Source organism: Candidatus Limnocylindrales bacterium, from assembly GCA_035571835.1.
Lineage (GTDB): Bacteria > Desulfobacterota > Binatia > UBA1149 > CAITLU01 > DATNBU01.
The window spans coordinates 288,358-345,800 of record DATNBU010000008.1 but is presented as its reverse complement, the minus strand read 5'-3'; the positions used below and the strand labels follow the sequence as shown (position 1 = coordinate 345,800).

The window sequence follows — 57,443 nt, the reverse complement described above, 5'->3', positions numbered from 1 at the left end:
CTGCCTCAGCCGCTCTCCACTGGTCCATCCATGGTCCTTCGCCGATCCGGCAGCAAGTCTTCTCGACTCGCCGGCCGCGAGATCTCCGCCATTCGAGCCGTCAGCTCGCTCGCGTTGCGCTCGTATAAACGACGATAGGGCTTTCCTTTCGCTCGACGACCTCCTCGGAAATCACCACTTCTTCGATCTCTGCCTGGGACGGGATGTCGTACATCACATCCAGCATGATCTCTTCCATGATGGCTCGGAGGCCGCGAGCTCCGCTTTTCCTGCGGAAGGCTTCCCGGGCAATGGCTCGAAGTGCCCCCTCCGTGAACTTCAGCCGTACGCTCTCCATCTCGAAGAGCTTCGCGTATTGTTTGGTGAGTGCGTTCTTGGGCTCCTTGAGGATGCGCACCAATGAGTCTTCGTCAAGGTCACGCAGCGCGGCAATCACCGGCACGCGGCCGACGAATTCCGGAATCAGCCCGAACTTGAGCAGATCCTCGGTCTGCACGTCGACCAGCACCGACGTGGATTCCTTCTCTTTCTTGGCGCGGATGTCCGCCCCGAAGCCCATCCCCTTCATTCCGATGCGGCGGCGGATGATGTCGTCGAGGCCGACGAACGCTCCGCCGCAGATGAACAGGATGTTGGTCGTATCGACCTGCAGGAATTCCTGCTGCGGATGCTTGCGGCCGCCCTTCGGCGGCACGCTGGCGGTGGTTCCCTCGATGATCTTGAGCAGCGCCTGCTGGACGCCTTCGCCGGAAACGTCGCGGGTGATCGACGGGTTGTCGCCCTTGCGCGCGATCTTGTCGATTTCGTCGATGTAGACGATGCCGCGCTGGCATTTCTCGACGTCGTAGTCCGCGTTCTGCAGCAGGCTCAGGATGATGTTCTCGACGTCCTCGCCGACGTAGCCGGCCTCGGTCAGGCTCGTCGCGTCCGCGATCGCGAACGGCACCTGGAGGAACCGCGCGAGCGTCTGGGCCAGCAAAGTCTTGCCGGATCCGGTCGGGCCGATCAGCAGGATGTTCGATTTCTGCAGCTCGACGTCACCGGTGACCATCGACGAATCGATGCGCTTGTAGTGGTTGTGGACGGCGACGGCGAGAACCTTCTTCGCCTTCTCCTGTCCGACCACGTACTGGTCGAGCACCTTCTTGATGTCGGCCGGCTTCGGCACCGACGAGACGGCGCTGATCGACTCTTCCTGGTCGCACTCCTCGGCAATGATGTCGTTGCAGAGGTCGATGCATTCGTCGCAGATGTAGACCGTCGGTCCCGCAATCAGCTTGCGGACTTCCTCCTGCCCCTTCCCGCAGAAGGAACACACGAGATCCTTGGTCTTGTCGTCCCCTTGTTTGCGCATGCTCGACTCCGCAGTCCCACTTCCTAGGAGACGCCGGGTCGGGACGTAATCACCTGATCGACGATCCCGAACTCCTTCGCCTCCAGCCCCGTCATGAACCGGTCCCTGTCGGTCTCGCGTTCGATGACCGCGAGCGACTGACCCGAATGTTTGGCAAGGATATCATTGAGCTCTTCCCGGATCCTCAAGATCTCCTTGGCCTGAATGGCGATGTCGCTTGCCTGTCCCTGCACGCCACCCATCGGCTGATGGATCATGATGCGGGCGTGAGGCAATGCATAGCGCTTTCCTGTGGCTCCTGCGGCCAGGAGGATCGCGCCCATGCTCGCCGCCTGTCCGATGCAGAGCGTCGAAACGGGGGGGCGGATGTACTGCATCGTGTCATAGATGGCCATACCGGCCGTGACCGACCCGCCCGGGGAATTCAGATAGAGATAGATGTCCTTGTCCGGATCCTCGGACTCAAGGAATAGAAATTGCGCAGTTACGAGCGAGGCGGTGATGTCGTTGACGTCGGACGACAGGAAGACGATGCGCTCTTTGAGCAGCCTCGAATAAATGTCGTAAGCACGCTCTCCCCGACCGGTGGTCTCAACGACCATGGGTACCAAATTCATGCTAACCTCGCGAAATCAGGCCTTCTGAGTGGGAGGGTATAGGGTTTACCCACGGTCGGCAACTTTGCTCTCCTCGACTTCACGCTCCTGCACAGTGGCCGAAGCGAAGACTCGTTCCGCGGCTTTTTCGCGGAGCATGTTGCGGCGCAGCTCCGCGATCGCGTGCGGCTGCGAGTAGTGACGACGGACCTCTTCGACTCTGCGACCGGCCGACGCGAGATGCGCACGAAGGCGGTTTTCGAGCTCCTCCTTGGTCACGTCGAGCTCCTCAGCCTTCGCGATCGCATCCAGTATGAAACCCGCCCGCAGCTCGCCGCGCGCGCGCGGCGCAAGCGCCTCGTGAAGATTTTTCGACTCTTCGCTGTCGTGGGCCGGCTTCGCTCCCATCTCGTGCATGTAGCCGTGGATGGTCTCGTGCAGCAGCTCGTTCGGAACTTCGAAGTCGTGGCTCTCGACGAGCTTGCCGACGAGCGCGTTCTGCATGCGCCGGTCGGCGTCGCGCCGCGCCCGCTCGGAGAGATCTTCGCGGATCTTTGCGCGGAGCTGGTCGAGCGTCTCGACGCCGTCGATTCCGGCTTCTGCCGCGAGGTTGTCGTCGAGCGGCGGAAGCACCTTGACCTTGATCTCGGTGACGGTGACTTCGAAGCGGATGGTCTTGCCGCGAAGACTCTCGTCGCCGTGCTCTTCGGAGAACGTCACCATGATCGGTGACTTCTTTCCGCGCTCGATGCCGGGAAGCTGCTTCTCGAAGTCTTCCGGAAAGCGACCCGAACCGACTTCGAGCAGGATGCCTTCGCCGGCCGTTCCGGGAACGGCCTTGTCGCCTTCGAAACCGAACATCGTAAAGACGATGACGTCTCCGTTCTCGACCGTCGTGCGCTCTTCCTCGACGCGCAGCACTGCCATGCGGTTGCGCATCGCTTCGAGGGCGGCGTCGACGTGCGTGTCTTCCACACGCACGATGAGCTTTTCGGCGGGCAAACCCAGATATTGTCCGAGCTCGACGTCGGGACGTACATCGACGGCAGCCTCGAACGACAGCCCGCCCTCGGCGTATTCGTGCTTGACCAGGCGCGGAGGAGTCACGATGTCGAGCTTGTGCTCGCGGATCGTCTGCGTGCAGCCCTCCTCGATCAGCTCGGTCAGCACGTCGCGCTCGACTTCGGCGCCGTAGAACTTCTCGAGCATCGGTCGCGGGGCTTTTCCCTTGCGGAAGCCCTTGAGCTGCGCCTTGTTCTGAAGGCTCCTGTACGCGCGGTCGAAACAGCCGCGCACGTGTTCGGGCGAGACCGAAACCTTGAGCGTTCGATGAATTCCCTGTTCTTCTACTGTGGACTGAATTTCCGACATTGCCGTTACGGTATCCTGCGTGGTTGCATCGTGAAAATCGCGATCGGAGCAGATGGCCGGCGCTCTGGTTTTCGCGCGTGATCTTCGTGCTGCTTCTGCGTCCCGGTCATCGCGGTCAGTGCGAGGGGAAAAGGACGAAAAATGCGAGAGGGGGGACTCGAACCCCCATCCGACGAATCGGGCTGGATCCTAAGTCCAGTGCGTCTGCCAGTTCCGCCACTCTCGCACGTCCCCGTCGTCTCGTCGTCGCGACTGCTGCCTTCCTTATATCTGTCCCGGACTTGCCCCGAGCCTGCCCGGGCTCGCCCAGGCTTGTCCCCGGCTCGAACGACACCATCCGCGGCGGCGATTTACAAATGATCGTGCGAATCGTTGCGCAGGCGGCCGCGTTGTCCGAGCAGCTCGCCGAGCCGCGGCGCAACGAAGCGCGCGACCGCATCATGGCCGGCGACCGTCAGATGGCCGTCGACCGGATAGAAAAGCTCGTCGCCGGTGCGGCGATGCTCGTCGGTGAGAAACTCCGTCGCGTCGATGTGGTCGATGCCGAGAGCCGTCATGCGTTCGCCGATCACCCGTGCGGGCTGTGACAGATCGTAGCGCGCCGCCAGGTCAGGAATCTTTCGTTCGAGGCTCGCCCGCGCCTCGGGCTCGACCATCGAGCGATACGGAAGCATCAGCACGAGCAGCGGCAGCGACAGTTGCCGGCTGGTTTCCGCGAGCGCGCTGAGCAGCGCCGACGCGTCGTCGTAGTCCTTCTTCGCTTCCGGGCCGAGCGTCCTCTCGCACAGGCCCAGGTAGCCCTCGAACGGCAGCCATTCGCCTTCCTTTTCGCTCCGTCCCTTGCGAACGCCGTAAAGAAAATCGCGAACGAGGCGGACGAGCTTGATCTCGTGCGGCTGCCGGACCGGGTATTCGCGCACGAGGTTGTGCAGCGTTCCGTCCTTGCGCACCTCCCACTCGTCGTTCTGCGCAAGATCGTTTCCGAGATAGAGCGCGTAAAGAACCGCGTCGGGATGAAGCCGCGGCGCAAACTCGGCGAGCACGCGCGGCTGCTGGATGATCTCGTAGCCGCCGGTGCCCGCATTGACCACATCGATCGAAAGCTCTTTCTCGAGCCGGTCAGCAAAAATGCTCCCGCGCTCGACGCCGTACCCCATCGCGAACGAATCGCCGAGCAGCAGCACGCGCGGCCTCGTGGCGGGCGCAGCCGGCTCGTCGTCGCGCATGCCGAGCGAATTGGTCGCGACGCCAACGTCGTATTCGGGACCGCGCATTCGAACGGAGATTCCGGGCGCCAGCCGGAATCCGAACACGTCGCTTCGGATCCATGGCGAGAAGCTCGCGGGAGGATAGTCGACGAGCCGCAGAACGACCTCGCTCGCCGCAAGGCTTGCCACCGTGACGATCGCGGCCGCCACGGCGCCGAAAAGCGCCCGGTGGCGCGGCGGTGCACTCAATGCGGTCGTTCCGGTCCTGGCCTAGAACAGCGTGTAGATGAACGGAGCGGCGGCGCTGCCTCCGAAAATCACGAGCGCGCCGACCATGAGCAGCACGACCACGATCGGAGTGATCCACCACTTCTTGTTCTGGCGCAGGTAGTCGATGAACTCGCCGGCAAGACCGGTCTGGCCCTGCCCTGCTTCCCTTTCGAACTCGCTGCGACCGCTGTTTCGTGGTGCGTTGTCCGCCATGTCGTCTATGTCCTCGAGAGAAAAATTTCGCGCGGCTTGCAGCCGTTCAGAACTGCCGGAAGTAGCGGGCTACAGGCGCCTGCTCGTGTGTCGTCCAGTACGTCGTCGCGCTTCGATCCAGCTTGCGGTTCATCGGGTCGTGGCCGAGCGCGCGGATCAGCACGCCGATCGGCGTCAGCACGGCGTAGTAGATGAAGCCGAGCAGCAGGTGCGAAACCGTCCATCCGATCGGATAGACCGCGACCATCCAACCGACGTAAATCCATTTGAGAAGCTGCGGTGCCGCCGCGCCGAGCACGCCGCCGACCGCCGCAAGCACCGCGAGAACCTCGACGCCGGTGGTCACGCCTTTCTTGTAGCCGTGCCACGCCGCCAGGCCGCCGAAGAAGAACAGGCACAGGAACCCGAACTGCCTCAGCTCCTTGCGGCTAGGACTCCAGTTGATCTCGACCATTGCCATCGCCGATCCTCCTCCTTCCTCAGTCGAGCTGGAACTGCGACAGGTATGCGCTGACGTCGATTTCCTTCGCACCGACCTGCTCTTTCTTGAGCAGCACGAAGTCTTCGAGCACGAGCACGTCCATGTTGGTCGCGAGGAAGCAGCGATACGCGTCGGCCGGTGTGCAGACGATCGGCTCGCCGCGCACGTTGAAGCTGGTGTTGATCAGCATCGGACATCCGGTCTTCTGGTCGAACTTCTCGATCAAGGTGCGATAGCGGCCGTGACGAGCGGCATCGACGGTCTGCACACGCGCCGAATAGTCCACGTGCGTGATCGCCGGAACCACCGAACGCGGGACCTTCAGCTTCTCGATTCCCTTGAGATTGCTCGCTTCGCCGTTGACGCTGAGCCGCTGGCTCTCCTGCACCGGCGCCACCAGCAGCATGTACGGGCTCTCGTCCGACGCGCGCATCCCGAAGAACTCGCTCGAACGCTCGGCAAGGACCGACGGCGCGAACGGACGGAACGATTCGCGAAACTTGATCTTCAGGTTCATCGTCGACTGCATCTCGCGGCTGCGCGCATCTCCGAGGATGCTGCGCCCGCCGAGCGCACGAGGGCCGAACTCCATGCGTCCCTGGAACCATCCGACGACGTTCTCGTTGGCGAGCAGGTCGGCGACCGCTTCGCAGAGGTCATCCTCACCCTTGTACTCGTGGGCCGTTGCGCCCTCCGACTCGAGGAACGCACGGATTTCCTCGCGGCTGTAATGCGGGCCGAGAAGGCTTCCGAACTGGCTGTCGCTCGCGCCGACGACGCGCGGCTGGTCGAGAAGCTGGTGCCAGACGAACTGGGCCGCGCCGAGCGCGCCGCCGGCATCACCGGCAGCCGGCTGGATCCAGATGTTTTCGAACGGCCCGTCGCGCAGCACGCGGCCGTTGCCGACACAGTTGAGCGCGACGCCGCCGGCCAGGCACAGGTTCTTCATTCCGGTCTGGCGATGCACGTGCCGCGACATGCGCAGCATGATCTCTTCGGTCACTTTCTGGATCGACGCCGCGATGTCCATGTGCCGGTCGTCGAGCAGCGTCTCCGCTCCGCGCGCCGGACCACCGAACAGCTGGTCGAATTTGGGCGACGTCATCGTCAGGCCCTGGCAGTAATTGAAGTAGGACATGTCCATCCGGAACGAACCGTCTTCCTTGAGGTCGAGCAGGTTGTTCAGGATCAGATCGACGAAGCGCGGCTCACCGTACGGCGCCAGCCCCATGAGCTTGTATTCGCCCGAGTTGACGCGGAAGCCGCAGTAATACGTGAACGCCGAATAGAGCAGGCCGAGCGAATGCGGGAAGCGCAGCTCGGCGTTGAGCTGCATCTTGTTGCCGCGGCCGACGCCCCAGCTCGACGTCGCCCACTCGCCGACGCCGTCCAGCGTCATGACGGCGGCTTCTTCGAACGGAGACGGAAAGAACGCGCTGGCCGCGTGCGACTCGTGATGCTCGGTGAAGATGCAGCGGCCCTTGTACTCGCCGCCGAGCCCCTTGCGGATCTCACGCGGGATGTAGAGCTTCTGCCGCAGCCACAGCGGCATCGCGCGCAGGAACGACGGAAAGCCGGCGGGCGCATAGGCCAGGTAGGTCTCGAGCAGGCGCTCGAACTTCAGAAGCGGCTTGTCGTAGAAGACGACGTGATCGAGGTCGGCCGTCCGCATTCCGGCCTGTTCGAGGCAGAAGCGGATCGCGTTCTCCGGGAAGCGGTGATCGTGCTTCTTGCGCGTGAAGCGCTCTTCCTGGGCAGCCGCAACGATGCGACCGTCCACCAGAAGGGCAGCCGCGGAGTCGTGATAGTAACCGGAGATCCCGAGAATCGAGGTCATTCGCCTTTAAGCCTTCGCTGTGTCCCAGTTTTTCGTGCGGAAACGGTTCGGGCCGGAGTGCCCTGCCGCGCCGAGGGTTCGGTCCAGGCGTGCCCGGACCGCGCAACCGGCCGGTTCTCCCGGGCCCAGCGTCGCGAGCCCTGTCGGCCCCGCCCCGGCCACTTCTGGAACAGCGACAGTCCGCCACTATAGCGGCGAGGTTCGGAACTTCCAGCGACGCTTTAGCGTACTTGCCCGTATTTTCTGACGCGGCGCGTGCGATTTCGCGGCAACATCGAGCCGGACGCCCGCGCGGCAAACGTTACGGCCGCGGCTTCAGCGGACATACCGCAGCACGTCGATCGGAGCGCCGACGATCGATGTTGCCCCGGCGGCGGCAAGCTCCGCTTCGCTGCGGAAGCCCCAGGCCGCACCGACTGCAGGGATTCCCGCCGCGCGGGCCGTCTGGATGTCGATCGGCGTGTCGCCCACGTACAGGATCCTTGCCGGCTCGATCTTCAGGCGCGCGGCAATCTCGAGCGCCCCGGCCGGATCCGGCTTCTTCGAAACCGCCGGACGCTCGCCGAAGACCGGATCGAACCGCCACGCGCCAAGCAGTGAATCCACCAGCGAAACCGTCAGGTCGTGCGGCTTGTTGGACAGCACGGCCATGGGGATGGCCCTGTCCGTCAGGCCGTCAAGGAGCTCGGGAATCCCGTCGTAAGGCTGCGTCTTGCTGGTGAGCCGCCCGCGGTAGACGTCGCGCATGCTCGCGACCGCCGCGCGCACCGTCTCCTCGTCGCGACGATCCGCGGGCAGCGCCCGCCGCGCCAGCATGGTCACGCCGTCCCCGACGAATGCGCGATAGGCGCTCACGTCGTGGGCTGCGAGTCCCATTTGCGAAAGAACCTGATTCATCGACTCGCCGATGTCGGCCAGCGAATCGAGAAGCGTTCCATCGAGGTCGAAGATGACGGCTTCGGCGAGCATCGACGGGATGTTGCCGCCGCCGCGCGCCGAGTCGAACGCGATTGAGTCGGGCCGGTCGCCGCGACACAACGCCGCGAACATGCGCGCATGGGTCGTCCACGAACACGGAGAGCATCGAGACCGGCTTCGCCTCGAAACGGGTCTTCCCGAGCCGAAGCGTGGCCACGGCCAGATCCTCGTCGCGATCCGTGCCGTCGGATTGAACTTCGCCGACCTGCTGTCGATCCAGGGCCGCTACCAGGTCAAAGCGCCGCTTCCATTCACTCCGGGAATCGAGGCCAGCGGGACCGTGCTCGAAGCCGACCATGACGGCCGATTCGCGCCGGGGCAGTCCGTCATCGTGGCCATGCCGTGGGGAGCTCTCGCCGAACGCGTCGCGGTCGGTCCGGAATCGTGCCTCGCCGTGCCGGACGGAATGCCGCATCGGGAGGCCGCTGCGCTTCTGCTTGCGTACCAGACTTCGCACTTCGCGCTGCATCGCCGCGCAGCGCTTCAGCGCGGCGAATTCCTGCTCGTCCAGAATGGCGCGGGCGGCGTGGGGACAGCGGCAATCCAGCTCGGCAAGGCGTGCGGCGCAACAGTCGCCGCAACCGCGGGCGGCGCGGAAAAGCTCGAGGTCTGCCGGCGCGCCGGCGCGGACCACGTCATCGACTACAAGGACGAAGACTTCGTCGCCGAAGTCCTGCGCCTTACCGATGGGCGCGGAGCCGATGTCATCTACGAGAGCATCGGCGGAGACGTGTTCGATCAATCGACCCGCTGCATCGCGTTCGAAGGCAGGCTGCTCGTGATCGGATTTGCCGGCGGGCGCATTCCGACCATCGCCGCAAACCGCATCATGCTCAAGAACATCTCGGTCGTCGGCCTGAACTGGGGCGCGTATCGCGATCACCACAGCGCTTACGTCGCCGAAGTGCATCGCGAGATCTGTAAGATGCATACGGCGAAACGCATCTCGCCGATGATTTACAGGACGTATCCGTTCGAGGATCTGCCCGACGCGCTCGACGATCTTCAAAGCCGGCGAAGCTGGGGCAAGCTCGTCGTCGATGTTTCCCCGGAGGTCCAGTGAAAGTGCTTGGACGCATTCTTGCGGCGCTCGGCTGTATCATCGTCGTGCTCGTAGCGGCCGTCTGGCTGATGCTCGGCGGCGGTCATGCCCTTCCCGACCGCTCGACGACGCCGACGATGCGCTTCGATGTCGTCGAGAAGGTAGCCGACCTCGACTACCCTCCCGGCAACATCGCGGTTTCCGCCGACGGACGCGTGTTCTTCACGCTGCATCCCGACGGTCATCCGCCCCGGCAGGTCGTCGAGCTCGTGCACGGCAAGCCGGTGGCGTTTCCGAACGAGGAATTCCAGCACGAAAGCCCGGGGATTCCGTGGTTCCAGTCGATCCTGTCGATGCGCATCGACCGTCAGGGACGCCTGTGGACGCTCGACTTCGCGCGTTTCGGTCGCGGCACGCCGCGCATCGTCGCGTTCGACATCGCAACCCGCAAAGTCGTCCACGAATACGATTTTCCTTCCGATGTCGCCGGGCTCGGCTCGATGCTGAATGACTTCCAGGTCGATCCGTCGGGGCGCTACATCTACATCGCCGAGACAAGCCCCGTGCTTCAGCGGCCCGCGCTCATCGTCTACGACACGGAGAGCCGCACGAGCCGGCGCCTTCTCGACGGTCACGAATCGGTCCAGGCCGAGCCTCTGATCATCCAGGCCGGCGCGCGCCGCATGCTGCTGCCGGGAGGAATCCTCCCGCTGCGAATCGCCGTCGATTCGATCGCGCTCTCACGCGACGGCGCGTGGCTCTACTACGGCGCCGTGACCGGCAGCCGCATGTACCGCATCCGCGCGAGCGACCTTCTCGATTCGACCCTCGATGCCGGAACGCTCGCGTCCCGCGTCGAAGTCTTCGCGGACAAGACGCTGAGCGACGGCCTGACGACCGACGACGCGGGCAACGTTTATCTGGGAGACATGGAACACTCGGCCATCCATCGCCTGCACCCCGACGGAAGGCTCGAAACGCTGCTCATCGACGCGCACCTTCGATGGCCCGACGGCTTCAGCTTCGGCCCCGACGGCTACCTCTACGTGACCTGCAGCGCGCTCCAGCAAGTTCTTTTCCGCCCGGACACCGAGATCCGCGCCGGCGCGCCTTACCAGATCTGGCGCTTCCGCCCCGGTCCCGCAGCCGCATCGGGACAGTGAGCAGTCACCGCACCGCGCGAATCGTCCGGTGCATTGTCGCGGTGGATTGCAGGGTCTTTATCGGGCCGGCAAGGGGCAATGCCCTGTCGGCGGGTTCTCGCCTTCGCACCGCTCCACCACTCCTTCCCCGCCACGCTTCGGCTCGATACGCTCGCCGCGCTCCGCTCCACCGCAACTCCGCGCCCCGCGCTTGTCTGCGCGATCCGCCGCCATGGCACAGCCCCTCGCCAGCCCTCCAAGAGAACGTCCCTCCGGACCTACATCAGACGTGGTAGTTTCCTCCGGCCGCAGATCGAGCGCGGGTGTCCCAACTTCCGCTGCTGAACAAACACGAAATGGGTTGGGCGCCTCGTCGCGATGGTTCGGCCTATCGAACTTTCGTGTCGCCATGCATCGCTGTCATCGCCAAACGAGGGTCGCATGAACAGCGTAAAGCTCGACACCGGCCTCGACAGCCGGAAGCATGTCCGCGCATTCACAACGCATGTCTTTTGAAAAGCACGCCTTGGATGCCGCTCTTGGAGGGCCGGCGGGGGCGGTGCCGCAGAGGCGGCTGGCGCAGACAAGCGAGGGGCGTGGAGTGGTGGCGAAGCGGAGCGCGGCGAGCCTATCGAGCCGTAGCGTGGCGGGGCGGAAGTGGTGGAATGGTGCGAAGGCGAGAACCCGCGCCGACGCGGCACTGCCCCCGCCGGCCCGATACCGGCGCGACAAATTCACGCCGGTCGCATGCGAGTCGCGGCTCGAAACAAGAATACGCAGCGATCGCGCGAGGATTCAGGCTTGGAAGTCGCCGCTGAAGTCGCGAGCCTACTGGTTCAGTCGGAATACCGCGCCGACGAGCTTGTCGTCCTCGCCGATGTTCACCGTACACGGTGTCTTCGTATCCTTGCACGGGCCGTACTCCACCCATCCCGCAAAATGCGACGAGTCCCTCGCCTTGGCCGTAAGCGTAACGTTGACACCGAGCGGGAACTCCGCGGAACAGTGGTCATCCGTCGGACTGCAGCTGATGCCGGCCGGGTTCGACGTCACCTTGCCCTTTCCGCGTCCGCGCAACTCGACCGTGAGAACGCGTACTCCGCCTTTGGTCGTTACCGCGCGCGGGGTCGTAAAGACCGAATCGTCCCAGCAGATGCCGGGACGGCCGAGCGCGCGCATGCGGTAGACGTACGAGGTCGCGGGCTCGAGCGTGTAGTCGTCGTAGGTCTCGAGATTCGGATCCACGCGGACGACAGTCTTGAACCGCGTCGAGCCGAGAGGAGCCCTCTGGATCTCGAAGCCGCGCTCGCCGTCGCTGCGATCGGACCAGCCGATGCGAACGACATGCAGAGCGATCAGGCGGGCGTTGAAATAGATCGGAACCGGCGGACGCGGACGGTTGACGAAGCACTGGTTGCTGAGATCGGAAACGTCGCCGTCGCGGATGGCGCGCACCTGGTAGATGAAGACCGTGTCCCTGGCCGCGTCGTCGACGAACTCGGTGATATTGGCGCCTACGGTCCCGCGCGATTCGAACTGCGATTCGGTAACCGGCCGTCTCAGGATCTGGAACCCATCCTCGTCGACCGACAGATCTTTCCACGTGAGCCGAACCTGCGTGGAGCTGATCCGCTCCTTGCGGACCATCGACGGCGCGACGACTTCGTCCGCGAACGCAGAGGCCGCAGTCGCAGCGCAAAGAACAGTGGAAAGGACAGCAGTCGAAAGTGCTCTCATCGGCGTTCGGTTCTCCTGACGTGTCGGACGATCCCCCGGACACTCGCGCCGCCCAGGGCGTCGGCCCGGCGACAGATGCTGCGCTCCCCAGCGAGCGCGACTGCCGAAGCGCTCACCCGCGGGCGCGACGGACGCAGGATCTTACCGAGGAACCACTCCGCAGGGTAGCGCAAGAATGCATCTCCGATCGAAAATGGAGGTCTCTCCACCGCTTGACGCGCGAGCGATGCACCGACATCAGGGCCCGAATCGTCCGTTTCGGGAGGAATCATGTCGGAGTACGGCTTCTGGAAACTTGCCTCGCAGGATCCGGCGCGCATCGCGCTGGTGACCCCCGACGGGTGTGCGGTGACCGCCGGCGAGCTTGCCGCGCAATCGAACCGGCTCGTGCACGCGATGCGTCGTCTCGGCATCCAGCGTGGAGATGCGGTCGCCGCGATGGTCCCGAACGGCCGCGAGATGGTCGAGCTCTATCTGGCGGCATTCCAGGCAGGCTTCTACCTGACGCCGATCAACCAGCATCTGACCGCGCAGGAAGTCGCCTACATTCTCGGCGATTGCGGCGCCAAAGCGTTCTTCACGCACCAGAGCTACGCGGACTCCGCGCGCGCTGCCGCCGACCAAGCCGGACTCGCTGCCGAGCGCCGGATTTCGTCCGGGCATCCGGCAGGCTTTGTCGCGTACGAAGATTTTACGAGCGGCTTTCCGGATGATGCGCCCGAAGCGCGCACCGCCGGACAGGTCATGAACTACACGTCGGGTACGACCGGGCGTCCGAAAGGCGTGCGCCGGCGGCTGATGGATTTCGACCCGGACATGGTCGGATCCATGTACGCCATGTTCCTGGCGATGTTCGGCATCGAGCCGCTCGCCGGCAACGTGCATCTCGTCGGCTCGCCGCTCTATCACACGGCCGTCCTCATGTTCACGGCGTGCTCGCTGCACTACGGACACACCGTCGTGCTCATGGACAAGTGGACGCCCGAGTCGGCGCTCGAGGCAATGGAGCGCTGGCGCGTGACGACCAGCCACATGGTCCCGACGCAGTTCCACCGCCTGCTCGCGCTTCCCGAAGACGTGCGCGGCCGCTTCGACTTGTCGTCGCTGCGCCACATGATTCACGCTGCAGCGCCGTGTCCGGTCGACGTGAAGAAGAAAATGATCGCGTGGTGGGGACCTGTCGTCTACGAGTACTATGCAGCCAGCGAAGGCGGCGGAACGCTGGTGACGCCGCAGGAATGGACGATAAAACCCGGAACCGTCGGTCGCGCGTGGGCAGGCTCGGCGATCCGCATCCTCGATGACGACGGCAACGAGTGCGCCACTGGCACGCCGGGAACCGTTTACATGGCGCTCGGCACGGCCGACTTCGAGTATCACGGCGACAAGAACAAGACGGCGGCCAACCGCCGCGACGGCTTCTTTACCGTCGGCGACATCGGATACCTCGACGAGGACGGCTACCTTTTCCTGTGCGACCGCAAGATCGACATGATCATCGCGGGCGGCGTCAACATCTATCCGACCGAGATCGAGAGCGCGCTGCTCGCGCATCCGAAAGTCGGCGACGCAGCGGTCTTCGGCATTCCGAATGAAGACTGGGGCGAAGAGGTCAAGGCTGCCATCGAGCCCGCAGCGGGCGTCGAGCCGGGCGCGCCGCTGGCCGAAGAGCTCGCGGAGTTCTGCCGGCAGACTCTCGCCAAGTACAAATGCCCGCGCTCGTTCGACTTCGTGAGCGAGATGCCGCGCGATCCGAATGGCAAGCTGTTCAAGCGCAAGCTTCGCGACCCGTACTGGCAGGGTCGCGAGCGCGCGATCTAGGATGGTCGCCCGGCCTTAGTGGGCCTTGTGCGATTTGTCGGGCAGCGTCTCGACGAGCAGCTTCGACGCATTGACCGCAGCCTCGTACTGTCGCGATCCGCGCGAGAACACCGTGAGCACGCCGCTCAGCGTGCTGCTTGCGGTTGCGACGTCGCGCCACACCACGCGGCCCCGGGTGCGATCGACGAGCACCGCAGCCAGGCGGGCATCGTAGACCTCGCCCGTCTGGTCGACGCCGGGCTCGAGACGCTCGACCTGCACGAGCATGAAATATTTCGAGTCCTCGGGCGCGAGCGGCACGAGCTGATCGGGGCCCGCCACGTGAAGATCGAGCGGCCCCGTCGGGCGCTCGCGGAAGCGATCGGCCGCGAGCGTGAAATATCCCCGCTCGCGCATGAACCGGACGGTCGCATCGCCGACGTTGCGGGCCACCTGCACCTGCTCGAAGCGCGACGGCCTGGCATCGATCACCGGGAGCACGACGACCTCGTCGATCTCGTCGGGACGGATGGTGTCGTCGAGGACCAGCGGGGCCCGCGGCGAGGCACAGCCGGCGAGCACGATTGCGAGAAAAAGAGGAAGGAGGCTTCTGCGATGCGTCATCGGCTGCAAAATTAGGCACCGACTGGCTGGCAAGCAAGCGCCCTGGCCGACTTCGCACCTCGCTCCGGTAGCAGGCTTGCCGATGCTGGGTTAAAAGCGCCGGTCATGCAGCGACACCCTGGTTACAGCACTTTCCTTGTTGCGGCGGCGATCGGATGCCTTTCCGGCAGCGCTCTCGCTCATACCGGCGGACCTCTGGATCCGGACGGCTGTCACGCCGACCATCGAACCGGCTCGTACCATTGCCACCGGGGGGCAGCAGCCGGCTACACGTTTCCGAACCGCGAGGCGATGCTCGAGGCCGTGCGCACGGGGAAGTTTCCCGAGAAAACCGTCGACGAGGAAGGCTTCTTCTCCAAGCTGTGGCCGTGGGGCAAGCACCACGAGCAGCAGACGGCGGAAGAAGCGGCAGCCGCCAAGCCCACCAGCGCTCCGGCGGCCGACGGGGCCACGGCCGTCTCCACGAAAGAACACGATCTCCAGGAGAAGCTCAAAGTTCTTCAGGGACTCTACGACATGGGCCTGATCACGAAGGACGAATACGAAAGCAGGCGCAAAGCCATTCTCGACCAGATCTAGGAGCCCCGGACTGTGCCCGTTCTGCGTTTCCCCAATGGTTTCCTGTGGGGCTCGGCAACCGCTTCGTACCAGATCGAAGGCTCGCCGCTCGCCGACGGCGCCGGTGCGAGCATCTGGCATACGTTCAGCCATACGCCGGGCGTCATCGCCGGTAACGACAACGGCGACGTCGCCTGCGACCACTACCGGCGCTGGAAGAGCGACGTCGCGCTCATGCGCGAGCTCGGGCACCGGGCGTACCGGTTCAGCGTCTCGTGGCCGCGCATTTTTCCCGACGGTCACGGCCGGACAAATCCCGCCGGCATCGCATTTTACGACCGGCTCGTCGATGGGCTCCTCGAAGCCGGCATCGAGCCGATGATCACGCTCTACCACTGGGATCTCCCGCAGAAGCTGCAGGACGAAGGCGGCTGGTCCAATCCGCAGATTGCCCGCCATTACGCCGACTATGCGGCGACGATGTTCGATGCGTGCGGCGACCGCGTGAAGAAGTGGATCACGTTCAATGAGCCGTGGGTGTTTCACTGGGTCGGCTCGGTTCTCGGCATCCATGCGCCGGGACATCACGACATGGCCGGTGCGTTCCTCGGCGGCCATCACACGCTGCGCGCGCATGGACTGGCCGTACAGCGTTTTCGCGACCAGGTTCCGGGCGGCGAGATCGGCATCACCGTGAGCGTGCAGGCGCATGTTCCTGCCAGCGATGACCTGCTCGATGAGGAGGCTGCAGCCCGCGCGCGCGCGTTCAACAACGAATGGTTCGTCGACCCGATCGTGCTCGGCGAGTATCCGGCTGCGCTGCGCGAACAGTTCGGAACGATGCTTCCGGAGATCGACGACGATGATCGCGCGCTGTTCCAGGCGCCGATCGACTTCCTCGGCATCAATTACTACACGCGAAACCTCGAACGCCACGACGAGCAGGGGTTTCTGCAGGTCGCGACCGAACGTGCGATCGGAGTGCACACGGCGATGGATTGGGAGATCTATCCGGCCGGGCTCTATCGCGTGCTTCACGAGTTTCACGAACGTTACCGGCTTCCGCTCTACGTGACGGAAAACGGCGCCGGCTACGAGGACGAAACGCCCGGCCCCGACGGCCGCGTGAACGATCGCGAACGCCTTCGCTACATCCAGAGCCATCTCGAGATGTGCCACCGCGCGATCAGCGACGGGATCGATCTGCGCGGCTATCTCGTGTGGTCCCTCATGGACAACTTCGAATGGGGCTTCGGCTATGCGAAACGGTTCGGGATCGTGCGCTGCGACTTCGAAACGCTGGCGCGCACTCCAAAGGCCAGCGCGCTCTGGTACCGGCGCGTGATCGAGGAGAACGGAATCTGACCACTCCCGCAGCAGTGCCTGCCAGCCCGTGCATCGGCGTCTGCCAGCTGCGTCGCGGAACCGATCTGTGCGAAGGCTGCCTGCGCACTTTGACGGAAATCACCGAATGGGGATCGGCGACGGCCGAGCGCCGTCGCGAGATCGTAGCCGCCGCCGACAAGCGACGGATCGAGGAGCCGTCCGCAGGGATTGCGGCCGTGAGATCGGAACCGAAATGACGGCGGATCTCGCGGCCGGCGGCCGCGATGCGCTTTTTCGACGATCAAAAACAATCTAAGCTCGGACGCTCGCAGCCCGCAGCGGTAGGTCGACTTCTTGCAGACAACAGATCCGGCCATACCCGACTCGCGGGCCACGCCCGCCCGCAAGGCGAAGGATGCCGACCGGCGCCCGCCGTCCGACCACCGGCGTGTCGGTATCATCGTCTTTCTGATCGGTCTGGTGATCTCCCTCGGCGCGTTCGTCTGGTGCACCGGCCACGAGAGGCGTGAGATTCGAGACGATTTCGTGCGTCGCGGCGCGTCACTGCTGGCCGCGATGAAACGCGAAATTGCCGTGCGGCTCGACATTCTCGACACGTTCGGCGCGTTCATCGAGGCCACGCATGCCGACAGCCGCGCCGACCTGCGCAATTTCATGACCCGCCTTACGCGCGAGCAGGCCGGGACCGTGACACTCGACTGGGTGCCGAGAATTCCTGCCGAGGAGCTCAAAAGCTACGAGGAAAAGCAGTGGCTCCAGGGTTTTCCGGACTTTCGCGTGCATCGGGCCGGATCCGCGCTGCCTGCGGCCCGCGAATACCTTCCTCTCCATTTCGGAATCGGTGCCGGCGCGCGTGTCGACGGCATGGACCTGACGCCCGGCGCCGAGTTGTCGTCGCTTCCGGGACTCGAAGCAGCGTTCGCCGACGCGCGTACGCGACATGCCGTCGCAGCAGCTCCACCCGTGGAGCTGGCGAAACCGGGCGGCACGCAGGCTGCCGCGCTCGTCGTGGCCCCGCTGATGACCGGCGACCCGTCCGCCGCCGACCGGCAGAACGACCTGCGCGGCTATGTGCTCGGGCTGCTCGAAATCGAAGCCATTGCGCGCGACGCCATTTCGGAAAGCGACCGTGCTTCGCTGTCGATCGAGCTGCGCGACGTCGCGATGGGTGCGACCGCGCAGCCGCTTTTCCGGCAGCGCGCTCCGCGCGCCGAGACGCAGGGCACTCTCGTCAAGCTTTCGAATCTTCTCGGCGGAGTGCCGGCCGATCAGCAGCTCGCGCTCGATATCGGCGGGCGTCGCTGGGCGCTCATCGTCGGCCCCGGTGAAAACCTGATCCATGCTCATCTGACGTGGCAGCCGTGGGTGCTTCTGACAACCGGAACCATTCTGTCGGTCCTGCTTGCGATGGCCGCCAACGGCTATGCGATGCGCGGCGTCGGCCTTGCCAGCATGCGCAAGCGCCTCTCACTCGAACGCCGCGACTACATGGAGAAGGTCGGACGCCTCAACGAGGACCTCGAGCGCGAAAAGCTCGACCGGCGCCGCACCGAGGAAAGCCTTTTCCGCGAAAAACAGCAGTTCCGGCTCATGTTCAACGCCGTTCCGGCCATGATCTTCTACAAGGATACGAAGAACCGCTTTCTGCTGGTGAACGAAGCGGCGGCGGCTTCGCTGTCGCGCACCGTCCCGGAGATGGAAGGCAAGCCGTGCTCCGAAATTCTTCCGGCGCGCGCGTACGAGCTCTATCGCGACGACCTCGAAATCATCCAGAGCGGAAAACCGAAGCTCGGCATCATCGAGGAGTCGCAGTCGGCGAGCGGCAGGACGATCTGGACACGCACCGACAAGCTTCCCGAGTACGATGCGATGGGGCGTGTCGTCGGCATCCTCGTGTTCTCGCAGGACATCACCGAGCACCGCCAGGCCGAAGCCGAGATCCGGCGCCTGAACGAAGAGCTCGAGCAGCGTGTCAGCGCGCGCACGGCGGAGCTGCGGGCGGCAAACCAGGAGCTCGAGTCGTTCGCGTACTCGGTCTCGCACGATCTTCGCACGCCGCTGCGGACGATCGACGGATTCAGCAAGCTCGTGCTCGACGAGCACGGCTCCGACCTGAGCGAAAGCGCTCTCGAGTACCTGAAGCGCCTGCGCCTCGCCGCGCAGCGCATGGGCCACCTGATCGACGACCTTCTCAAGCTGACCCGGGTCAGCCGCGCCGAGCTGCGGCGCGAGGAGGTCGACCTGAGCGCCTTCGCCCGCCAGTGCATCGAAGACCTGAGACGCACGAGCGGAGATCGTCGCGTCGACGTCGTGATCGAGGCCACGCCGTTTGCCGTCGGCGACCCCGTGCTGCTCTCGAACGTCGTTCAGAACCTGGTCGGCAACGCCTGGAAGTTCACGAGCAAGAACGACGAGGCCCGTATCGAGTTCGGTTCCCGAACGGTCGAGCGAGACCGGACGGCGTTCTACGTTCGCGACAATGGCGTCGGTTTTGATATGGTTTACGCCGACAAGCTGTTCGGGGCCTTCCAACGCCTGCACAGCCATGATGAATTCGAGGGATCCGGCATCGGCCTTGCCACCGTCCAGATGATCATCCGTCGCCACGCGGGTGAGGTCTGGGCCGAGAGCGAGCCGGATCAGGGAACGACGTTTTATTTCACGTTAGGCTCATGATCGGAGCGAGCATCCACCAGCGAAGCGGGCATACACCAGCGAAGCGGAAGTAAGAGAGGGGCGAGATGGCTGAGCGAATCATTCTTCTGGTCGAGGACAATCCCGACGACGCCATTCTCACGCGGCGCGCGCTCGAAAAGAGCGACGTGTCCCATCGCGTGGAAGTGGCCCGGGACGGGCTCGAGGCGCTCGACTACCTGTTCGCGCTCGGAACCCACGCGGATCGCAAGGCCAGCGACATGCCGGCGCTCATCCTGCTCGATCTGAAGCTCCCGAAAGTGGACGGCCTCGAGGTGCTGCGCCGCCTGCGCGCCGACCGCCTCACCAAGCTGATTCCCGTCATCGTGCTGTCGTCGTCCGACGAGCCTGCCGACGTGATCGAAAGCTACGGGCTCGGGGCCAACAGCTACATCCGCAAACCGGTCGATTTTGCCGAGTTTACCGAGACCGTCCGCGCACTGGCCCACTACTGGCTGCGCCTGAACGAGCCGCCTCCGTCCGAGCCGGCCTGAGCCGCAGCTCCGGTTATTTTCAGGAAGCCGCTGGCCGGGTCGACCGGAAGCGGAACGCGGTTCCGAGCACACGCGTAAGGAATTCGACCGCGGCATTCACGTCCGGATCCGGGCGCGAAAGAAGCACCACCGAAATCTCGACCGATGCGGCGCGAAGCACGGCTTCGGAGAAATCCCCGTCGAGCGCATCGCGCCCGCCGTCGGCCACCGCCGCTTCGAGATCGCGGCGAAGCGCTGCGTAGACCGGCCGCAGTGACTTGTCGTCGAGCAGCGAGCGCAGCATCGACAGGTTGCGCCGCAGCAGCATCGCGATCGACTGGTTCGCGATCAGCCCTTCGAACAGCGCGCGGCTGGCCATGCCGAGGTACTCCTCGGCACCGTTGGCCTTGGCGCGGATCGCATTGAGCGACTCGAGCATCCGGCCGGCCGCCGTAGCCAGCAGCTCGTCACGAAGCGCGTCCTTGTCGCGGTAATAATTGTAGAAGGTGCTCGGCGTCATGCCGGCGCGATGAACCACGTCGCTGACAGTCGTGTTCTCGAATCCGGTCTCCGTGAAAGCTTCAACGGCGGATTTGAGGAGCCTCTCACGTTTCTCGGCCCGGTTCTGCTCGTGCTTGCTCGCCAATGCTGCCCCGTTCCGCTCGCCTGACCAGCCCTCTGCCCTCAACGGTCGGAATTCGCGGATCCTACCCGGAATGGCGGCATGAGACGAACGAACCGGCGAGAATCCTGTGCATCCTCGCCCTTTTGTCTTGACTGCCGGCGCGCATGACACTAACGTCACCAACTGACATGGACGTCACACCGGTCACTTCCGCCCCGGCCCGAAGCCGTCTCCAGACGCGGAGCCGCCTTCTCGATTCGGCCACGAAGCTGTTTGCCGAGCGCGGCCTGCACGGCGTGACGAGCCACGAGATCGCGCGCGCGGCCGGAGTGGCTTCGGGCACGTTCTACCTTCACTTCCGCGACAAGACCGACGTGTACCGGCACATCGTCTTCCACGCGATCGAAGATCTCGTGCGCAGTGTTCAGCAGGCCGTCGGAGCGGCCACCGGCAACGTGCTTCGCCAGCGCGCGCGGGCCGAGGCCATCGTCACGTTCGCCGAAGCCAATCGTGACGTCATCCGCATCCTGTTCAGCACCGACTCCGAAGCCGCGTCCGTCGAAGCCGACGCGCTTACGAGCCTTGCTACCGGACTCGAGGCTCGCCTTCGCCGCGAACGTGAGGAAGGCCTTTTCCCCGCGGACCTCGATCCGGTCGTCTGCGCGCGCGCGCACGTCGGCATGACGGCGCACCTGATCGACTGGTGGACCCAGGATCCGTCGCGCGCGTCGCGCGACGACGTCATCGAAACTCTCGTCCGTCTGCAGTTCCTCGGCACCGGCGCTGCCAGGCAAGAACTCAAGCAAGAGCCCAAGCAAGATTCCAGGCAAGATCTCAAGGTGGAACAATCATGAGCAACAACGACATCACCCACGATCCGATCTACAACACCGTCGGCCGCGACGACTTCCGCTCGATGCTCGAAGTCGAGCGCTACGGCGAGCGCACGGATGCCTTCGACGCCATCATCTCGGCGACGCACGATCATTTCTGGGATCCGATGGATCCGGCCTACATTGATTTCTCCAAGGACAAGTTCGATCTCGCCGAAGAGACGATCATGCCGCTCGATTTCACGGTGGAAATGAACAGCGCCGTGGCCGACCGGCTAGACGACGGACAGAAGATACGGCTCGCGAACGAAGTGTCGCGCTGGAGCCTTTCGAGCCTGCTGCACGGCGAGCAGGGCGCGCTGTCCCTTTCTGCAAGCCTTTGCCACATCATGCGCGATCCCGGCGCGCTCGAATACGCGAGCAACCAGGTGCGCGAAGAAGCCCGCCACGTGACGGCATTCAGCCGCTACATCCAGATGCGTTTCGGCACGCCGTACCCGTGCGGCGACACGCTCGGCGAGCTCATGAACGAGCTCGTGCTCGCGCCCGAGGTCTACAAGAAGCTCGTCGGCATGCAGATGCTCGTCGAGGGACTCGCGATGGGCGCGTTCGCCACGCTGCACAGCAAGACCCGCGATCCGCTGCTGCGGCGCATGGTGCAGCTGGTGATGACCGACGAGGCTTTCCACCACCGCTTCGGCAAGATCTGGGCGGATCGCACCGTACCCAGCCTTTCCGAATCCGAGCACGAGAAGGTCGAGATGTGGGCGGCCGACTGCTTCCAGAAGATCTTCTTCAACCTCGTCAACGCCGAGCAGAAGAAAATCATCTACTCGCAGTTCGGCCTCGACTGGCAGTGGGTGCGAAGCGCGGTGCAGGAAGCTTTCACCGACAACGACCGCCGCCGCCTGATGCGCGAAGGCACCAACATCTTCCGCGTGCTGATCAAGACCCTTCTCAACGCCGGGATCATCACCGACCGCACCAAGCCGGTGTACGCGATGTGGGTCGACATGGACGAGCTGCGCACCGAGGGCGACCTGTCGGTCGGCGATGCGATCGCCGAGGAAGGCATCGAATACCTGCGCGACATCAATCGCGGACGCAAGACGATCGGCCGCGCGCTCAAGTCCGCACCGGCCGCCTAGCAGGAAAAAATCGGGGACAGACACCGATTTCCGGAAATCGGTGTCTGTCCCCGATTTTCGCGCTCTATGCGCCGCGGCTGCCGAGCGGTGCTGCGCGGTCGAGCACGGACAGAAACGCGTCCTGGTCGAGATAGCTCTCGATGACCACGGCGCCCTCGCGCTCGAGCCTCGCGCGCCGCTGGCCGCCGCCCACTCCGACAAACGCCGTGCCCACCTCGCGCGCCGCGCGCAGGTCCCACGGCTGGTCCCCCACATAAACAACTCGCTCGAAGCGCGCTCCTCCGGCCGCCGCGCACGCCGCGGAAACGGCGGCCGCCAGCACCCCGGCGCGCGACGCGCCGTCCTCCGAGCATGCAACGGTTTCCGGGATGCCGATGCGCGCACATTCGAGCTTGAGGCAGGCGGCGCGTCTCCAGTTGCCAGTCGCAATCGCCACCTGCCAGCTGCCGCCGGACGCCACGGCGGAAAGAATGCTGTCCGCGCCCGGAAGAGCACGATACGGCCGTTCGCGTGCAGCGATCTCGCGCGCGAGCAGCTCGAGATACGCCGACTTGAAACTCTCGAATTCGCCGGTGTCGACATCGCGTCCGAGCGCACGCCGGGCGGCTTCGCGTGCGATGCCGCAGTCGGTGGACTCCGCGTAGCTCTCGAGCCGCCGGTCGACAGTGCCGTCGCCGCCGCCGAAGAGCGCGTCGAACGTTCCGAAGAAGCAGCTCGTCCCGAGCCCGTCGCCGAGAGTCAGCGTTCCGTCGATGTCGAAGACCGCGAGCTTCATCTGCATTCGCTGGCTCCGTCGCGACCGCGTCAGCGCCTCGTCGGCGCTTTGGCGGGCTTCGCCGGTTTCGCGGGCGGCGCTGGAGGAGGCGGCGGTGGTGGAGGCGCAGGCCGGCAGTCGACTTCGCGCCAGGCGGCGATGCGATGAACGTCGCGACCGCTCGCACGAACGAAGCGGCCCCCGGCAAGCACTGCACCGCCGGCCGTACGCGACAGCGCGGAAACCGGTGATGGAAATCCGTCGGCCATCGTCGACCAGACTTCCTCGTGCAGCCGGGCGACCCGCGCGGCGGAAACGCCGCCGATGGTCAGGAAATCGCCTGCCGCGACCAGATCGCTGCCGTCGACGACGAGCGCAGCGACGCGCGCGGACGCACCGCCCTCGCCGACCGGCGTCCACGTTGCACCATTGAATCGCGCGAGGTTTCCCAGAAACGTTCCGCCGCCGGACGAAAGAAACTCGCCGCCGGCCACCAGCGTGCCGCCGTACAAAGCGAGCGCATGGACGCGGCCCGTGATTCCGTCGCCGACGCTCTGCCAGGTCTGACCATCCCAGCGCGCAATGCTCGAAGCGGCGACATCGCCTGCACGCCGGAAATCGCCGGCGGCGTAAACCAGATCCTCGACTGCGAGCAGCGCCCGCACGCTGCCATCGAGGCCGGCGCCGACGGGCTCCCATTTCGTGCCGTTCCAGCGCGCCACGTGCAGCGCGGTCTCTCCGCCGGCCGACGAGAAATCGCCGGCGGCATAGAGCGCCGAACCGGAATGCACGATCGCACGCACCGGAGCGTTCATGCCGCCGCCGACATCGTTCCAGCTCTTTCCGTCCCAGCGTGCGATCGAGTGCAATTCCTTGCGGCCGCTGCGCAGGAACTCGCCGCCGGCATAGATCTCCTCACCCTTCGGCGAGGTCGCGAGCGCGAACACGCGTCCTTCGAGGCCATCGCCGAGCGGCGCCCAGGCCTGTCCCGTCCAGCGCGCGACGTGCGAAAGCGCGAGCGATGCAGTCGCGAAGAAGTCGCCGCCGACGATCGCTCCGTCGGCGTATGGCGCAATCGCCATCACGACGGCACCGCCGCGGATTCCGTCGCCGTCGAGTCCCTTGCCGAGCGAGGCCCAGCGCCAGCGCGGCTCCTCGACGACTTTCATGCAGGACTCCGAGCAGCAGTCGCCGCCGTCGCATTCCTCTCCCGGATCGAGATGGCCGTCGCCGCACCCTTTGCGGGCGGCGACGAGCGCTTCCGACGTGGCTTCAGTCGCTGCCGCACCGGCACCGGGGCCGGGAAGCGGCGCGACATCCGGCGCAGGAGTCGCGGGCTCGGCGGGCAGCGGATCGCCGGGCAGAGGTCCGGTCGGAAACGCATCCATCGGCGTCGCGACGTTCGGCTGCGGGCCGGACGGCTGCGGCTGCTCCTTCATGCAGAACACGTCGCAGCCGTCGCCGGCGACCGCGTTGCCGTCGTCGCACTGCTCGAGGCCGGAATTGTTGACGATGCCGTCGCCGCAACGCTCGGCTACGCATTTCGGCGTGCAGCCGTCGCCCGAGACGTTGTTGCCGTCGTCGCACTGCTCGCGTCCGGCGTTGTTGACGACGCCGTCGCCGCAGCGCTCGAGCACGCAGAGCGGCGTGCATCCGTCGAGCGGGATGTCGTTGCCGTCGTCGCACTGCTCGCGTCCGGCGTTGTTGACGACACCGTCGCCGCAGCGCTCGGTCTCGCAGTCGGGCGTGCAGCCGTCGCCGGCCGCGTCGTTGCCGTCGTCGCACTGCTCGCGCTTGCCGTTGTTGACCTTGCCGTCGCCGCAGCGCTCGAGCGCGCATTCGGGCGTACAGCCGTCGCCGGCGACCGAGTTTCCGTCGTCGCACTGCTCGCGTCCGGCATTGTTGACGAGGCTGTCTCCGCAGCGTTCGAGCGCGCAGTTGTGATCGCAGCCGTCACCCGAGACGAGATTGCCGTCGTCGCACTGCTCCTTTCCGGAGTTGTTGACGATCGCATCGCCGCAGCGCTCGAGCGCGCATTCGTGATTGCAGCCGTCGCCGTCGGCGGCGCCGCCGTCGTCGCATTCCTCGCCGCTGTCGATTCGCCCGTTGCCACAGGCTTCGGTCTTGCACTTGGAATCGCAGCCGTCGTGATCGACGTGGTTGCCGTCGTCGCATCCCTCGCCCGCCTGCAGCACGCCGTTGCCGCAGACCTCCCGGATGCAGGCGGCATCGCACGAATCGCCGGCGGCCGTGTTGCCGTCGTCGCACTGCTCGCCTTTCTGGAGGATGCCGTTGCCGCAGACTTCTTTGCGACAGGCCGGATCGCAGCCGTCACCGGCGGTGGCGTTGCCGTCGTCGCAGTCTTCGCCCGCCTGCGCGATGCCGTTGCCGCAGGTTTCCTTGTGGCAGGCGGCGTCACAGCCGTCACCGGCCGTGGTATTGCCGTCGTCGCAGTCTTCTCCGTGCTGCACGATCTTGTTGCCGCACGCTTCGCGGCGGCATTTCGGATCGCAGCCGTCGCCGGTCAGCGAGTTGCCGTCGTCGCACTCTTCTTTTGCCTGCACGATGCCGTTGCCGCAGGTCTCGCGCTTGCAGCTCGGATCGCAGCCGTCGCCGCCGTTGGTGTTGCCGTCGTCGCAGTCTTCGCCCGGGTGCCGCTTGCCGTCGCCGCAGCGTTCGCGGCGGCATTTCGAATCGCAGCCATCGTTGGCCGCGGTGTTGCCGTCGTCGCACTCCTCGTTGCCCTGGATGACGCCGTTGCCGCAGTTCTCGCGCCGGCACTTCGGGTCGCAGCCGTCGCCGGAACGCGCGTTGCCGTCGTCGCATTCCTCGTTGGCCTGCACGGTGCCGTTGCCGCACTCTTCCTTGCGGCAGCTCGCGTCGCAGCCGTCGCCGTCGAGCAGGTTGTGATCGTCGCACTGCTCGCCGCTTCCGACCACGCCGTCGCCGCAAGGCTCGCGGTGACACTTTGCATCGCAGCCGTCGCCGACTTCGAGGTTGCCGTCGTCGCACTCCTCGCCGCCCTGCAGCACGCCGTTGCCGCAGATCTCGCGCAGGCAGACCGGATCGCAGCCGTCGCCGCCGACCACGTTGCCGTCGTCGCATTCCTCGCCGCTCTGCACCACGCCGTTGCCGCAGACCTCACTCCGGCATCCGCGGTCGCAGCCGTCGCCCGAGATGCTGTTGCCGTCGTCGCACTCTTCGCCGGGCTGAAGCTCGCCGTTGCCGCACCAGGTCAGCAGCGCTTCGAACGCGCCGATGTCGCACAGCGCCACTCCGTTGCCGTCGCCGTCGACGTCGCGCGCGAGGCCGCGCTGGTCGAGCTTCGGGCACGAGGCGTTGTCGCCCGCGTCGATGGCCGGGCTGCCGACGATCAGCGCGTGGGTCGGCGTGCCGCCGCCGTTGATCTGCAGGCGGCCGAGACCGATTTCGTGGCTCGGACGGATGTCTCCGGGCGACGCAAGCCGGCACGATCCGTCGTCGTCGATGTTGTGGCCGAGCGAGATCAGCGCGCCGATGCAGTTCCCGCCCTTCTTGTTCTCGGCAAGGATCGTGTTGCGGATGCGGACCTCGCCGCCGAGGTTGAAGATTCCGGCTGCGTCGGCGCCGACGCGGTTGTCGGTGATCGTCGAGCTCGAGATCTCGATCTTCGCGACACGCTTTTTGGCCGCGTTACCTTCGGTCGCGTTGTAGATGCCGCCGCCGCTCAGGTCTCCTAGGTTGCCGCTGATCGTGACGTTCTCGAGCGTGGCCTCGCCGGAGTTGTACAGGCCGCCGGCCAGCGATCCGCGGTTCCTCGCGATCGTGCTGTTGCGCACGACGAGACGGCCGGTGTTGTAGATGCCGCCCGCGAGGTCGCCGACGCTGCTTTCGACCGTCACGTTCTCGAGCTCGAGATCGGCCGAGTTGACGATCGCGCCGCCGCGCTCGTCGCTGCGGCCCTTCATCAGGCGAAGACCGGCGATGCGCACCTTCGGCGCAGGCTCGTGGACCGGAAGGTTGAACACCCGCGACGTGTCTTCGCCGGAGATGGACGTCACCGCGGCGCCCGGCCCTTCGATCGTGACGGCGCGCGGAAGCTGCAGCTCGCCGGTCGTCAGCCGGATCACGCCGGCCACTTCGATGCGGATAACGTCGCCGGAAGCGGCCTTTTCGATCGCCTCGCGCAGCGTTCCGGGACCGCGGTCTTCGAGCCGGGTCACGCGCAGGTCGCTCGCCGCGGTGTCGTTCGCTCGCGCAAGCGGCAGCGCGGCGCCGAGAACCAGCGCGAGCAGCAGCCGCGAATGCGGCCTGCATCCGCGCAGGATCCCCGCCTTCCTCCCGCCCGTGTGTCTGATCGTGCTCGTCATCCGCCCCGCGTTTCCTTCGATCCGCACCCTCTCCCGCATTCCTTCTATCTGCTCCACGAGTGCAGTTCCCGCTCCGCGCCAACCCTGCGGCGCTTTTTTCTTTGCCCGCGCGTCGCCGGCATTGCCGATACTCCCCGGCTCATGCCCACCAGCGCAGGAAGACGAATACGAGCACACCGGTCGCCGACACGTACAGCCAGAGAGGCAGCGTGCGGCGCGCCAGGCGCTTGTGGTCGATGAACCGGCCCGACACCGCGTGGGCGAGCGTCAGCAGGATCATCGGCAGCGTGATCGTCGTGACCAGCACGTGCGAGATCAGGATCGCGAAGTAAACCGGCCGGACGAAGCCCTGTCCGCGAAACGGAGTATCGCCGGCAATGTAGTGGTGCGTGATGTAGCCCGCGAGAAACAGCGACGAGCAGACGACGGCCGCGAGCATGAACGCGATGTGCCGGTTTCGCCGACCCGCACGGATCGCCCGGTAGCCGGCGACGAGGCAGAGCGCGCACAGAAAATTGAACACGGCGTTCGCGAGCGGCAGCGGGGAAGCTGCGCCCGTTCCCCGCGCCATCGCCGGATGCACGTAAATGAGCCAGAGCAGGAACCCGAAGATCGTCGCCGACACGATCGCGATCGCGCCGCGCAGCAGCTTTTCACTCATCGGCAGGATCCGGAAAAGGAAGCTCTGAGCGGCCGGGTCAGCGGGGATTGGCCCATTCTGCCATGCGGCCATCCACCGAATACTCGCCGGGCCCCGTGAACGTCAGCACGAAAAACGGAAGCGCGTACAGCAGATACGTCTCGCGCACCGACCAGGCCGTACCGCTCGGCATCGCCAGGGCCATCACCAGCATGACGACCAGAGGAGGAACCGCCGTGAAGCGCGTGAAGATGCCGAGCATCACGAGCAGGGTGCAGACAAACTCCGAGAACACCGTCAGGATCCACGTGAACTCACCGCCGACGCCGAAAAAATCCTGGAACAGGGGCCGATTCGCATGAATGAGCTCGCTCCATGCCCAGGCACGGCCATGGATCAGGAGTCCGCCGCCGAGGATGCGGAGAAAAAGCAGTCCGAGCGAAACCTGATGGCGATCCATTCCGACGCCGGAGCATATCCGCACCGGCGTCGCTTGAGAAGCCGATCCGCACGAACCCGTGGCGTTTGTCATCCGCACACTGCCTTGCAACATTGCGGCGCAATCCGAAAAGCCGATCGTTCGTTTCTGTCGGCCGGCCAGACGTGCCGGCGTTCGAGAAGTTCGCCGCCGAAGGAGTTCCGCCCCGATGCATTTCGACTACAGCGCAAAGACCAAGGACCTGATGGCCCGCCTTCAGGCCTTCATGGACGAGCACATCTACCCCAACGAGGAATCCGTCGGCGAACAGATCGATGCCGGTCCGACCCGCTGGAAACCGATCCCTCTCGTCGAAGAGCTCAAGCCGAAAGCAAAGGCCGCCGGCCTGTGGAACCTCTTCCTGCCGGAGAGCGAGTACGGAGCGGGCCTGACCAACCTCGAGTACGCTCCGCTCTGCGAGATCATGGGAACCTCGTTCATCGCGTCCGAGGTCTTCAACTGCTCGGCGCCCGATACCGGCAACATGGAAGTGCTGGTGCGTTACGGCAGTCCCGAGCAGCGCAAGCAGTGGCTGGAGCCGCTGCTCGCCGGCGAGATCCGTTCCGCATTCGCGATGACCGAGCCGGCCGTCGCGTCGTCGGACGCGACCAACATCCAGTCGAGCATCCGCCGCGACGGCGACGAGTACGTCATCAACGGCACCAAGTGGTGGACGTCCGGAGCCGGCGATCCGCGCTGCAAGATCGCGATCTTCATGGGCAAGACCGATCCGGATGCCCACAAGTACCTGCAGCAGTCGATGATCCTTATTCCGCTGGATACGCCCGGAATCACGATCAAGCGCATGCTTTCGGTGTTCGGCTACGACGACGCGCCGCACGGGCACGCCGAAGTCGAGTTCAAGGACGTGCGCGTGCCGGCCTCGAGCCTGCTGCTCGGCGAAGGCCGCGGATTCGAGATCGCGCAGGGTCGGCTCGGACCGGGCCGCATCCACCACTGCATGCGAACCATCGGCATGGCCGAGCGTGCGCTCGCGCTGATGTGCAAGCGTTCGATCGAGCGCGTCGCGTTCGGACAGCGGCTGGCCGAGATGGGCGTGACGCGCCACCACATCGCGCAGTCACGCATGGAGATCGAGCAGGCACGGCTGCTGACGCTCAAGGCTGCCTACATGATGGACACGGTCGGCAACAAGGCCGCGCGCGCCGAAATCGCGATGATCAAGGTCATCGCGCCCAACATGGCGCTGCGCGTGATCGACCGCGCGATGCAGGTGCACGGCGGCATGGGCGTCTGCCAGGACACGTTCCTCGCGCGCGCGTGGGCCGGACAGCGAACGCTGAGATTCGCCGACGGTCCCGACGAAGTGCACACCGACCAGATCGGCCGGCTCGAAGTGAAGAAGTACATTCCGGGGCGCTGAGGTCAGTTCTCGCCGCCGCCGGCCGGCGGCGGCGAGTCCGTTTTCGACGGAAACGTGATTCGCCGGCGCTCCGGATCCGGCTGGCGGCGGTACAGGATCGCAATCGTGCCGACCGCACCGGCGAGCTCGGCATCGCATCCCTTTTCGAGCTCGGCGGCGATACGCGCACGCTCGTCGCGATCGGCGCCGATCTTCACCTTGATCAGCTCGTGATCTTCGAGCGCGCGGCGCGTGGCGGCCAGCACGGTTTCCGTAAGACCACCTTTGCCGACGTGCACGACCGGCTTGAGCGGATGCGCCACGCCGCGGAGGTATTTGCGCTCGGTGCTGGTCAGCCGCGTCGAATCACCGGAATCCGAGGCAGTCACGACAGACTCTTGGTGACGACTTCGAACACGTCGCGCGACAGGCCCGGCTCGGCGACGATGCGCTTGAGCTCGCAGTTCTGCATGTCGCGGCGCGCTTCGTCGTAGCGGCGCCAGCGGCTGAAGATGCCCGCCATGCGTGCGGCAACCTGCGGATTGAGCGGATCGAGCCTCAGCACGTTGTCGGCAAGGAAACGGTAGCCTGCGCCCGACGCATCGTGGAAGCGCACTGCGTTGGCGCTGCAGAACGCGCCGACGAGCGAGCGCACCTTGTTCGGATTGCGGATGTCGAACGCTTCGTGCTGCATCAGGCGCTCGACCTCGGCGAGCGTGCCCGGCAGCTCGGACGTCGCCTGCACGCCGAGCCATTTGTCGACCACCAGCGGGTCGTGCTTCCAGCGCGCATAGAATTCGTCGAGCGCCCAGCGCCGTTCCTGGCAGTCGAGGTGCGAAAGCACGGCGAGCGCAAGGATCGACTCGGTCATGTTGTCGGCGATCGCGAACTGTTCGAAGACCAGGATCTCGCACGAGCGCTCGCCGAGCCGCGACAGATATGCGAGGCACACGCCGGCCAGCGCGCGCCGCCCGACTGCGACCGAGTCGAGCATCGTCGACTCTCCGCTGCGGCATTCGCGAAAGCGCTCCTCGAGCTCGCTGCGACACGCCTCCGCAAGCTTCTGCCGCAGGAAGCTGCGCACCTCGTGAATGCCGTCGACGTCGACCTCCTTCATCTGGTCGGCGACGTACGATTCGGTCGGCAGCACGAGGGCGCGGGCAAGAAACGCGTCGTCGAGCTCGTGCGATGCGAGCGTATTGCGGAACGCCACCAGCAGGTCCGCCGGCAGCTCGAGCGGCTGCCCTTCGCGCCGGCGCTCGACGAGCTCGAGCATGCGCCGGAGCGCGAGCTGCTGGCCGGCTTCCCAGCGGTTGAACGCATCGCCGTCGTTGGCCGCGAGAAACGCAAGGTCCGCGTCGCTCCACGCGCCTTCGATCCGCACCGGCGCGGAGAAGCCACGCAACAGCGACGGAACCGGCTCGACGTCGACGTCGCAGAAACGGAACTTCTCGCGCGCCCGGCGAACCTCGAGCACGCGCGTCGGCCCTTCGAACGGCACCGGCTCGCCGGCAAGGCGCATCGGCATCTCTTTTCCATCCGGACCAAGCAATGCCATCGAGACCGGAATGTGCATCGGCAGCTTGTCTTTCTGCGCGGGAGTCGGCGGGCACTGCTGCTCGATCTCGAGCGTGAACGTGCGTTTCTTTGCGTCGAAGGTTCGCTTGACGCGGAGCACCGGAGTTCCGGCCTGCGAGTACCACAGGCGGAACTGTGTCAGGTCGATCCCGGACGCGTCTTCCATTGCACGGACGAAGTCGTCGCACGTGACCGCCTGGCCGTCGTGCCGTTCGAAATAGAGATCGGTGCCTGCGCGGAAACGCTCCGGTCCGAGCAGCGTGTGCATCATGCGGACGACTTCGGCGCCCTTGTTGTAGACGGTCGTCGTATAGAAGTTGTTGATCTCGATGTACGAGTCGGGCCGCACGGGATGGGCCATGGGCCCGGAATCTTCGGCGAACTGGTAGATGCGCAGCAGCTGGACATCGCCGATGCGGCGCACCGCCCGCGAGCTGCGATCGCCGGAGAACTCCTGGTCGCGAAACACCGTCAGGCCTTCTTTGAGGCTCAGCTGGAACCAGTCGCGGCACGTGACGCGGTTACCGGTCCAGTTGTGAAAATATTCGTGGGCCACCACGCCTTCGATCGCGGCATAGTCATCATCGGTGGCCGTGTCGGGCCGCGCCAGGACGTACTTCGAGTTGAAGATGTTGAGGCCCTTGTTCTCCATCGCCCCCATGTTGAAGTCGTCCACTGCGACGATCGAGAACACGTCGAGGTCGTACTCGCGCCCGTAGACCTTCTCGTCCCACTCCATCGAATGCTGCAGGGATCGCATCGCGTGCGAGCACTTGTCGGCATTCTGGGGCTCGACGAAGATCCGCAGCGGAACCGTGCGGCCGCTCATCGTCGTGAACGAGTCTTCGAGCGAGATGAGCTTGCCGGCCACCAGCGCGAACAGGTACGACGGCTTCGGGAACGGGTCGCGCCAGCGCGCCCACGCGCGTCCGTTTCCGGCGTCCCCGTGGCCGTCGGGATTGCCGTTCGACAGCAGCACCGGATAGCGCTCGGCGTCGGCGACGATCGTGGTCGTGAACCGGGCGAGCACGTCGGGGCGATCGAGGTAGTACGTGATGCGGCGGAAGCCTTCGGCCTCGCACTGCGTGCAGAACATCGAGCGCGACCGGTAGAGGCCTTCGAGCGCCGTGTTTTTCTCGGGGTGGACGGCGACTTCGCTGACGAGCGTGAAGCGCTCGGGCACGCCTGGAATGCGAAGGCTGCGTTCGTCGACTTCGTAGTCGCCGGGCACCAGCTCGCGTCCTTCGATCGACAGCAGGCGCAGCTCGAGGCCCTCGCCGTCGAGCACGAGGTCGCTCGACGCATCGGGACGCTCCGGATTGCGGCGTAGCGACAGCGTGGACCGGACCGTCGTCTCTTCCTCGCCGAGCTCGAAGCGGAGCTCGACGTCGTCGATCAGATAGTCGGGTGGCTTGTAATCACTGCGGTGGACCGTACGCGGCGCGTCCTGTTCCAAAAGGGCTGCTCCTCAAAAAGGCTGCCTTCTCCTGTCACAGGATCGGGTAAAGCGGAACCGAGCGGACGCTCCGATGGAGGCGATGCGCAACTGTTCCGCCCGCGACGACCTCAACTTTTCTTGATGCGACGGGCGATCGGAAGCAGCCCCGGGCATGGGTGCGGCTCGTGCGATCGTTTCAATTTCCGTTCGACGCCGGCACGGTCACGTTCACCGTGGGAAACTCATCGAGCGGCTCGAAGTTGAGTCCGCTCGCGCGAAGGACCTGGGCCGGGCCGGGCGCGAGACTGCCGTAGCCTTCGCATGTTCCGAGCTTTCCCACGTCGATCCCGGTGTAGTCGATCACGCAGATTTTCGAATGCGAATCGCCGTCGCTGCCCAGGAAGATCCCGCGCGCGTTCGTCGAAGCCGCATAGCATTCCGAGCACTCACTCGCGCCCGCATCGCCCTCGACGCGAAGGATCATCTCGGTCACCGGCACCGGCGAAGCTTCGGCGATCTCCACGCTGCCGAGCTCGTCCAGATTGCAGCAGGTCCCGCAGAACGACGTCACGCTCGACGTCGAAACGAACTGCGTCGTGCTCGTGAAGGCAACGGCCCTTCGGGCTGCAGTCGTCGTGACGGTACGCTGCGCGGTTGCGCTGCCGGATGGCGGGACGGGACGTGCCGGCGCAGACGAGCACGACGGATCTGCGGACTGTCCGGCACAGAGCTTCGGGTGCGTGTCGCACTGCTCGGCGCAGCTGCAGCCGCATCCAACAACCGCAGTGTTTGCGATTGCGTCGAGATCCGCCGGACGGGCGTGACAACGCAGAAGCGGAGCGTCGAGGTTGCAGCCGTACGCACCGGATTCCGTCGCCCGTACGTCGACGACCATGCCGGCCTCGTCGATCTGAAGCGTTGCGTTGCAGCCGGAGTCGGTGACTGCCCCGTCGAGACTACACGAGAGAAGCGAAAGATCCCCCGGCAGCGACGATCGTGGAACGCGGACGTGCGTCGCGGCGCACGTCGGGGATGCAACCAGCCGCAGCGGATCCCCGGGGCCTTCGGAACAGATCGGGCAATGGAGCGTGACCGGCAGATCGAGCGCAGACTGCAGTACGACGAGCGCGTCGTGAGCCGTATGCGCGCCGGAGCCGTCGGCGTCGCAGACACACGGTGCACAGGGCTGGAGTTGTACACTCGCGCGAAGCGCCGCGAGCGCGTCGTTCGTCGTCGTTACGCCGTTCTCGTCTGCGTCTCCGCATTCCGGTGCGCGAATCCGGAGCAATCTCGATGCGATTGCTCCGGCGCCGGTCTGCCAGACGACCAGTACACGACGCGGATCGATTGCTGCGATGGCGGGATGGCGCACCGGCCCGTCGTGGCTCAGCTGCACGACCGGCCCGAGCGCATCGCCGTCGCCGCTGAACTCCCGAACGACGATCTCTGCCGGAGTATCGCCGAGAGCGGTCGTCCACGCTGCGGCCAGCCTGTCTCCGCCGATTGTCACGGCCGCAAGTCCGTTTGCGCCGGCCGCGAGCCCTTCGTTTTTCGGTGCGCTTGCGCTGACGAGAAACGAGCGAGTCGAAGTCTCGTCGATTTTGCGCGCGCGAACTTCCGAAGTGTACACGTCGGTGTAGTACTCCGAGGTCCACAGCACGTGCACGGCCTGTCCGCCGGCAGCAAGCTCGGCGTCCACTGCACCGCCGTCGTAGGCCAGGACCTCGGAATTGTCCGCGAGCTGTCCTGCCGACGTGAGTGCGCGCACGTAAACCGACCCGAAATGATCCGAGATGGCTCGTACCCACGACAGCACGAATCCGGCCGCGGTGCGGTCGATGTCCGCATCAATGGCCGGCGCCGGACCACCACCAGCGAGCAGGAGCTCGCCGGTGGTGGGAACGCCGTCGAGTGAGAAATGCCGGCCATAGATCGTCGAGTCGTAGTACGTGACGTTTCCAATCGTCTGCGTCGTGCCTTGCGCCCATGCGACGACGAAGCCATTGGCATCGGCTGCCACCGCGGGAGCGCCTGCGTAGAAATGACCGGCCGGAGCCGCATGCGGCTCGTCGATGCGAAATTCGCCACCGACAGGATTGCCGGCTGCATCCAGGAAGCGACCCGTCACGCGCGACGCTTCGTCGTCGCCTTCGAGATCCTGCCGCCATACGACGATGAAACCGTCCCCGGCACGCGTCACGTCGGCAAGCGTGTTGTGCGCGAGCGCGCCCGCGTCGACCGCAACTGCGGGAGCGGAAGGAGATCCGGTCGCATCGAGCCTGCGTGCGCGAATTCGCGACTGGCCCCCAGTGTCGTTCCAGACCACGACGAAACCACTCGGCGACTCGGCGACAGAGGGCGACTCGGAGCCGTTCTCGCCGCTGAGTGGGATGGACGCGCCGGACGGGACCATCGCAGCACCTGCGAGGCTGGAGGCGAACATCGATGACAGTGTGAAAAGCGTAACCAGAAAACGAATCGTCATGCGGCGCGCACATTGCCGCGATTGCGCGAGCCATGGCAAGGCTCGATCTCCGCACCGGCTTGGAATGGCGGCGGCCGGGGTGCTACACGCGCGCATGCAGCTTCGACCCGCAGCCGTGGCCCTGGTCGTCCTGTGCGGATGCGGCGGCGGCGAAGCGCTGATGGCGCGGCCGTCGCCGCCGCCCGCCTCACTCGTCATTCGCCACGTTCGCATCTTCGATGCGCCGCGGGCGTCGCTCGCTGCCGGGCCTGTCGATGTACTGGTCGAAGGCGGCCGCATCGCCAGAATCGCGGAGACCGGCATCGAGACAGGGCAGGCGCGAGAGATCGACGGATCCGGCGGCGTACTGCTGCCCGGCCTGGTCGATGTCCACACGCACACGGCTTCGTCATCCAATCCGCCGGGTGCGACGGGCTTGCTGCCCGACGTCGAAGGAAATCTCGCAGCATTCCTTTATGCCGGCGTCACCACCGTTCTCGACCTCGGAAACCTGACCCCGGCCGTATTCGCCGAGCGAGACGCCGTTGCGTCGGGCAGCATGCTCGGCCCGCGCGTCTACGCCGCGGGTCCGGTGTTTACCGCAAGCGGCGGACATCCGGCCAACGTGCTGCGCGCGTGGCTCCCCTGGTACCTCGGCTGGTACGTGCTGCCGCGAGCAACGCGCGAGGTCGACGATGCGGCCGCGGCGCGCCGCGCGGTCGCCGAGCTTGCGCCGCAGCATCCGGAGATCCTCAAGATCACGATCGATGCCGAGGCGCGCGGCGTCGTGCCATGCCTTTCGCTGGAGACGATGAGGGCGATCGTCACCGCAGGTCATGAGGCCGGCGTCCGTTCGATTGCGCACGTCGGAAGCTCGGCCGAAGCGGGCCTCGCTGTCGAAGCCGGCGTCGATGCGCTGGCTCATTCGCCGTGGCGCGACGAGCTTACGGATCAGGTGATCTCGGCCATCGCCGCGAGGCACGTGCCGGTAATCGCGACGCTGGCCGGCTGGGACATCGCAGGCAGCCCGCGAAAGTCACGCGGAGATTTCCTGCCGATCGAGCGCGAGGTCGCATCCGCAGAGTTGATCGATCGACTGCTGACGACTGCGCCTCTTCGCGACGAAGACAGCGTCGCGTTCGTTGCGGCGGCCGGCGCCGCGCACGAAGCGCGCAGGCGCAACGTGGCAAGGCTGCGCGCGGCCGGCATCACCGTGCTGGCGGGCAGCGATTCGCTCAACCCCGGCATCATCGCGGGTGCCGGCCTTCATCTCGAGCTGGCGAAGCTCGTCGATGCGGGAATGACGCCTGCCGAAGCACTGCGCTCCGCGACGTGGGACAATGCCCGTTTTCTTGCCGGTGAAACTCCGGAGTTCGGCGAGATCGCCGTTGGCAGGAGGGCCGACCTCGTGCTGGTCGCCGGCGATCCGACCGCGAACATCGCCGATCTCGGCCGTATTCAGCAGGTGATTCTCGGCGGCGTGCCGCTCGCGCGAGCGCCTCGCCGCGCCGACTGATGCAGCCATCCCGCTTTGACCGTCAGGCAGCGGATACTCTTTGATATTTGTCAGGCGGCGGCCGTGCGTGCGCGCTCGTCGCTTGCGTCTGCAGACCGGGCGTCTTCCTGCCAGACGACTTCGTATAGCGGAACCTCTTCCGCCATTCCGTCGAGGCAGCGAGTTCCGTGATGACGGAACTGGAAGCCTTTTCCCGCCGCCAGAAGGCGGACGACGTCCGAGACCAGAACCTGGCCTCCCGCAGCGCAATCAGTGATGCGGGCTGCAACGTTGACGACGGTTCCGAACAGATCGCCGCCATCGACGATCGGTGCGCCGGCGTTCATGCCTACGGCAATCCGCAGCGGAGCCGGCTGAGCGCTCGTCAGTGTCCACGCGTGCGAGGTCGCCTGGATCGACAGCGCCGATTCGATCGCGCGCGACGCCGACGCGAAGCACGCCATGATCCCGTCGCCGGTATGCTTGATCTCGCGGCCGCCGGTGTCGGCCAGCGCCGCGCGGACGATGCGGTCGTGGACCAGGACCAGCTCGCGGGCGGCGCGGTCGCCGAGCCGATCGGTAAGACCGGTGTAGTCTTCGATGTCGGTGAAAAGGACGGTCAGGTCCGCATCACCGAGAGGCTCGGCGCTCGTGCGCTCGATGCCGAACAGTCCAAGCGCCCCGGCCGGCACGAGCTTTCGAATTTCCTGCCTGATGTCCATGCCACCTCACCTCTTCCAGACCTCCGCGATTGCCCCCAGGCGGCGGCGTGCGCCGCGCGCTGCCGTCGGAGAGTAACGCGGCCCCGCTCTAATGCAACGCGTCATGGTCGTGAAACCATCGAGATTCACGGCAGCTCTGCCGCTTGATGCGTTCGTCCGAACGTCCGATGGTCGCATCGCGATGACGGAGCCGGAGCGCGAGATCGACGAGATCCTTTCGACGATGCAGCACATTGCCGTCGTCGGGATCTCGGACAACCCCGCGCGACCGTCCAATGAGGTCGCGTCCTATCTCCTCAAGCATGGGTTCAGGATTTCGTTCGTAAACCCCATGCTGAAAGAGGTTTTCGGCATGGCGTGCAAGCCTGATCTCGGCACGGTCGACGGGCCGGTCGACGTCGTCGACGTGTTCCGCCGGTCCGAGGAGGCAGGCGCCGTCGTCGACGAAGCGATCGCGATCGGCGCGCGCGCCGTGTGGCTTCAGGAAGGCGTCATCGACGAAGCCGCCGCCGAGCGAGCTCGTGCGGCCGGCCTGCTCGTCGTGATGGATCGCTGCATCGAGAAGGAGCATGCCCGCCGGATGGCGTCTGGTCGCACGGCCTGACCGCCGCGATCCTGGCCCGGCTCGATCTACCGATGGTCGGGGTCTGCAGGGCGGAGAGAGCGGTTGCGAACCACCCTCGGGACGTAGGAAAACCGGACCGACTCAGCCATAGTGGCCAGCTCGCGCGCCGCCACGGCACGCGAAATTCATTCGACGACCAACAGGCCGCCGGGCCTGCCGGGCCTGTCGGACCCAACGGGAAGACACGATGACCACCCGCAAGACCTCCTCCGCCGCACACCTGGGACTCGCCCCGGCCAAACACCCGATGGCCGGCACCGTGATGACAGGAGCCGACGCGGTCGTACAGGTCCTTGCGGACGAAGGCGTCGATACGATCTTCGGCTACAGCGGCGGCGCGATCCTGCCGACCTACGACGCGGTCTTCCGCTACAACGAGTCGAACCCGTCGCGCCGGATCAATCTGCTGGTGCCCGCCACCGAGCAGGGCGCAGGATTCATGGCGGCCGGATACTCGCGCTCCAGCGGCCGCGTCGGCGTCGCGCTCGTCACGTCCGGCCCCGGCGCCACCAACACCGTCACGCCGGTGCGCGACTGCCAGGCCGATTCGATTCCGATGGTGCTCATCTGCGGCCAGGTGCCGCGCGCGGCCATCGGCACCGACGCGTTCCAGGAAGCGCCGGTCTTCAACATCATGTCGCCGTGCGCCAAGCACGTGTTCCTGCTGACCGATGAAACCAAGATCGAAGAGACGATGCGCAGCGCATTCGATATCGCGCGCAGCGGCCGTCCCGGTCCGGTGGTCGTCGACATCCCGCGCGACGTGCAGCTCACGCAAGGCGCGTTCCGCGGCTCGGGCCTGCTCAAGCTGCGCGGCTACGATGAGCGCCGCAGCGAGCAGGCGCGCCATCACGTCGATGCGCAGGCGGCCAAATCGTTCTTCGAAATGCTCTCGCGCTCGGAGCGCCCGCTGCTGTATGTCGGCGGCGGCGTGCCGAACGCCGAAGCCTCCCCGGAACTGCGCCGCTTCGCCGAGCGCTTCGGGATACCGGTCGTGACGACGCTGATGGGCATCGGATCGATCGAGACGACGTCGGAGCTGGCGCTGCACATGCTCGGCATGCACGGCACCGCGTACGCGAACTACGCCGTCGAAGACTGCGACTTCCTGTTCGCCGTCGGCGCGCGCTTCGACGATCGCGTGGCCGGCAAGGTCAAGGAATTCGCGCCGGGCGCGCGCATCGCGCACCTCGACGTCGACGCGTCCGAGATCGGCAAGGTCAAGGGCGTCGACTGGTCGTGCGTGGTCGACGCCAAGCGCGGCCTCGCCGAGCTGCTCGAGGCCGGAAAGGCATTCCGCAAGGATTTCTCGGCGTGGCGAGAGCACGTCGCGAAGCTGCGCAAGGAGCATCCGCTCGACTACAACCACGACGCCGAGGCGATCCAGCAGGAAGAAGTGCTGATCGAGATGAACCGCATTACCAAGGGCGAAGCCATCGTGGCGACCGGCGTCGGCCAGCACCAGATGTGGGCTGCGCAGTACCTCGATTTCAAGAACCCGCGCGACTGGCTGACGTCGGGAAGCATGGGAACGATGGGGTTCGGCCTGCCCGCGGCGATCGGCGCGCAGCTCGCCAATCCCGGCCGACTCGTCATCGACGTCGACGGCGACGGCAGCATCCGTATGAACCTCGGCGACCTCGAAACGCTGACCAACTACGACATTCCGGTCAAGGTGCTGCTGCTCAACAATCTCGGCGACGGCATGGTTCGCCAGTGGCAGGACCTGTTCTACGCGAACCGCTACTCGGGCTCGGACAAGACGCTTCACAAGAAGGACTTCGTCAAGGCCGCCGAGGCCGACGGATTCGGCTTCGCGCGCCGCGTGGTGGCGCGCGCGGATCTTGCGGCGGCGCTCGCCGACTTCATTTCGTTCGACGGTCCCGCGCTGCTCGAAGTCATGGTCGACCAGCGCGAGCACGTCTACCCGATGATCGGCCCGGGCATGGGATACAAGGACATGCTCACCGGCAAGAACATCCGCGCGCGGACACCTCCGAAGAAAGTCGCCGACTCGACCGAAGGCGGCTATTTCTAGCCGCCCGACTTCGCGCCCTGCTCCGTGCGCGGTCCGTACCGGCGCGATTCGTTGGCGTCGTTCGCAATCGTTCCGCTGCGCCTTCGCTGGCCTTCGGCCGGCTGCCTGCGCAGACGGATGCGCCGGATGCGGCATCGCTCGGCGTACGCGCTGCGTTTCATCCGCAGCAGCCCCTCGCGGATGTACTGGGGATCCAGACACAGCGTCGTGCAGATGTTCTCGAACGAGAACGGCGAGTCGGAGTCCGTGCTCGCAACCCAGCTCTCGACTTCGAATCCCCGCCGGCGCCGCAGCGGATTGGCCGAGCGAAGTCCGTATTGAAACGTCACCAGCGCATCCTCCATCACCGCAAGCATCAGCTTGAACTCGGGAGCCCATGCCCTGGTATCGCAATCGAGGTCGATGGTCTTCAGCGACAGATCTTCGTTGCAGCCCGTCATCGCAGAGTCTCCTGGTCCGGGAGTTTTCGCGTCGATGAGCCGGCCCCTGTTTCCCGGTCACCGCGGAGCGTTCGAAAGCGAACGTCACATGCGGACTCTACGAACCGGCTGCCTTTCCTGCTTGACCCCGGACGCCAAACGCTTGATCCGCGCCGCCATCCTCTCTAAGCGACGTCCGGCAGGGATTTGATGTAGGGTTTTGATGTGATGATCGGCACGTTCCTCGCTTCGGAAATCCGGCTCCTTTCGCGCGCGCTCGAGGATCGGGGGATCGATGCCGGCGAGGTGCTTCGCAGCGCCGGTCTGAATCCGGCGCTCGTCGAGCAGCCGCGCGCACGCTTTCCTTTCGATCGTGTCGCGGCCGCGTGGGCGCGAGCCGTCGAGATCACCGGCGACGCGGATCTCGGACTGGACGCGGTCAACTGGTACCGGCCGACAGATTTTCACGGGCTCGCGGTCGTCGTTCTCGCCAGCGCAGATCTCGCGACAGCGCTGCAGCGGTTCGCCCGCTACCACACCGTCGTCAACACGGCGCTCAAGATCCGCCTCGACAAAAAGAGCACCCGGATCGATCTCCTCTGCACGCCGCTCAAAGTGGATCCGCGCGCCGTTCGCGTTCTCGAAAGCGGCCGCAGCGCGATTCTGATCGACCTGCTGCGGAGCGCGATCAGCGGCCCGCTCGATCCGCTCGAGGTCGCGTTCACGTATCCGAAACCGGAAGGCGGCAGCCGGGTGAGCGAGGCGCTGCGCGCACGGGTCGTCTACGGTGCGCCCGAATGGAGGATCTCGTTTCGAAGCAGCGACGCCGATCGGCCGTTCCTCGCGTCCAACCGCGAGCTCGCGCGCAGCAACGACCACGTGCTCGACCAGATGGTCCAGAGCCTGCGCCAGGACGATCTGGTCTCGCGCGTGAAGATGGCGATGGTCGACGAGCTTCCGTCGGGTACGCCGTCCGAAGACAGCATCGCGAAAGTGGTCTCGATGAGCCCGCGGTCGCTGCAGCGGCGCCTCGCGTCGCTGCACACGAGCTTCAAGGAGCTGCTGGCCGCGGTGCGCCGCGAGCTCGCCGAGCAGTACGTCGACGACCGCAGCATTCCGGTGACCGAGATCAGCTACATGCTCGGGTTCTCGGACCTCTCTTCGTTCTCGCGTGCATTCAAGCGCTGGACCGGACGTTCGCCGGCGGAGCGGCGCCAGCGCGCGACCGCGTAAGCATCGTGACGGCGCGCCGACTCGCCGCTGCGTGAGGATCCCGGCGAGACGCGCCGGCGCTCGGCCGTGAGCTTCGCTGGCCACATCGTCCGGCGTCTGTTTTAAGCGGAGCGCAATGGCTACTGCCGCTACCGAGCGCGAAGGCGCCGTCATCCAGGGCCGCGTCGTCCCCTACCCTGTCGTCGTTCGCGAGGCCGCGTCCGCGTCGGCCACGTACCTCGTCGATGCCGCAGCAGCGCGCGCGCTGCTGCCGTGCCCCGACCTCGACGTCGTCGAGCTTCTTCCCGGCCGTGCGCTCTTCAGCCTTGCGTGCATCGACTACATCGACAACGACCTCGGCGACTACAACGAAGTGTCGTTCGCACTCTTCGTGCGCGAACGGAACGCGCCGCGCGGCATCCCGTGGCTCGGCACCGCGATCGATTTCCTGCGCGGGCGCGTCAGCACGTATATCTTCTGGCTTCCGGTCGATCAGGCATTCACGCGCGAAGCCGGCGAGACGATGTGGGGATTCCCGAAGACGATCGAGGAGATCGCGTTCGACCATGCCGGCGAAAGGGCCACGTGCCGGCTCGTCAGCGGCGGCAGGCACGTTCTGACGTTCTCGATGCCTCGCGGCGGCGCCCGCGAGCTTCCCGCAAACGAAATGACGACCTACACGCGGATGGACGGGCGCACGTGCGCGACGCGCTTCGTCTCGTCGTCACGCGGCGTCGGGTTCTCGCGCTCCGGAGTCGATCTCGTGCTCGGCGATCATCCGATGGCCGCTACGCTGCGCGGGCTCGGTTTGCCGAAAGCGCCGCTGATGGCGGTTTGGATGGAACACATGCAGGCGACGTTCGATCCCGCGCGTCCGCTGTAGTCGTCCGAAACGCTAGCGGTCCGTCGCGCGAAGCCTGCGGCTGCGAATGTCTTCGAGCAGCCCTTCGCAGGCGCTCTCCAGCATGTCGAGGACGATCTCGAATCCTTCGTCGCCGCGCGCGTACGGATCCGGCACTTCGTCGTAGCGAACGGCTGGCGCGAACGACAGCATTGCCGAGACCTGCGCGCGTTTGTTCGGCCCCGCCTGCGATTCGAGCGTCTTCAGATACGCAAGGTTCTCGCGATCCATCGCGAGGATGTAGTCGAACTCGTCGAGATCGGACACAGCCACGCGCCGTGCGCGATGCGACGAAAGATCGTATCCGCGCCGTTTCGCGGCGCGCGCCGAGCGCGGATCGGCGCCTTCGCCCACGTGGTACGCGTGGGTTCCGGCCGAGCACGACTGGATGCGGTCCGAGAGCCCGGCGTCCAAGACGAGGCGTCGGAAGACCCCTTCGGCGGTCGGAGAGCGGCAGATGTTGCCGAGGCAGACGAACAGCACGCGGACGGCGGGAGCGGATGATGACACGACGGATCTCACTTACCGCTCGACGACCGGCAGCTCTATTCGTTGGGAGCGAAATAGCCGAAGAACGCAACGCTCGGGCGAACGCCTTCGGATGCACAGATATTCTTCCCGGGAAGAAGCGTGATGGGGGGAAACGAGTAGACACCCGCACCATACGTACTGCTATTCAGCAGAATCGTCGGACAGGTGGAAAAAACATATCTTGCGGGATTCGGGGCGTCGGGGATGGAAAAGTTGGTGCAGAAATACTGCGACGGCGGCACGGCCCAGCTCGCTCCGGTCAGGACCAGAACCATCCCGCTGGGAACGGCAAACGGAACCGCCGAGTGTCCGCCCACGCTCATCGTAGCGAGCCCGCTTGCCGAGCCACACTGGCCGTAGCTTGCAGGAGTTCCCAGATAGAGAATGAGGTTGCTGCTCGGCGGACGTCCGGCTGCCGAGGATTCGAGCGTGGCGACGCGCTCGTCGAGATCGTTCAGCAACTCCGCATCGGCGGGCTCCCCGGGATCGCCTTTCGGTCCCTTGCAATCCTCGACGCTGCACGCATCGTCGCCGGACACGTCCTCTTCGGCATCGCAGACGCCGTTGTTGTCCGTGTCCCAGCAGCTGAGACCGGCGGGACAGCTCAGGTCGACCGACTGGCCAACCGAGAATTTGAGGAGCCTGAGCGCATCGCTCGTGACGACTTTGCCGTTGTTGTCGAGATCGCCACACGTGGTCGCAGTCGCTACTGAACACGTCACAGCGAGCGTGATCCCGACGTGCACGAGCAGATTGTGCAACCGTTGAACCATCCGTTGCCTCCCGAAGATCACGCTGGCGGTGAATTCGATGTCTGGGCGATCGAAGCGCAAAGGTCCGTCAACCGCCGCGTTGAAGCCAGCCCTCGCCCGCCTCTTGTCCGGAGCTCTGGCTGTCCCGCTCACGCCGTCGGCCTTTCGTCGATCGCCTCGATCGCGACCAGATCGTCATGCGAGTGGCGTGACACTTTCGGGAGAACCCACGGAAGCGCGATCGCGAGCATCGCTCCTCCGAGCCCGCCGACCAGAGCCGGTGCACGCGGACCATACGCGTCGACGAGCGCTCCGGCAGCCGCGCTCGAGACGACGCCGCCGATGCCGACTCCGATCATGTAAACGAGCCCTTGCGCGGTCGAGCGCAGCTTTCCAGGCACGACGGCTTCCACGTAAAGCGCGCTGCCGACGACGAACCCGGCGACCGCGACCCCGTGCAGCACCTGCACGTAGTAGATCGCATCGAGACTGTGCGCCGACGCGCATACCAGCCAGCGCGTGGCATCGGCCGCGATTCCGATGCCGATCAGCTCGCGGGCGCCGATCCACGACGGTGCGGCGGCCACGCCGGCGAGCAGCGGAATCTCGAATGCGAGCATCCAGATCCACATGTGGCTGACGACGTCGAGGCCGCCGCCGAGCGAACGCACATAGAGAGGAAACATCACGAGCGGACCCTGCAGGAACACGTACGTGACGAGCGTGACGGCGAGCAGCCGAGGGTACGGACCGCCGGCAAACAGCAGCCGCCAATCGCCCGACGCGGCGCGAAGCGAAACGGCACCGCCGCGCGGCAGTGCGAGCGAAATGAGCGACGCCGTCCCCATCGCGGCGCATGCGGCAAACAGCATGAGCCCGAGGTGCGGCTCCGACGCGTGCGACGCGGCGGACTCTGCGGGCGGCACGAGAGCTCCGAACGCGTGCAGCGCGGCCGGAAATCCGGCGACCGCAACAAGATAGCCGAGCGTTCCCGCCGAGCGCACGATCCCGAACGCATGGCGTCCGCGCTCGCGCAGCAGCGCCATCGAAACCGAGACCGACATCGGCATGACCGACGTCGAGAACACCGCGAGCAGCAGGGTCGCGAGCAGGACCGACCCGAACGTGCGCTCGAATGCGAGGTGCGCGTAACCGATCGATGCTCCGGCCGTAACCAGAGAGAGCATTCGCACGCGCGAGCCGCTGCGATCGGCCAGGACGCCCCACAGCGGCTGCGCAAGCAGGCCGGCGAGCGGAATCGCTGCGGTGACCAGGCCGGTCTCCTTTCCGCTCAGCCCGAGATTCTCCGAGAGGTAGAGACTGAACAATGGGAAGAACAGCCCGAGCGCAATCAGCGAAACAAACCAGTAGAGCGAAAGCACCGCAGAGGCTGGCACGCGCCCCAATAGCCGAGCGGCGTCGCAGCCGCATACCGGCGGCGTGCAGGAATCGCGTCCGGCATTCGCCGCGGATTGCGACGCGCAGCTGCTGGCGACGATTCTCCAGTGCGGGCGAGGTCAGGGCGTGCTACTAACGAGAGCGATGACGCGCGCCGGCACCACCCCGATCCGTCTGCCGGCGAGCAGATCGTCTGGCCATCGCCGCGGCCCGCGGACGTTTGCTGTCGTGCTCGCGGCTGTGCTGGCCGCGTCCGGCATCGGAATACCGACCGCTGCGCACGCGCGCCATTTCGGTTTCTTCCCGCAGGTTCCGCTTCTCGACTTCGGTCCGATCGAGGATCAGCTCGAGATCCTCGTGCGCGACCGCGAGATCCTCGCGGTCGATGCATGGACTCATGCGATCACATCGGTCGACTTGTTCCGCGGCGAATCGGTGCTGTGGACAGGCGTGCGCGGACGGGTTGCGCTGGCCATCACCGACCGCCGCGCGCTCGCAACGGTTCCGGGACTGTCGTCGTGGGCCGAGCGCGCGTTCGAGCTGCGCGAGTCGAGCCCGGAGCGGATTCTTCTCGGCGATCGCGTCGCACTGCTGGTCACCGACCGCAGGGTGTTCGGGTTCGAAGGCGTAAGCGGGAGCTGGAGCGAAGCCGGACTCGGCCCGCGCGAGGAGGTCCTGCTGGCCGACGCGGGAACCAACGTCGCTGTTGCCGTCACGCGTACGCGCGTGCTCGGTGTCGCCGCCGCACGCGGCGGTCTGTTCCAGGCCGACCTCGGAATCCGCGAGGAGGTGCAGTCGCTGCATGCGCACGGAAGTCTCGCGACGGTGACGACGCGACTGCGGCTGCTCACGTTCCGTGCTCCCGACGGAATCTGGCAGTCGACCGATCTGTCTTTCCGTTGAAATGAATGGCTATTGGTATGGGTGCTTCGAGGTCCTGAGCCGCGCGCAACCAGCCTGATTTCCACGCCCGGCCGGCGCCGAAGAAAGCGTCGAAAACGATGAGTGACTGTTACCCATGTACTCGGTCTGATTCGTTACCCATGTTCCAGTTCGCACCGACATCGCGACGACGCTTCAATAACAAAAGTGGCATACCGCCCGTGATTCGCGCCCGGCAGGACGCAACCAGATCAGTGAGCGAGGTCGACAGGACACTCTCGACCTTGCCGTTCCGCTGACGTCGCCCGACGCGGCGCGTATCCAAGCCCGACGCCGCGCGTGTATGATCCGCCAAACCCTCGGACCCGTCGCCACCGGTGCAGGTGCTCAAGACACCGATCCCCCGAGGGTGATGCATCGAACGAAACCTGGATCACATTCCCCGCGGAATGCTCGTGCGCCACGACCGCGCGGGCCGCGCTGCGCATCGCAACAACAAACCCATCGCCCGTAGCGGCATCGACATAAGCAGCTGCCCAGCCGCTACTCGTGCGCACCGTGTGCGACGAGGAAGTCGACGGTCGCCGCATCGACTCCTCGGGCCTTGGCTTCCGCCAGCGGCCGTCGGCCTTCGCGATCGACGGCGTTGACGTCGGCACCGGACTCGACCAGCAGCCGTGCGGCTGCGTCCTGTTTCTGCTTGAGCGCGAAGTGCAGCGGCGTCTTCGAGGCCAGGTCGGAGAGATTCACGTTCGCACCGCGCGCGATGAGCACGCGGATCACCTCGATCTTGCCGTCCATCGACGCGGCAATCAGCGGCGTATAACCGTACGCGTTGCGGACGTCGGGATTGGCGCCGCTGTCGATCAGCGCCGTCACCGTCTCGATAAAGCCGTTCTGCGCGGCGTAGTGCAGCGGCGCCCGGTCACTGCCGTCGAGGGCGTCGACCTTCGCGCCTTTCTTTGCGAGGAAGCGCACCATGTCGGGTTTGTTGCCCCAGACGGCCGAGAAAATCGGAGTCGCGCTGTTGCGCCCGAGCGTCTCCACGCCGTAGCCGGCGTCGATCGCACGCTCGACGCCAGCGATATCCCCAGCGCCGGCGGCTACGTGAATCGCGTTCTTCGAAACCGGCTCGGCCGGCTTTGAGCAGGAAACCGCGAGCAGAGCGGTAACGCCGGCGAGTGCGGCCATCCATTTTTCGGGAGCTGCGCTCCCGGCGCGACGATAGTGATGCATTCCAAGGACCTCGATCGGGACGCTATCGCGAGCCGCCCGGGCATGCACGGCGAATTCTCGTTGCGTGTGCGCGGGCCCGAGTTGCGAACGAGCACGCGCGTGGCTACACCGGACGCCTGCCCCTCGGATCGTCTCCATGTTCTGGCTTTACTCCGGTTTCCTCGTCCTCGTCTTCGCGCTGCTCGCGCTCGATCTTGGAGTGCTCAACCGCAAGGCCCACATCATCGGGGTCCGCGAGGCGATGGGCTGGTCGGCGATGTGGATCACCCTCGGGCTGCTCTTCACGGGCTTCATCTATGTCGCCTATGACGGACACTGGTTCGGGCTCGGGACAGCCATCGACGTCGTCGACCGCACGACGAACGACGGCGCGCGGGCGGTGCTCAAATATGTCACCGGCTACCTCGTCGAGCTCTCGCTGAGCGTCGACAACCTGTTCGTGATGGCCGTCGTTTTCTCGACGTTCGGGGTGCCGGGACTCTACCAGCACCGCGTGCTGTTCTGGGGGATCCTGGGCGCTCTCATCATGCGCGGCGGCATGATCGGCGCGGGCGCGGTGCTGATCCACAACTTCGACTGGATCCTCTACGTGTTCGGCGCGTTCCTGCTCTACACGGCGTACGGGATGCTGCGCTTCGAAATGGACAGCCCCGAGCCGCAGAACAACGCCGTCGTCCGTTTCGCGCGGCGCTTCCTGCCGGTGACCCGCCACTACCACGGCGAGAGCTTCTTCGTCCGGGCCGGCAGCGAGGCCTCGCTCCGGCCGCCGGTACCCGGACATGGGGTCCACGATCGCGACCCCGCGGTCGACGCCGCCGCTCCCGGCACGCTGATGATGACGCCGATGTTCCTCGCGCTGCTCGTCGTCGAAACCTGCGACGTCGTGTTCGCCGTCGACTCGGTGCCCGCGATCTTCTCGATCACGGCCGATCCGTTCCTGGTTTTCACCAGCAACATCTTCGCGATCCTCGGCCTCCGTTCACTGTTCTTCGCGCTCGCGGGCATGCTCAACCGCTTCCACATGCTCGAGGTTTCGCTGGCGCTCGTGCTGGCGCTGGTCGGCATCAAGATGCTTGTCGGCGAGTGGCTCGGGAAATTCTTCGGCGAGAGCTACAACCTGTACGTGCTCGGGCTCGTCGTGCTGATCCTGATCGGCGGCGTCGTCCTTTCGCTGGTCCTCCCGCAACCCGACGAGCACGACAAAAAGTAGCCGTCAGGTCGTTGCGGTCGCGCGTGCGGGAGCGAGCGCACGCGACGCATCGTCCGCGAAGCGCAACGCGTCCGCTGTCGATAGCCGCGAGACGGTCACGCGCAGCCCGGGTGCGCTGCGCACGCGAAAGCGCTCGCCGGGTGCGACGCTCCAGCCGGCCAGCGCCAGCACCTGCATTGCGTACGCTTCCTCGCGGACCGGAATCCAGAGGTTGAGGCCCGATGCTCCGGTGGCGGCAATGCCGCGTGCCGCGAGCGCATCGATGACGGCGCGGCGCCGCGCTTCGTAAGCCTTTTCCGCGCGAGCGACCGACGCGCCGACCGATGCGTCCGCCAGTGCTGCGACCACCAGGCGCTGCAGCAGCCGGCTGACCCAGCGCATGCCGACGATCTGGCGAGACTCGACCCTCGCCACGACGTCGGCGGATCCGGCCAGCAGCGCGACGCGAACGTCGGGCCCGAGCGCTTTTGCCATCGAGCGCAGGTACGCATGCCGCATTCGCCTCGGCGATCCGAGCGATTCGAGCGGCGCACCGGCCACACCGGCCGCGTGATCGTCTTCGACGAGCAGCACCGACGGATGGCGATCGAGGATGCGGCGCAGCTCGGCCGCACGCGACTTCTCGATGCGACCGCCGGTCGGATTCTGCGCGCGCGGCGTGATCACGACCGCATGCACGCCGCCGGCAAGCGCGCGCGCGAACGATTCCGGAACCGGACCGTCGGCATCGATCGCGAACGGAACCGGCACGAGCGCAAGCGCAGCCAGCAGGTCGAGAAGCCCCGCGAACGCCGGATCCTCGACGGCTACCTTGTCGCCGGCACGAAGCTGCGTCGTCAGCACGCGTTCGATGCCGTCCATTGCGCCCGAGACCACGGCAAGCGCGGGCGCTTCGACACCGTCGGCCGCAAGCAGACGGTGACCTGCGGCGTGAAGCTCGGGCAGCACGCACGGCGCGCCGTAGAGGTCGCGCGGAAACGGCAGCTCACGCAGCAGCGGCTCGAGATCGGGAAGAAGCTCGGGATCGGGATTTCCGTCGGACAGATTGATGGTACCGGCCGCGTGCGGAATCGGCAGACGCGGCGGCGCCGATTCGCGGCGGGCGATGCGCGTGCCACGCCTGCCCTGCCCCACGACGAGCCCGCGCTGGCGAAGCGTGCGGTACGCCGCGGCGACGGTCGTCGGGCTCACGCCGAGCGATTCGGCGAGCGATCGTACCGGCGGCAGCGAGGCTTCCGCCTGAAGCCGTCCCGACTGCAGCGACTCCTCGATGCTGCGCGCGATTGCATCCGCGCTGCGACCTGTGATACCTGAACGTGCCGACACAATGAATGGTTTGTAGTGTAACAAACTCCGGCGCGGTTGGCAAGCCGGAAATCCGCAGCCCGAAGGGCGAGGATCAAGACGTCCGCAGCCCGCAAGGGCGAGGATCAAGAAAGACAGGAGAAGTCCCATGAGCACCTCGACGATCACCGAATCCCCGAACCCGACCACGTATCCGGCGACCCCGCGCACGACGCTCAAGCGTCTGGCCGTGCGCGGGCGCTACGATCGCGCGGCCGTGCATGCGGTGCTCGACGAGGCCCTGGTCTGTCACGTTGCGTTCGTGGCCGACGGTTCGCCGGTCGTGATCCCGGTCGCCTACGCGCGCATCGGCGACGACCTGTACCTTCACGGCTCGACCGCCAATCGCATGCTTCGCACGCTCGCCGGCGGCGGTCCGGCGTCGATTGCGGTCACGCTGCTCGACGGCCTCGTGCTGGCACGCTCGGCGTTCCATCACTCGGTCAACTATCGTTCGGTGGTCGTGTTCGGCACCGGAGAGCGCGTGACCGATCCTGACGAGCATGCGCGCGCGCTCGCCGCGGTCGTCGAGCACGTGGTGCCGGGAAGGTCGGCGTACGTGCGCGGGCCAAACCGCGAGGAAAGCCTGCGCACGCTCGTCGTACGCTTTCCGATCATCGAAGTGTCGATGAAGGAGCGCATGGGCGGGCCGGTCGACGACGAGGAAGACTACGACCTCGGGATCTGGGCCGGAACGATCCCGCTGACGACGGTCTTCGGTGCTCCCGTCGACGATCCGCTGCATGCTCCACGCGCCGAGCCGCCGGAGCACGCACGAAGCTATCGCCGCCCGTCCGTGAACGGCGCCGTCCCCGAGTAACCGTGCGCTGCGGTCTGGCCACTGGCGCGCCCCGTCGCTATGGTCCGCCGCAGCAATGTCCGGGGAGAGCGATGCAGCGTCCGTCGTCGAAAGCGGCCGCCTTTGGGAAGAGTTCTGCGATGCGCTGAAGGACGCCGGCAAGATCGTCGCGTGCGATCTTGCCGGCGATCCGCTCGACCGCGCCGAGGGCTACCGTTACCTGACGAGGCTCACGCGTCTTGCGCTCGAGAAATTCCTCGAGCATGCCGATCCGCTCGCGCCGACGTTCTACCGGCTCAGCCATGAGACGGCCAAGATCGGCTGCGACAATCCCGACAGCTTCTACCAGAACGCCGCCATCGACGGCTCGTGCGAATATCGCCTCTACGGAACGCGCGGCACCATCGCGTATCTGGGCATCGGTGCGTATTACGGGCACTACGGATCGAGCGCGCGCTCGGGCTGCAGCGACTATCTCGAAAGCACGCGCATGAAGGTCGGGCCCGACGGCCGCCTCGAAATCATCCTTTCCGCCAGGCCGCATCCGGGAAACTGGATTCGGCTCGAGCCCGATTCGTCGATGCTGATCGTGCGGCAGAATTTTCTCGACCGCAGCACCGAGACCATCGCCGACCTCAAGCTCGAACGCATCGGCGCCGACGGCCCGCCCTCTCCTCTTACCAGCGAGCGGCTGGTCGCCGGCCTTCGCGGCGCGGGCTCGTACGTAGCCGGAACGGCGCGACTGTTCGCCGACTGGGCGCGCGCGTTTCGCACGCGGCCGAACCGCATGCTCGCGCTCGATCCGAAAGTGACCGGCGGCGCGCACGGCGATCCCAATATCTTTTTCTACATGGGATGGTGGCAGCTCGCGCCGAACGAAGCGCTCGTCATCGAAGCCACGCCGCCCGAATGCGAATACTGGAACTTCCAGCTCAACAACGTCTGGATGGAATCGCTCGACTACCGCTACCTTCCCGTCTCGACCAACAAGCACACCACGCGCTATCGCAGCGACGGATCGTTCCGCATCGTGATCTCGGCGGAGAACCGCGGCTTCGCGAACTGGATGGACACCGGCTCGCACCAGCGCGGCACGATGGGCCTGCGCTGGATCAAGGCGAAGGACCATCCGCAGCCGTCGGCGCGTGTCGCGCTTCTGTCCGAGCTCGAGCCCGACTGACGACAGAGCGGCCGAGATTGCGAAATCTGCCACGATGACGACCGAGCGCGACCAACGCCTGCCCGTACGCCTGCTGAACGCGGCCGCACGAACGCTCGAGAAGCTCGGCCGCCGCCGCAAGGGATTCGTCGAATCCGAAGAAGCGATGGTAGAGGCCGCGAGCAAGGCCGCCGGCGGCGGGACCGATCTTGGCGCCGACGACTATCGCGACGGCCTGTCGGTGCTGCTGCGCGCGTACGACGAAGAGTCGCGCCTGAATCCGTTCGGGCGCTGGATGGTCACGCAGCAGCTCGTCGGGCTTTTCCGCGGACGCCTCGAGTGCGAGCGCTGGCGGCGCGAGCGGCCGGAGATCTTCGGCAGTGAAATCCGCCGTCCGATCTTCATCCTCGGTCTGCCGAGAACCGGAACGACCGCGCTGCATGCGCTGGTCGCGCAGGATCAGGCCAATCAGGCGCTCGAATACTGGCTCGGCGCCTCGCCGAAACCGCGCCCGCCGCGGGAGCAGTGGGACAAGGATCCGCGCTTCAAGCAGGCCGCGCAGGGCCTCGGCCTTTCGTACTGGCTCGACCCGCGCCTGAAGGCGATCCACCTTCTGACCGCCGACGGTCCGGAAGAATGCCGGCTGCTGCTGCAGCATACGTTTCGCGACGACAGCTTCGAGTGCAACGCGACGATTCCGAGCTATTCGGCGTGGTACGACTCGTGCGACATGAAGCCCGCGTACCTTCGCCATCGCGACCTTCTGCGCCTCGTCGGCGCAGGCGATCCGGACCGGCGCTGGGTGCTCAAGTATCCCGCGCACCTGCGCTGGCTGCGCGAGATCCTCGACGTGTATCCCGACGCGTGCATCGTGCAGACCCATCGCGATCCGGCGCGCGTGCTGCCGTCGCTGTGCAGCCTGATCGCCGGCTGGCGCGGCATCTACGAGGACAATCCCGACCGGCGCGCGATCGCGCAGTGGGTCGTCGAGCTTTACGCAACGACGATGGAGAACGCGATGGCCGCGCGCCGCGAGCTCGGCGAGCACCGCTTCTTCGACGTTCCGTTTCGCGAGACCGTCGGCGATCCGGCGACCGCGGTCGGCAAAGTCTACCGGCACTTCGGCATCGACTATCCCGAGGCGACCGAAGCGCGCCTTCGCGAGTGGCACCGCACGCACCCGCAGCACAAGCACGGCGAGCACCGCTACAGCGCCGCCGACTTCGGCCTCGTGCCGGCGGCGATGCGCGAGCGCTTCTCGAAGTACATCGAGCATTTCGCAATCGAGCCGGAAGACGCGGCCTGACGCGCCGGCGCAGATACACAGGACTGGAGAACACCCATGCTGCTCAAGGATCGCGTCGCCATCGTTTCCGGCATCGGCCCCGGCCTCGGTCAGGCCATCGGACGCGCGCTCGCGCGCGAAGGCGCGGCGGTGGTGCTCGCGGCACGCAGCGCCGATTCGCTCGAGACGCTTGCCGGCGAGATTCGGGCGGCCGGCGGCCGCGCGCTGCCGGTTGCCACCGACATTTCGGACACCGCGTCGTGCCGCAACGTGGTCGAAAAAGCGCTCGCCGAGTTCGGCAAGGTCGACGTGCTCGTCAACAACGCGTACCACCCCGGCACCTACGAGCGCATCGAGACCATCGACCTCGACACGTGGCGTCCGCCGTTCGAGGTCAACGTGCTCGGATCCCTTCGCCTGTCGCAGGCCGTCGTGCCGTCGATGAAAGAGCGTGCGGCCGGCTCGATCGTGATGATCAACAGCATGTCGATGCGCCGGATGATGCCGATGTTCGGCGGCTACGCCGCGTCCAAGGCCGCGCTCAACGCCGCAACGCAGACGCTTGCGCTCGAGCTCGGCGGCTACGGCATCCGCGTGAACTCGGTGGTGCCGGGATACATCTGGGGACCGCCGCTCGAGCGCTACTTCGAAGGCGAAGCCGAGCGCGCCGGCACGACGCCCAAAGTCATCTACGACGCGGTCGCCAGCGAAACCGCGCTCAAGGCGATCCCGACCTCCGAGCAGATCGCCGAGAGCGTCGTCTTCTTCGCATCCGACATGTCGACGATGATCACCGGCCAGTCCCTCGACGTGAACGCCGGCCACTGGTTCTGGTAAAGGGGTGTAAAAATGTACCAGGTACATTTTCGCAAGTACGCGAAATTGCGCCTGTCCCCTTTCGCCTGCCCGTGATACGGATTGCCGCTGATGCGCGGACACGAGGACATCGAGAAAATCTACGCCGAGGCCGAGGCCTCGCTGCCGGCGCGTAACTGCACGAGAACGACGCGCTGCTGCCGCTTCGTCGAAACCGGCCGCGAGCCGTACGTGACGCGGGCCGAAACCGATTACCTGTTCGCCGTGCTGCGCTCGACCGGACGCCGCCTGCCGCCGCCGCGCAGCGACGGCGCGTGCCCGTTCCTCGACCGCGACGAAAAGACCTGCTCGGTCTACGAAGGCCGGCCGTTCGGTTGCCGCACGCATTTCTGCCGCGAAGCCGGAGGCGCCGTCACGGCCCAGGAGCTGCGGCCGAGCCTCGACAAGCTTGCCGCGCTCGACGAAAGCCTCGGAGGCGAAGGCCCGCGTCCGCTGACGCGGGTGCTCGACGGAATCCTGCGCGCGCAGCAGACGCGTGTGAAGAAAAAGTGGATCCCGCGGCGTCCTCCGAAGTAAACGCCTCGCCCGAATCCACTCGTCTGCTTCTTTGCGTGCTCGATGCTGCCTGCGGTTATTTGTTGTGCGGAACCGTGACCGGCGGTGTCTGCGGCTCCGGAGCCGGTGCTGCCGCTTCGGTTGCGGGCGATTCGACGTTGGTTCGCGACTTCATGCCTGCGTAGTAGCTGGCCCACCACAATCCGAACACCGTGCCGATGACCGAGATCCCGACGAAGATCGCTATCGCCAGTTGAAATTCGGGCTTGTTCTTCATCCGGGACTCCTTTGCGGCCTTCGGACCCGCCCCCGACTGTTAACCGGTTCACCGCCGAAGGAGCAAGCTGGTTTGTTTCGTGTTCCTCAGCCGAGTGCCGTGCGTGTGCGCAATCTGCGCGAGATCAGCGCCGACGCCGGCCACGCGAGAAGCATCAGCGGAAACAGGAACAGGTAGATGTCGGCAAAATTGATCACGCCGAACGACGCCCCGTCTGAGAGCGATCCGAGCGGCACGATGAGAAAATCGACTACCTCGTAGGGTGGATAAACGTACGAAACCGCGTTGGACAGAGATCCGGCCGCAAGCAGCGTGAACGCTGCACGCGCAATCGGCGCGCTCGAAGCAAAATAAAACGCGAGGCTCACCGCGAGCACGGCAAGACGAATGGTCGCAACGATCATGCTGGCCGGAAGCGGAATGTGCGACAGCGGCGCGGCGATTGCCTGCGCGGCGAACGCAACGCCGAGAAACACCAGCAGGCCGGCGAAGACCTGCCATCCGAACGCGATCGATGACGCGCTCAGTCGCACGATCGCACCGGCGAACACGATCAGACCGGCTGCCAGCAGCACCGTGTAGGCCGGATTGGCCGTCACGCGGCCGATTCCCTCGACTCCTCCCATGACTCCCCATTCGTTGACGGCCAGATAGAGCCGCACTCCTGGCAGCAGCGTGACCGCCCGGCCGTCGGGCAGGAAATGAAACGCCGCAACCTTGCTGGCGACATCGGCGGCGACGAGCGCGGCGAGAAACCGGTGACGCTCGAGCGCGGACAGGACGCGTCGCGCAAAACTGCTCGCCGGCCTCCTCACGGGCCTGATGAATGGAAATCGCATCGGGGAGCCGATGATGTCAGCGGAAGGCGGTGGCGCAACTTCGCGGCGCCATGCCCGTATTTTCGTCGCACACCGACTGGGATGGGACGCGTCTGCCCGCTACACTCGCGCAAATGCTCGTCACCGAAGATCTTGCACGCTCATTTCTCGACGGCTCGCGGGGGCGCGTCGAAGCGGTCCGCGGCCTTACTCTTCGCGTCGATACCGGAGAGATCTACGGCCTTCTGGGCCCCAACGGCGCCGGCAAGACGACTACCCTGCGCCTGTTCGCGACACTGCTGCGACCCGAACGCGGCCGCATCGAGATCGACGGAATCGATGCCGTCGACGATCCGGTCGGCGCACGTTCCCGCCTCGCCTATGTTCCGGCCGAAGCCGGCCTGCCCGAGCGCCTCACTCCGATCGAGACCGTGCAGCTGTTCGGCGAGATCCAGGGCATCCACGACGCCGGCCGCCGCGCCGCCGACCTGCTCGAGCGTCTCGGCGCGGCCAACTATGCGCGCACGCCATGCTCGTCGCTGTCGACCGGCATGAAAAGACGCGTCGTGCTGGCGCGCGCGCTCATCCACGATCCGCCGCTGCTGCTTCTCGACGAGCCGACCGACGGCCTCGACGTGGGTGGACGCCGCGACGTGCTCGAGCTCGTCCGCGGCCTCGCCGGAGAAGGCCGCGCGGTGATCGTATCGTCGCACATCATGGGCGAGGTCGAGGCCCTGTGCTCACGCATCGGCGTGATGTCGGGCGGGCGCATCGTCGCCGAAGGCTCGGTGGCAAGCCTGCTGTCGTCGACCGGGACGCGCGAGCTCGGCGACGCGTTCCTCCATCTTACTCGCGACAACGCAGCGCCGGCTCGCGATAACGCAGCCCCGCCTCGCGATACCGCGTCGCCGACCCGCGAAAACGCCGCGTGAGCATCGCCGACGATCCGCAGGAAGCCGGCGCTCGCCGCGGCAGCATGGGTCTGCCCGCGGTGCGCATCCATCCGTCGAACCTTCGCGCGCTCGCCGGAATGTCGGTCGCGATCATCGTGCGCCTTCTGCGCGAAGGGCTCGTCGTGCGCGCGCTCGCGTGGCCGGGGCTTCTGACGGCGCTGTCGATGTTCATCTCGGCATCGGTGACGATCGCGTGGAGAAGCAATCCGGTGATCTACGTGAGCGATGCGTCGGTCGTCGAGCCGCTCAAGGCCGCCGATTTCCAGGTCTTCGTCGTCGACGATCCCGAGGCCACGCTCAAGGACGGACGCGCCGAGCGCGCGGTGTGGCGCGAAGGCGACAAGCTCGTCCTCGGCGTCACGTGGGGCGGCTCGCTCAGCTACAAGGCCGAGTCGGTGCTGCGCAACCTGACCAACGAACGCTGGCGCCTCGAAGTTCCTGCGCCGCAGAAACGCCGGCGCGACAACGTCGAGCTGCGGCCCGTCACCGGGCTTCTCGCCGGCGTCGTCGCGCTCTTGTTCACGCTGTACGGCGTGGTGATCGGCGCCGGCTCGCTGTACCGCGACCGCTCGAGCGGCGTGCTCGAATCGGATCTCGCACTGCCGGTGCCGCGCTGGATCC

Annotated in this window: 51 protein-coding genes and 1 tRNA gene (1 of these 52 running past the window's edge); 24 read left to right on the top strand and 28 right to left on the bottom strand. The window is 65.9% G+C overall.

Annotated elements, in window-relative coordinates; genetic code table 11:
- Positions 1 to 100: 100 nt before the first annotated feature.
- From clpX to VN634_03150, 9 genes are all read right to left on the bottom strand, one after another.
- Positions 101 to 1,354: an ATP-dependent Clp protease ATP-binding subunit ClpX gene (gene clpX, locus VN634_03190; protein ID HXC49867.1), complete on the bottom strand. Its 1,254-nt coding sequence runs from the start codon at positions 1,352 to 1,354 to the stop codon at positions 101 to 103.
- 23 nt (positions 1,355 to 1,377) lie between these two features.
- Positions 1,378 to 1,971 (bottom strand): ATP-dependent Clp endopeptidase proteolytic subunit ClpP, encoded by a 594-nt coding sequence (clpP, locus tag VN634_03185; protein HXC49866.1) that lies wholly within the window; start codon positions 1,969 to 1,971, stop codon positions 1,378 to 1,380.
- A 45-nt stretch (positions 1,972 to 2,016) separates the two neighbouring features.
- Complete coding sequence (gene tig, locus VN634_03180; GenBank protein ID HXC49865.1) at positions 2,017 to 3,321, bottom strand: trigger factor; 1,305 nt, start codon at positions 3,319 to 3,321, stop codon at positions 2,017 to 2,019.
- Between the two features lie 142 nt (positions 3,322 to 3,463).
- Positions 3,464 to 3,547, bottom strand: a tRNA-Leu gene (locus tag VN634_03175).
- A gap of 124 nt (positions 3,548 to 3,671) precedes the next feature.
- Positions 3,672 to 4,778, bottom strand: a complete 1,107-nt coding sequence (locus VN634_03170; protein ID HXC49864.1) for a hypothetical protein — start codon at positions 4,776 to 4,778, stop codon at positions 3,672 to 3,674.
- Between the two features lie 21 nt (positions 4,779 to 4,799).
- The gene (locus tag VN634_03165) at positions 4,800 to 5,012 is read right to left on the bottom strand and encodes a DUF5989 family protein (protein HXC49863.1); all 213 of its coding nucleotides are present in this window, start codon (positions 5,010 to 5,012) and stop codon (positions 4,800 to 4,802) included.
- A 46-nt stretch (positions 5,013 to 5,058) separates the two neighbouring features.
- Positions 5,059 to 5,472, bottom strand: coding sequence for an SxtJ family membrane protein (locus tag VN634_03160; protein ID HXC49862.1), 414 nt, complete (start codon positions 5,470 to 5,472; stop codon positions 5,059 to 5,061).
- 19 nt (positions 5,473 to 5,491) lie between these two features.
- Positions 5,492 to 7,330: a carbamoyltransferase gene (locus tag VN634_03155; GenBank protein ID HXC49861.1), complete on the bottom strand. Its 1,839-nt coding sequence runs from the start codon at positions 7,328 to 7,330 to the stop codon at positions 5,492 to 5,494.
- Between the two features lie 315 nt (positions 7,331 to 7,645).
- Complete coding sequence (locus tag VN634_03150) at positions 7,646 to 8,380, bottom strand: HAD family hydrolase (GenBank protein HXC49860.1); 735 nt, start codon at positions 8,378 to 8,380, stop codon at positions 7,646 to 7,648.
- Here VN634_03150 and VN634_03145 point away from each other — a divergent pair.
- Both VN634_03145 and VN634_03140 read left to right on the top strand, forming a co-directional pair.
- Positions 8,379 to 9,371, top strand: coding sequence for an NADPH:quinone oxidoreductase family protein (locus VN634_03145; protein ID HXC49859.1), 993 nt, complete (start codon positions 8,379 to 8,381; stop codon positions 9,369 to 9,371). The two genes, VN634_03150 and VN634_03145, sit on opposite strands and share 2 nt — an antisense overlap.
- The gene (locus VN634_03140) at positions 9,368 to 10,513 is read left to right on the top strand and encodes an L-dopachrome tautomerase-related protein (GenBank protein ID HXC49858.1); all 1,146 of its coding nucleotides are present in this window, start codon (positions 9,368 to 9,370) and stop codon (positions 10,511 to 10,513) included. The genes VN634_03145 and VN634_03140 overlap by 4 nt, the downstream gene beginning before the upstream one ends.
- A gap of 807 nt (positions 10,514 to 11,320) precedes the next feature.
- On the opposite strand, the gene VN634_03135 is transcribed toward VN634_03140, so the two are convergent.
- Complete coding sequence (locus VN634_03135; protein HXC49857.1) at positions 11,321 to 12,229, bottom strand: hypothetical protein; 909 nt, start codon at positions 12,227 to 12,229, stop codon at positions 11,321 to 11,323.
- Positions 12,230 to 12,499: 270 nt separating this feature from the next.
- Here VN634_03135 and VN634_03130 point away from each other — a divergent pair, with 270 nt between their 5' ends.
- Positions 12,500 to 14,050 (top strand): acyl-CoA synthetase, encoded by a 1,551-nt coding sequence (locus tag VN634_03130; protein ID HXC49856.1) that lies wholly within the window; start codon positions 12,500 to 12,502, stop codon positions 14,048 to 14,050.
- A gap of 15 nt (positions 14,051 to 14,065) precedes the next feature.
- On the opposite strand, the gene VN634_03125 is transcribed toward VN634_03130, so the two are convergent.
- Positions 14,066 to 14,653 carry a hypothetical protein gene (locus VN634_03125; protein ID HXC49855.1) on the bottom strand — a complete coding sequence of 196 codons (588 nt, stop codon included), beginning with the start codon at positions 14,651 to 14,653 and terminating at the stop codon, positions 14,066 to 14,068.
- Between the two features lie 105 nt (positions 14,654 to 14,758).
- Here VN634_03125 and VN634_03120 point away from each other — a divergent pair, with 105 nt between their 5' ends.
- From VN634_03120 to VN634_03105, 4 genes are all read left to right on the top strand, one after another.
- Complete coding sequence (locus VN634_03120) at positions 14,759 to 15,232, top strand: SHOCT domain-containing protein (GenBank protein HXC49854.1); 474 nt, start codon at positions 14,759 to 14,761, stop codon at positions 15,230 to 15,232.
- Positions 15,233 to 15,244: 12 nt separating this feature from the next.
- Positions 15,245 to 16,576, top strand: coding sequence for a GH1 family beta-glucosidase (locus VN634_03115; protein HXC49853.1), 1,332 nt, complete (start codon positions 15,245 to 15,247; stop codon positions 16,574 to 16,576).
- Positions 16,577 to 16,891: 315 nt separating this feature from the next.
- Positions 16,892 to 19,234, top strand: a complete 2,343-nt coding sequence (locus VN634_03110) for an ATP-binding protein (protein HXC49852.1) — start codon at positions 16,892 to 16,894, stop codon at positions 19,232 to 19,234.
- A 65-nt stretch (positions 19,235 to 19,299) separates the two neighbouring features.
- Complete coding sequence (locus VN634_03105) at positions 19,300 to 19,746, top strand: response regulator (GenBank protein HXC49851.1); 447 nt, start codon at positions 19,300 to 19,302, stop codon at positions 19,744 to 19,746.
- Between the two features lie 19 nt (positions 19,747 to 19,765).
- Here VN634_03105 and VN634_03100 read toward each other — a convergent pair whose 3' ends face one another.
- Positions 19,766 to 20,521, bottom strand: a complete 756-nt coding sequence (locus tag VN634_03100; GenBank protein ID HXC49850.1) for a TetR/AcrR family transcriptional regulator — start codon at positions 20,519 to 20,521, stop codon at positions 19,766 to 19,768.
- Positions 20,522 to 20,538: 17 nt separating this feature from the next.
- Between VN634_03100 and VN634_03095 the strand changes: the two genes are divergently transcribed.
- Positions 20,539 to 21,204 carry a TetR/AcrR family transcriptional regulator gene (locus tag VN634_03095; GenBank protein ID HXC49849.1) on the top strand — a complete coding sequence of 222 codons (666 nt, stop codon included), beginning with the start codon at positions 20,539 to 20,541 and terminating at the stop codon, positions 21,202 to 21,204.
- Complete coding sequence (locus VN634_03090; protein HXC49848.1) at positions 21,201 to 22,331, top strand: ferritin-like domain-containing protein; 1,131 nt, start codon at positions 21,201 to 21,203, stop codon at positions 22,329 to 22,331. The genes VN634_03095 and VN634_03090 overlap by 4 nt, the downstream gene beginning before the upstream one ends.
- A gap of 64 nt (positions 22,332 to 22,395) precedes the next feature.
- Here VN634_03090 and VN634_03085 read toward each other — a convergent pair whose 3' ends face one another.
- From VN634_03085 to VN634_03070, 4 genes are all read right to left on the bottom strand, one after another.
- The gene (locus tag VN634_03085; GenBank protein ID HXC49847.1) at positions 22,396 to 23,112 is read right to left on the bottom strand and encodes an HAD family hydrolase; all 717 of its coding nucleotides are present in this window, start codon (positions 23,110 to 23,112) and stop codon (positions 22,396 to 22,398) included.
- A gap of 23 nt (positions 23,113 to 23,135) precedes the next feature.
- Positions 23,136 to 27,434: a DUF4215 domain-containing protein gene (locus tag VN634_03080; protein ID HXC49846.1), complete on the bottom strand. Its 4,299-nt coding sequence runs from the start codon at positions 27,432 to 27,434 to the stop codon at positions 23,136 to 23,138.
- Between the two features lie 139 nt (positions 27,435 to 27,573).
- Positions 27,574 to 28,095 (bottom strand): DUF420 domain-containing protein, encoded by a 522-nt coding sequence (locus tag VN634_03075; GenBank protein HXC49845.1) that lies wholly within the window; start codon positions 28,093 to 28,095, stop codon positions 27,574 to 27,576.
- A 37-nt stretch (positions 28,096 to 28,132) separates the two neighbouring features.
- Positions 28,133 to 28,534: a DoxX family protein gene (locus VN634_03070; GenBank protein HXC49844.1), complete on the bottom strand. Its 402-nt coding sequence runs from the start codon at positions 28,532 to 28,534 to the stop codon at positions 28,133 to 28,135.
- A gap of 187 nt (positions 28,535 to 28,721) precedes the next feature.
- Here VN634_03070 and VN634_03065 point away from each other — a divergent pair, with 187 nt between their 5' ends.
- Complete coding sequence (locus VN634_03065; GenBank protein HXC49843.1) at positions 28,722 to 29,936, top strand: acyl-CoA dehydrogenase family protein; 1,215 nt, start codon at positions 28,722 to 28,724, stop codon at positions 29,934 to 29,936.
- A 2-nt stretch (positions 29,937 to 29,938) separates the two neighbouring features.
- Here the strand turns inward: VN634_03065 and yhbY are convergent, their stop codons facing one another.
- The 3 genes from yhbY to VN634_03050 form a co-directional block, all read right to left on the bottom strand.
- Positions 29,939 to 30,304, bottom strand: a complete 366-nt coding sequence (gene yhbY, locus VN634_03060; GenBank protein HXC49842.1) for a ribosome assembly RNA-binding protein YhbY — start codon at positions 30,302 to 30,304, stop codon at positions 29,939 to 29,941.
- Positions 30,301 to 32,949 carry an aminopeptidase N gene (gene pepN, locus VN634_03055; protein ID HXC49841.1) on the bottom strand — a complete coding sequence of 883 codons (2,649 nt, stop codon included), beginning with the start codon at positions 32,947 to 32,949 and terminating at the stop codon, positions 30,301 to 30,303. The genes yhbY and pepN overlap by 4 nt, the downstream gene beginning before the upstream one ends.
- 178 nt (positions 32,950 to 33,127) lie before the next feature.
- A complete protein-coding gene (locus VN634_03050) occupies positions 33,128 to 35,416 on the bottom strand; it encodes a hypothetical protein (GenBank protein HXC49840.1) in 2,289 nt (762 codons plus the stop codon).
- 94 nt (positions 35,417 to 35,510) lie between these two features.
- Between VN634_03050 and VN634_03045 the strand changes: the two genes are divergently transcribed.
- On the top strand, positions 35,511 to 36,911 hold the full coding sequence (locus tag VN634_03045) for an amidohydrolase family protein (GenBank protein ID HXC49839.1): 1,401 nt from the start codon (positions 35,511 to 35,513) through the stop codon (positions 36,909 to 36,911).
- 50 nt (positions 36,912 to 36,961) lie between these two features.
- Here the strand turns inward: VN634_03045 and VN634_03040 are convergent, their stop codons facing one another.
- Complete coding sequence (locus tag VN634_03040) at positions 36,962 to 37,612, bottom strand: adenylate/guanylate cyclase domain-containing protein (protein HXC49838.1); 651 nt, start codon at positions 37,610 to 37,612, stop codon at positions 36,962 to 36,964.
- 109 nt (positions 37,613 to 37,721) lie between these two features.
- On the opposite strand from VN634_03040, the gene VN634_03035 reads away from it, so the two are divergent.
- On the top strand, positions 37,722 to 38,216 hold the full coding sequence (locus tag VN634_03035) for a CoA-binding protein (GenBank protein ID HXC49837.1): 495 nt from the start codon (positions 37,722 to 37,724) through the stop codon (positions 38,214 to 38,216).
- A 208-nt stretch (positions 38,217 to 38,424) separates the two neighbouring features.
- The gene (ilvB, locus tag VN634_03030; protein HXC49836.1) at positions 38,425 to 40,275 is read left to right on the top strand and encodes a biosynthetic-type acetolactate synthase large subunit; all 1,851 of its coding nucleotides are present in this window, start codon (positions 38,425 to 38,427) and stop codon (positions 40,273 to 40,275) included.
- On the opposite strand, the gene VN634_03025 is transcribed toward ilvB, so the two are convergent.
- Positions 40,272 to 40,715: a hypothetical protein gene (locus tag VN634_03025; protein HXC49835.1), complete on the bottom strand. Its 444-nt coding sequence runs from the start codon at positions 40,713 to 40,715 to the stop codon at positions 40,272 to 40,274. The two genes, ilvB and VN634_03025, sit on opposite strands and share 4 nt — an antisense overlap.
- Positions 40,716 to 40,922: 207 nt before the next feature.
- Here VN634_03025 and VN634_03020 point away from each other — a divergent pair, with 207 nt between their 5' ends.
- Together VN634_03020 and VN634_03015 are read left to right on the top strand one after the other, a co-directional pair.
- Entirely contained in the window at positions 40,923 to 41,927 is a 1,005-nt protein-coding gene (locus tag VN634_03020) for an AraC family transcriptional regulator (protein ID HXC49834.1), read from the top strand.
- A gap of 115 nt (positions 41,928 to 42,042) precedes the next feature.
- The gene (locus tag VN634_03015) at positions 42,043 to 42,789 is read left to right on the top strand and encodes an acetoacetate decarboxylase family protein (protein ID HXC49833.1); all 747 of its coding nucleotides are present in this window, start codon (positions 42,043 to 42,045) and stop codon (positions 42,787 to 42,789) included.
- A gap of 12 nt (positions 42,790 to 42,801) precedes the next feature.
- Here VN634_03015 and VN634_03010 read toward each other — a convergent pair whose 3' ends face one another.
- The 3 genes from VN634_03010 to VN634_03000 form a co-directional block, all read right to left on the bottom strand.
- Positions 42,802 to 43,317 (bottom strand): low molecular weight protein-tyrosine-phosphatase, encoded by a 516-nt coding sequence (locus tag VN634_03010; protein ID HXC49832.1) that lies wholly within the window; start codon positions 43,315 to 43,317, stop codon positions 42,802 to 42,804.
- 35 nt (positions 43,318 to 43,352) lie between these two features.
- Complete coding sequence (locus tag VN634_03005) at positions 43,353 to 44,111, bottom strand: hypothetical protein (GenBank protein ID HXC49831.1); 759 nt, start codon at positions 44,109 to 44,111, stop codon at positions 43,353 to 43,355.
- A gap of 128 nt (positions 44,112 to 44,239) precedes the next feature.
- On the bottom strand, positions 44,240 to 45,487 hold the full coding sequence (locus VN634_03000) for an MFS transporter (GenBank protein HXC49830.1): 1,248 nt from the start codon (positions 45,485 to 45,487) through the stop codon (positions 44,240 to 44,242).
- 229 nt (positions 45,488 to 45,716) lie between these two features.
- On the opposite strand from VN634_03000, the gene VN634_02995 reads away from it, so the two are divergent.
- Positions 45,717 to 46,391: a hypothetical protein gene (locus VN634_02995; protein HXC49829.1), complete on the top strand. Its 675-nt coding sequence runs from the start codon at positions 45,717 to 45,719 to the stop codon at positions 46,389 to 46,391.
- Positions 46,392 to 46,913: 522 nt separating this feature from the next.
- Here VN634_02995 and VN634_02990 read toward each other — a convergent pair.
- Positions 46,914 to 47,606 (bottom strand): ankyrin repeat domain-containing protein, encoded by a 693-nt coding sequence (locus VN634_02990; protein HXC49828.1) that lies wholly within the window; start codon positions 47,604 to 47,606, stop codon positions 46,914 to 46,916.
- Positions 47,607 to 47,742: 136 nt separating this feature from the next.
- Here VN634_02990 and VN634_02985 point away from each other — a divergent pair, with 136 nt between their 5' ends.
- Positions 47,743 to 48,816, top strand: coding sequence for a TerC family protein (locus VN634_02985; protein HXC49827.1), 1,074 nt, complete (start codon positions 47,743 to 47,745; stop codon positions 48,814 to 48,816).
- A 3-nt stretch (positions 48,817 to 48,819) separates the two neighbouring features.
- Here the strand turns inward: VN634_02985 and VN634_02980 are convergent, their stop codons facing one another.
- Complete coding sequence (locus VN634_02980; GenBank protein ID HXC49826.1) at positions 48,820 to 50,142, bottom strand: aminotransferase class I/II-fold pyridoxal phosphate-dependent enzyme; 1,323 nt, start codon at positions 50,140 to 50,142, stop codon at positions 48,820 to 48,822.
- 127 nt (positions 50,143 to 50,269) lie between these two features.
- Here VN634_02980 and VN634_02975 point away from each other — a divergent pair, with 127 nt between their 5' ends.
- The 5 genes from VN634_02975 (at position 50,270) to VN634_02955 (ending at position 54,795) form a co-directional block, all read left to right on the top strand.
- A complete protein-coding gene (locus VN634_02975) occupies positions 50,270 to 50,980 on the top strand; it encodes a pyridoxamine 5'-phosphate oxidase family protein (GenBank protein HXC49825.1) in 711 nt (236 codons plus the stop codon).
- A gap of 55 nt (positions 50,981 to 51,035) precedes the next feature.
- Positions 51,036 to 52,139 carry a DUF1214 domain-containing protein gene (locus tag VN634_02970; protein ID HXC49824.1) on the top strand — a complete coding sequence of 368 codons (1,104 nt, stop codon included), beginning with the start codon at positions 51,036 to 51,038 and terminating at the stop codon, positions 52,137 to 52,139.
- A 34-nt stretch (positions 52,140 to 52,173) separates the two neighbouring features.
- Positions 52,174 to 53,424, top strand: coding sequence for a sulfotransferase (locus tag VN634_02965; protein ID HXC49823.1), 1,251 nt, complete (start codon positions 52,174 to 52,176; stop codon positions 53,422 to 53,424).
- A 36-nt stretch (positions 53,425 to 53,460) separates the two neighbouring features.
- Positions 53,461 to 54,240 carry an SDR family oxidoreductase gene (locus VN634_02960; protein HXC49822.1) on the top strand — a complete coding sequence of 260 codons (780 nt, stop codon included), beginning with the start codon at positions 53,461 to 53,463 and terminating at the stop codon, positions 54,238 to 54,240.
- A 90-nt stretch (positions 54,241 to 54,330) separates the two neighbouring features.
- Positions 54,331 to 54,795: a YkgJ family cysteine cluster protein gene (locus VN634_02955; GenBank protein HXC49821.1), complete on the top strand. Its 465-nt coding sequence runs from the start codon at positions 54,331 to 54,333 to the stop codon at positions 54,793 to 54,795.
- 55 nt (positions 54,796 to 54,850) lie between these two features.
- Here VN634_02955 and VN634_02950 read toward each other — a convergent pair whose 3' ends face one another.
- Both VN634_02950 and VN634_02945 read right to left on the bottom strand, forming a co-directional pair.
- Positions 54,851 to 55,051, bottom strand: coding sequence for a hypothetical protein (locus tag VN634_02950; protein HXC49820.1), 201 nt, complete (start codon positions 55,049 to 55,051; stop codon positions 54,851 to 54,853).
- Between the two features lie 86 nt (positions 55,052 to 55,137).
- Positions 55,138 to 55,866, bottom strand: coding sequence for a signal peptidase II (locus VN634_02945; GenBank protein HXC49819.1), 729 nt, complete (start codon positions 55,864 to 55,866; stop codon positions 55,138 to 55,140).
- A 74-nt stretch (positions 55,867 to 55,940) separates the two neighbouring features.
- Here VN634_02945 and VN634_02940 point away from each other — a divergent pair, with 74 nt between their 5' ends.
- A complete protein-coding gene (locus VN634_02940) occupies positions 55,941 to 56,801 on the top strand; it encodes an ABC transporter ATP-binding protein (GenBank protein ID HXC49818.1) in 861 nt (286 codons plus the stop codon).
- Positions 56,798 to 57,443: the 5' portion of an ABC transporter permease subunit gene (locus VN634_02935; protein HXC49817.1), read on the top strand. It continues 395 nt past the right edge of the window; the window shows 646 of its 1,041 coding nt (coding positions 1-646); its start codon is at positions 56,798 to 56,800; its stop codon lies beyond the right edge, outside the window. Before VN634_02940 ends, VN634_02935 begins: the two co-directional genes overlap by 4 nt.

What these genes read in the sequence shown, in the direction of transcription:
- VN634_03045 (HXC49839.1), top strand. Translation starts at nt 35,511, where the DNA reads ATGCAGCTTCGACCCGCAGCCGTGGCCCTGGTCGTCCTGTGCGGATGC.
- VN634_03160 (HXC49862.1), bottom strand. Translation starts at nt 5,472, where the DNA reads ATGGCAATGGTCGAGATCAACTGGAGTCCTAGCCGCAAGGAGCTGAGG.
- clpP (HXC49866.1), bottom strand. Translation starts at nt 1,971, where the DNA reads ATGAATTTGGTACCCATGGTCGTTGAGACCACCGGTCGGGGAGAGCGT.
- VN634_03165 (HXC49863.1), bottom strand. Translation starts at nt 5,012, where the DNA reads ATGGCGGACAACGCACCACGAAACAGCGGTCGCAGCGAGTTCGAAAGG.
- VN634_03150 (HXC49860.1), bottom strand. Translation starts at nt 8,380, where the DNA reads ATGTTCGCGGCGTTGTGTCGCGGCGACCGGCCCGACTCAATCGCGTTC.
- VN634_03080 (HXC49846.1), bottom strand. Translation starts at nt 27,434, where the DNA reads ATGACGAGCACGATCAGACACACGGGCGGGAGGAAGGCGGGGATCCTG.
- VN634_03050 (HXC49840.1), bottom strand. Translation starts at nt 35,416, where the DNA reads ATGACGATTCGTTTTCTGGTTACGCTTTTCACACTGTCATCGATGTTC.
- VN634_03085 (HXC49847.1), bottom strand. Translation starts at nt 23,112, where the DNA reads ATGCAGATGAAGCTCGCGGTCTTCGACATCGACGGAACGCTGACTCTC.
- VN634_03135 (HXC49857.1), bottom strand. Translation starts at nt 12,229, where the DNA reads ATGAGAGCACTTTCGACTGCTGTCCTTTCCACTGTTCTTTGCGCTGCG.
- VN634_02985 (HXC49827.1), top strand. Translation starts at nt 47,743, where the DNA reads ATGTTCTGGCTTTACTCCGGTTTCCTCGTCCTCGTCTTCGCGCTGCTC.
- ilvB (HXC49836.1), top strand. Translation starts at nt 38,425, where the DNA reads ATGACCACCCGCAAGACCTCCTCCGCCGCACACCTGGGACTCGCCCCG.
- VN634_03020 (HXC49834.1), top strand. Translation starts at nt 40,923, where the DNA reads ATGATCGGCACGTTCCTCGCTTCGGAAATCCGGCTCCTTTCGCGCGCG.
- VN634_02970 (HXC49824.1), top strand. Translation starts at nt 51,036, where the DNA reads ATGTCCGGGGAGAGCGATGCAGCGTCCGTCGTCGAAAGCGGCCGCCTT.
- VN634_02965 (HXC49823.1), top strand. Translation starts at nt 52,174, where the DNA reads ATGACGACCGAGCGCGACCAACGCCTGCCCGTACGCCTGCTGAACGCG.
- VN634_03095 (HXC49849.1), top strand. Translation starts at nt 20,539, where the DNA reads ATGGACGTCACACCGGTCACTTCCGCCCCGGCCCGAAGCCGTCTCCAG.
- clpX (HXC49867.1), bottom strand. Translation starts at nt 1,354, where the DNA reads ATGCGCAAACAAGGGGACGACAAGACCAAGGATCTCGTGTGTTCCTTC.
- VN634_02990 (HXC49828.1), bottom strand. Translation starts at nt 47,606, where the DNA reads ATGCATCACTATCGTCGCGCCGGGAGCGCAGCTCCCGAAAAATGGATG.
- VN634_03090 (HXC49848.1), top strand. Translation starts at nt 21,201, where the DNA reads ATGAGCAACAACGACATCACCCACGATCCGATCTACAACACCGTCGGC.
- tig (HXC49865.1), bottom strand. Translation starts at nt 3,321, where the DNA reads ATGTCGGAAATTCAGTCCACAGTAGAAGAACAGGGAATTCATCGAACG.
- VN634_02950 (HXC49820.1), bottom strand. Translation starts at nt 55,051, where the DNA reads ATGAAGAACAAGCCCGAATTTCAACTGGCGATAGCGATCTTCGTCGGG.
- VN634_03130 (HXC49856.1), top strand. Translation starts at nt 12,500, where the DNA reads ATGTCGGAGTACGGCTTCTGGAAACTTGCCTCGCAGGATCCGGCGCGC.
- VN634_02975 (HXC49825.1), top strand. Translation starts at nt 50,270, where the DNA reads ATGAGCACCTCGACGATCACCGAATCCCCGAACCCGACCACGTATCCG.
- VN634_02960 (HXC49822.1), top strand. Translation starts at nt 53,461, where the DNA reads ATGCTGCTCAAGGATCGCGTCGCCATCGTTTCCGGCATCGGCCCCGGC.
- VN634_03075 (HXC49845.1), bottom strand. Translation starts at nt 28,095, where the DNA reads ATGAGTGAAAAGCTGCTGCGCGGCGCGATCGCGATCGTGTCGGCGACG.
- VN634_02940 (HXC49818.1), top strand. Translation starts at nt 55,941, where the DNA reads ATGCCCGTATTTTCGTCGCACACCGACTGGGATGGGACGCGTCTGCCC.
- VN634_03070 (HXC49844.1), bottom strand. Translation starts at nt 28,534, where the DNA reads ATGGATCGCCATCAGGTTTCGCTCGGACTGCTTTTTCTCCGCATCCTC.
- VN634_03125 (HXC49855.1), bottom strand. Translation starts at nt 14,653, where the DNA reads ATGACGCATCGCAGAAGCCTCCTTCCTCTTTTTCTCGCAATCGTGCTC.
- VN634_03120 (HXC49854.1), top strand. Translation starts at nt 14,759, where the DNA reads ATGCAGCGACACCCTGGTTACAGCACTTTCCTTGTTGCGGCGGCGATC.
- VN634_03025 (HXC49835.1), bottom strand. Translation starts at nt 40,715, where the DNA reads ATGACGGGCTGCAACGAAGATCTGTCGCTGAAGACCATCGACCTCGAT.
- VN634_03105 (HXC49851.1), top strand. Translation starts at nt 19,300, where the DNA reads ATGGCTGAGCGAATCATTCTTCTGGTCGAGGACAATCCCGACGACGCC.
- VN634_03155 (HXC49861.1), bottom strand. Translation starts at nt 7,330, where the DNA reads ATGACCTCGATTCTCGGGATCTCCGGTTACTATCACGACTCCGCGGCT.
- VN634_03065 (HXC49843.1), top strand. Translation starts at nt 28,722, where the DNA reads ATGCATTTCGACTACAGCGCAAAGACCAAGGACCTGATGGCCCGCCTT.
- VN634_03040 (HXC49838.1), bottom strand. Translation starts at nt 37,612, where the DNA reads ATGGACATCAGGCAGGAAATTCGAAAGCTCGTGCCGGCCGGGGCGCTT.
- VN634_03145 (HXC49859.1), top strand. Translation starts at nt 8,379, where the DNA reads ATGCGCGCATGGGTCGTCCACGAACACGGAGAGCATCGAGACCGGCTT.
- VN634_03005 (HXC49831.1), bottom strand. Translation starts at nt 44,111, where the DNA reads ATGGTTCAACGGTTGCACAATCTGCTCGTGCACGTCGGGATCACGCTC.
- VN634_03015 (HXC49833.1), top strand. Translation starts at nt 42,043, where the DNA reads ATGGCTACTGCCGCTACCGAGCGCGAAGGCGCCGTCATCCAGGGCCGC.
- VN634_02955 (HXC49821.1), top strand. Translation starts at nt 54,331, where the DNA reads ATGCGCGGACACGAGGACATCGAGAAAATCTACGCCGAGGCCGAGGCC.